General features: G+C 53.4%; 48 protein-coding genes and 2 tRNA genes (1 of these 50 running past the window's edge). 30 read left to right on the top strand and 20 right to left on the bottom strand.

Annotated elements, in window-relative coordinates:
- Nucleotides 1-347 precede the first annotated feature (347 nt).
- Nucleotides 348-581 (top strand): hypothetical protein, encoded by a 234-nt coding sequence (locus H6G13_RS24530; protein WP_190487832.1) that lies wholly within the window; start codon nucleotides 348-350, stop codon nucleotides 579-581.
- A 242-nt stretch (nucleotides 582-823) separates the two neighbouring features.
- Here the strand turns inward: H6G13_RS24530 and H6G13_RS24535 are convergent, their stop codons facing one another.
- The 7 genes from H6G13_RS24535 to psbN form a co-directional block, all read right to left on the bottom strand.
- Nucleotides 824-1,915 (bottom strand): glycosyltransferase family 4 protein, encoded by a 1,092-nt coding sequence (locus H6G13_RS24535; protein WP_199306673.1) that lies wholly within the window; start codon nucleotides 1,913-1,915, stop codon nucleotides 824-826.
- Between the two features lie 371 nt (nucleotides 1,916-2,286).
- Nucleotides 2,287-2,358, bottom strand: a tRNA-Thr gene (locus H6G13_RS24540).
- A 10-nt stretch (nucleotides 2,359-2,368) separates the two neighbouring features.
- Nucleotides 2,369-2,450, bottom strand: a tRNA-Tyr gene (locus H6G13_RS24545).
- Between the two features lie 177 nt (nucleotides 2,451-2,627).
- Nucleotides 2,628-3,587 (bottom strand): PhoH family protein, encoded by a 960-nt coding sequence (locus tag H6G13_RS24550; RefSeq protein ID WP_190487834.1) that lies wholly within the window; start codon nucleotides 3,585-3,587, stop codon nucleotides 2,628-2,630.
- A 57-nt stretch (nucleotides 3,588-3,644) separates the two neighbouring features.
- On the bottom strand, nucleotides 3,645-3,995 hold the full coding sequence (locus H6G13_RS24555; protein ID WP_190487836.1) for a KH domain-containing protein: 351 nt from the start codon (nucleotides 3,993-3,995) through the stop codon (nucleotides 3,645-3,647).
- Between the two features lie 56 nt (nucleotides 3,996-4,051).
- A complete protein-coding gene (gene rpsP / locus H6G13_RS24560) occupies nucleotides 4,052-4,306 on the bottom strand; it encodes a 30S ribosomal protein S16 (protein WP_190487838.1) in 255 nt (84 codons plus the stop codon).
- A gap of 237 nt (nucleotides 4,307-4,543) precedes the next feature.
- Nucleotides 4,544-4,675: a photosystem II reaction center protein PsbN gene (gene psbN, locus H6G13_RS24565; RefSeq protein ID WP_190487840.1), complete on the bottom strand. Its 132-nt coding sequence runs from the start codon at nucleotides 4,673-4,675 to the stop codon at nucleotides 4,544-4,546.
- Nucleotides 4,676-4,750: 75 nt separating this feature from the next.
- Here psbN and psbH point away from each other — a divergent pair, with 75 nt between their 5' ends.
- The 3 genes from psbH (at nucleotide 4,751) to pth (ending at nucleotide 6,217) form a co-directional block, all read left to right on the top strand.
- Nucleotides 4,751-4,954, top strand: a complete 204-nt coding sequence (gene psbH / locus H6G13_RS24570; RefSeq protein WP_190487842.1) for a photosystem II reaction center protein PsbH — start codon at nucleotides 4,751-4,753, stop codon at nucleotides 4,952-4,954.
- A gap of 210 nt (nucleotides 4,955-5,164) precedes the next feature.
- Nucleotides 5,165-5,509 carry a TatA/E family twin arginine-targeting protein translocase gene (locus H6G13_RS24575; protein ID WP_190487844.1) on the top strand — a complete coding sequence of 115 codons (345 nt, stop codon included), beginning with the start codon at nucleotides 5,165-5,167 and terminating at the stop codon, nucleotides 5,507-5,509.
- Between the two features lie 81 nt (nucleotides 5,510-5,590).
- Nucleotides 5,591-6,217 (top strand): aminoacyl-tRNA hydrolase, encoded by a 627-nt coding sequence (gene pth, locus H6G13_RS24580; RefSeq protein WP_190487846.1) that lies wholly within the window; start codon nucleotides 5,591-5,593, stop codon nucleotides 6,215-6,217.
- A gap of 101 nt (nucleotides 6,218-6,318) precedes the next feature.
- On the opposite strand, the gene H6G13_RS24585 is transcribed toward pth, so the two are convergent.
- Nucleotides 6,319-6,996, bottom strand: coding sequence for a hypothetical protein (locus H6G13_RS24585; protein ID WP_190487848.1), 678 nt, complete (start codon nucleotides 6,994-6,996; stop codon nucleotides 6,319-6,321).
- 126 nt (nucleotides 6,997-7,122) lie between these two features.
- On the bottom strand, nucleotides 7,123-7,578 hold the full coding sequence (locus H6G13_RS24590; RefSeq protein WP_190487850.1) for a cupin domain-containing protein: 456 nt from the start codon (nucleotides 7,576-7,578) through the stop codon (nucleotides 7,123-7,125).
- Nucleotides 7,579-7,765: 187 nt separating this feature from the next.
- Here H6G13_RS24590 and H6G13_RS24595 point away from each other — a divergent pair, with 187 nt between their 5' ends.
- The 4 genes from H6G13_RS24595 (at nucleotide 7,766) to H6G13_RS24610 (ending at nucleotide 12,725) form a co-directional block, all read left to right on the top strand.
- Nucleotides 7,766-8,608 carry a M48 family metalloprotease gene (locus H6G13_RS24595; protein WP_190487851.1) on the top strand — a complete coding sequence of 281 codons (843 nt, stop codon included), beginning with the start codon at nucleotides 7,766-7,768 and terminating at the stop codon, nucleotides 8,606-8,608.
- A 160-nt stretch (nucleotides 8,609-8,768) separates the two neighbouring features.
- Nucleotides 8,769-9,728: a M48 family metalloprotease gene (locus H6G13_RS24600; RefSeq protein ID WP_190487853.1), complete on the top strand. Its 960-nt coding sequence runs from the start codon at nucleotides 8,769-8,771 to the stop codon at nucleotides 9,726-9,728.
- Nucleotides 9,729-9,909: 181 nt separating this feature from the next.
- A complete protein-coding gene (locus H6G13_RS24605) occupies nucleotides 9,910-10,485 on the top strand; it encodes a hypothetical protein (RefSeq protein ID WP_190487855.1) in 576 nt (191 codons plus the stop codon).
- A gap of 239 nt (nucleotides 10,486-10,724) precedes the next feature.
- Nucleotides 10,725-12,725: a sensor domain-containing diguanylate cyclase gene (locus H6G13_RS24610; protein ID WP_190487857.1), complete on the top strand. Its 2,001-nt coding sequence runs from the start codon at nucleotides 10,725-10,727 to the stop codon at nucleotides 12,723-12,725.
- A 129-nt stretch (nucleotides 12,726-12,854) separates the two neighbouring features.
- Here H6G13_RS24610 and H6G13_RS24615 read toward each other — a convergent pair whose 3' ends face one another.
- From H6G13_RS24615 to lysA, 3 genes are all read right to left on the bottom strand, one after another.
- Nucleotides 12,855-13,610: an isoprenyl transferase gene (locus H6G13_RS24615; protein ID WP_190487859.1), complete on the bottom strand. Its 756-nt coding sequence runs from the start codon at nucleotides 13,608-13,610 to the stop codon at nucleotides 12,855-12,857.
- Entirely contained in the window at nucleotides 13,607-14,527 is a 921-nt protein-coding gene (gene cdaA / locus H6G13_RS24620; RefSeq protein ID WP_190487861.1) for a diadenylate cyclase CdaA, read from the bottom strand. The genes H6G13_RS24615 and cdaA overlap by 4 nt, the downstream gene beginning before the upstream one ends.
- A gap of 168 nt (nucleotides 14,528-14,695) precedes the next feature.
- Nucleotides 14,696-16,087 (bottom strand): diaminopimelate decarboxylase, encoded by a 1,392-nt coding sequence (gene lysA / locus H6G13_RS24625; RefSeq protein ID WP_190487863.1) that lies wholly within the window; start codon nucleotides 16,085-16,087, stop codon nucleotides 14,696-14,698.
- A 130-nt stretch (nucleotides 16,088-16,217) separates the two neighbouring features.
- On the opposite strand from lysA, the gene rimI reads away from it, so the two are divergent.
- From rimI to H6G13_RS24640, 3 genes are all read left to right on the top strand, one after another.
- Nucleotides 16,218-16,856, top strand: a complete 639-nt coding sequence (gene rimI, locus H6G13_RS24630) for a ribosomal protein S18-alanine N-acetyltransferase (protein ID WP_190487865.1) — start codon at nucleotides 16,218-16,220, stop codon at nucleotides 16,854-16,856.
- Nucleotides 16,857-17,025: 169 nt separating this feature from the next.
- Nucleotides 17,026-19,503 carry an ATP-dependent Clp protease ATP-binding subunit gene (locus H6G13_RS24635; RefSeq protein WP_190487867.1) on the top strand — a complete coding sequence of 826 codons (2,478 nt, stop codon included), beginning with the start codon at nucleotides 17,026-17,028 and terminating at the stop codon, nucleotides 19,501-19,503.
- A gap of 244 nt (nucleotides 19,504-19,747) precedes the next feature.
- The gene (locus H6G13_RS24640; RefSeq protein WP_199306678.1) at nucleotides 19,748-20,188 is read left to right on the top strand and encodes a hypothetical protein; all 441 of its coding nucleotides are present in this window, start codon (nucleotides 19,748-19,750) and stop codon (nucleotides 20,186-20,188) included.
- A 60-nt stretch (nucleotides 20,189-20,248) separates the two neighbouring features.
- Here the strand turns inward: H6G13_RS24640 and H6G13_RS24645 are convergent, their stop codons facing one another.
- The 5 genes from H6G13_RS24645 to ilvA all read right to left on the bottom strand — a co-directional run bounded on the left by H6G13_RS24645 (nucleotide 20,249) and on the right by ilvA (nucleotide 28,391).
- Nucleotides 20,249-21,343, bottom strand: a complete 1,095-nt coding sequence (locus H6G13_RS24645) for a tetratricopeptide repeat protein (RefSeq protein ID WP_190487869.1) — start codon at nucleotides 21,341-21,343, stop codon at nucleotides 20,249-20,251.
- Between the two features lie 43 nt (nucleotides 21,344-21,386).
- Nucleotides 21,387-22,691: an exonuclease subunit SbcD gene (sbcD, locus tag H6G13_RS24650; protein ID WP_190487870.1), complete on the bottom strand. Its 1,305-nt coding sequence runs from the start codon at nucleotides 22,689-22,691 to the stop codon at nucleotides 21,387-21,389.
- 138 nt (nucleotides 22,692-22,829) lie between these two features.
- The gene (locus H6G13_RS24655) at nucleotides 22,830-25,997 is read right to left on the bottom strand and encodes a PAS domain S-box protein (RefSeq protein WP_190487872.1); all 3,168 of its coding nucleotides are present in this window, start codon (nucleotides 25,995-25,997) and stop codon (nucleotides 22,830-22,832) included.
- 113 nt (nucleotides 25,998-26,110) lie between these two features.
- On the bottom strand, nucleotides 26,111-26,695 hold the full coding sequence (locus H6G13_RS24660) for a hypothetical protein (RefSeq protein ID WP_190487874.1): 585 nt from the start codon (nucleotides 26,693-26,695) through the stop codon (nucleotides 26,111-26,113).
- 151 nt (nucleotides 26,696-26,846) lie between these two features.
- A complete protein-coding gene (gene ilvA, locus H6G13_RS24665) occupies nucleotides 26,847-28,391 on the bottom strand; it encodes a threonine ammonia-lyase, biosynthetic (RefSeq protein WP_190487876.1) in 1,545 nt (514 codons plus the stop codon).
- A 320-nt stretch (nucleotides 28,392-28,711) separates the two neighbouring features.
- Here ilvA and H6G13_RS24670 point away from each other — a divergent pair, with 320 nt between their 5' ends.
- Nucleotides 28,712-29,470 (top strand): hypothetical protein, encoded by a 759-nt coding sequence (locus tag H6G13_RS24670; RefSeq protein ID WP_242028503.1) that lies wholly within the window; start codon nucleotides 28,712-28,714, stop codon nucleotides 29,468-29,470.
- 104 nt (nucleotides 29,471-29,574) lie between these two features.
- On the opposite strand, the gene H6G13_RS24675 is transcribed toward H6G13_RS24670, so the two are convergent.
- Nucleotides 29,575-30,834, bottom strand: coding sequence for a glucosyl-3-phosphoglycerate synthase (locus H6G13_RS24675; protein WP_190487878.1), 1,260 nt, complete (start codon nucleotides 30,832-30,834; stop codon nucleotides 29,575-29,577).
- A gap of 214 nt (nucleotides 30,835-31,048) precedes the next feature.
- Nucleotides 31,049-32,224: an RpoD/SigA family RNA polymerase sigma factor gene (locus H6G13_RS24680; protein WP_242028504.1), complete on the bottom strand. Its 1,176-nt coding sequence runs from the start codon at nucleotides 32,222-32,224 to the stop codon at nucleotides 31,049-31,051.
- A 504-nt stretch (nucleotides 32,225-32,728) separates the two neighbouring features.
- Here H6G13_RS24680 and priA point away from each other — a divergent pair.
- Entirely contained in the window at nucleotides 32,729-35,320 is a 2,592-nt protein-coding gene (gene priA / locus H6G13_RS24685; protein ID WP_190487880.1) for a primosomal protein N', read from the top strand.
- A 194-nt stretch (nucleotides 35,321-35,514) separates the two neighbouring features.
- On the opposite strand, the gene trxB is transcribed toward priA, so the two are convergent.
- Nucleotides 35,515-36,894, bottom strand: a complete 1,380-nt coding sequence (gene trxB, locus H6G13_RS24690) for a thioredoxin-disulfide reductase (protein ID WP_190488334.1) — start codon at nucleotides 36,892-36,894, stop codon at nucleotides 35,515-35,517.
- A gap of 423 nt (nucleotides 36,895-37,317) precedes the next feature.
- On the opposite strand from trxB, the gene H6G13_RS24695 reads away from it, so the two are divergent.
- The 17 genes from H6G13_RS24695 to H6G13_RS24775 form a co-directional block, all read left to right on the top strand.
- Nucleotides 37,318-39,483 (top strand): family 10 glycosylhydrolase, encoded by a 2,166-nt coding sequence (locus H6G13_RS24695; RefSeq protein WP_190487882.1) that lies wholly within the window; start codon nucleotides 37,318-37,320, stop codon nucleotides 39,481-39,483.
- 221 nt (nucleotides 39,484-39,704) lie between these two features.
- Nucleotides 39,705-42,350, top strand: a complete 2,646-nt coding sequence (amt, locus tag H6G13_RS24700) for an ammonium transporter (RefSeq protein WP_190487885.1) — start codon at nucleotides 39,705-39,707, stop codon at nucleotides 42,348-42,350.
- A gap of 114 nt (nucleotides 42,351-42,464) precedes the next feature.
- Complete coding sequence (locus H6G13_RS24705) at nucleotides 42,465-43,298, top strand: ABC transporter permease (RefSeq protein WP_190487887.1); 834 nt, start codon at nucleotides 42,465-42,467, stop codon at nucleotides 43,296-43,298.
- A 31-nt stretch (nucleotides 43,299-43,329) separates the two neighbouring features.
- Nucleotides 43,330-44,304 (top strand): GDP-mannose 4,6-dehydratase, encoded by a 975-nt coding sequence (locus tag H6G13_RS24710; protein WP_190487889.1) that lies wholly within the window; start codon nucleotides 43,330-43,332, stop codon nucleotides 44,302-44,304.
- 165 nt (nucleotides 44,305-44,469) lie between these two features.
- A complete protein-coding gene (locus H6G13_RS24715; RefSeq protein WP_190487891.1) occupies nucleotides 44,470-45,789 on the top strand; it encodes an ABC transporter ATP-binding protein in 1,320 nt (439 codons plus the stop codon).
- Nucleotides 45,786-46,538, top strand: a complete 753-nt coding sequence (locus H6G13_RS24720) for an FkbM family methyltransferase (RefSeq protein WP_190487893.1) — start codon at nucleotides 45,786-45,788, stop codon at nucleotides 46,536-46,538. Before H6G13_RS24715 ends, H6G13_RS24720 begins: the two co-directional genes overlap by 4 nt.
- Nucleotides 46,535-47,290, top strand: coding sequence for a DUF268 domain-containing protein (locus H6G13_RS24725; RefSeq protein WP_190487895.1), 756 nt, complete (start codon nucleotides 46,535-46,537; stop codon nucleotides 47,288-47,290). The genes H6G13_RS24720 and H6G13_RS24725 overlap by 4 nt, the downstream gene beginning before the upstream one ends.
- 18 nt (nucleotides 47,291-47,308) lie before the next feature.
- Nucleotides 47,309-48,037 carry a hypothetical protein gene (locus H6G13_RS24730; RefSeq protein WP_190487897.1) on the top strand — a complete coding sequence of 243 codons (729 nt, stop codon included), beginning with the start codon at nucleotides 47,309-47,311 and terminating at the stop codon, nucleotides 48,035-48,037.
- A gap of 4 nt (nucleotides 48,038-48,041) precedes the next feature.
- The gene (locus H6G13_RS24735) at nucleotides 48,042-49,376 is read left to right on the top strand and encodes a hypothetical protein (RefSeq protein ID WP_190487899.1); all 1,335 of its coding nucleotides are present in this window, start codon (nucleotides 48,042-48,044) and stop codon (nucleotides 49,374-49,376) included.
- Nucleotides 49,377-49,450: 74 nt separating this feature from the next.
- On the top strand, nucleotides 49,451-51,400 hold the full coding sequence (asnB, locus tag H6G13_RS24740; RefSeq protein WP_190487901.1) for an asparagine synthase (glutamine-hydrolyzing): 1,950 nt from the start codon (nucleotides 49,451-49,453) through the stop codon (nucleotides 51,398-51,400).
- Between the two features lie 69 nt (nucleotides 51,401-51,469).
- The gene (locus H6G13_RS24745) at nucleotides 51,470-52,396 is read left to right on the top strand and encodes a glycosyltransferase family 2 protein (RefSeq protein WP_190487902.1); all 927 of its coding nucleotides are present in this window, start codon (nucleotides 51,470-51,472) and stop codon (nucleotides 52,394-52,396) included.
- Nucleotides 52,397-52,423: 27 nt separating this feature from the next.
- Nucleotides 52,424-53,017: an acyltransferase gene (locus H6G13_RS24750; protein ID WP_199306681.1), complete on the top strand. Its 594-nt coding sequence runs from the start codon at nucleotides 52,424-52,426 to the stop codon at nucleotides 53,015-53,017.
- Nucleotides 53,007-53,852: a class I SAM-dependent methyltransferase gene (locus H6G13_RS24755; protein WP_190487904.1), complete on the top strand. Its 846-nt coding sequence runs from the start codon at nucleotides 53,007-53,009 to the stop codon at nucleotides 53,850-53,852. Before H6G13_RS24750 ends, H6G13_RS24755 begins: the two co-directional genes overlap by 11 nt.
- Nucleotides 53,849-54,784, top strand: a complete 936-nt coding sequence (locus H6G13_RS24760) for an NAD-dependent epimerase/dehydratase family protein (RefSeq protein WP_190487906.1) — start codon at nucleotides 53,849-53,851, stop codon at nucleotides 54,782-54,784. Before H6G13_RS24755 ends, H6G13_RS24760 begins: the two co-directional genes overlap by 4 nt.
- Nucleotides 54,781-55,980: a glycosyltransferase gene (locus H6G13_RS24765; RefSeq protein WP_190487907.1), complete on the top strand. Its 1,200-nt coding sequence runs from the start codon at nucleotides 54,781-54,783 to the stop codon at nucleotides 55,978-55,980. Before H6G13_RS24760 ends, H6G13_RS24765 begins: the two co-directional genes overlap by 4 nt.
- A 90-nt stretch (nucleotides 55,981-56,070) precedes the next feature.
- On the top strand, nucleotides 56,071-56,775 hold the full coding sequence (locus tag H6G13_RS24770; protein ID WP_190487908.1) for an FkbM family methyltransferase: 705 nt from the start codon (nucleotides 56,071-56,073) through the stop codon (nucleotides 56,773-56,775).
- Nucleotides 56,776-56,824: 49 nt separating this feature from the next.
- Nucleotides 56,825-57,671, top strand: partial view of a glycosyltransferase family 2 protein gene (locus tag H6G13_RS24775; RefSeq protein WP_190487909.1) — the 5' portion only. Its footprint extends 47 nt past the window's final position; only the first 847 of its 894 coding nucleotides appear in the window; the start codon lies at nucleotides 56,825-56,827; its stop codon lies beyond the right edge, outside the window.

Consider the following 57,671-nt stretch of genomic DNA (forward strand, 5'->3'; position numbering starts at 1 on the left):
TCCTGTCCCTTTCCAAGCGGGGAATGGTGGAGCAGCTTTGCCTTAAGAATTCGAAAGCACCAAAACTCATTAGATCAACCAATTCTAAAATTGTTGCCAACCCTTATTAATTCAATCTCTATGGTTGAAGTTCCTAAGCGGTTCTGATACTTTGGGTAATTGCAAGGCTTACGAGCCTAGCGGGAGGAAAGAGTATTGCGAGTACTCAATCCCCCCTAACGTCCCAACTTATCACCGGTAAGCTGACACGCTAGGCTCAATTTTAAGGGCCAGCGTCTCTTTTGCCTACCGAAGGGGCGCTAGCAGCTAAGCCTTGTTTTCCTTCAACACCGCAAGGTAGGTAAAACATGACGACTTCATTAAACCTGGACATCCTCCGGGCAATTCCTTCTGGCAATCAAGAAAAGATCAAGCACATCCTGATGGGTGATTATGAGGCAATCCTCAGCACTCAAGATTTTCTAGCCACAGTTAAGTACGCTGACAAAAAATTCTGGAGTGACCCACAACCCATAGGCACCACTGGAGAATATATCAGCGTTCTAATTAGAAGAAGCGCTTCTAAGCCAGCTTCAAATTAGCCTTCCAAAACTTAACTTAAAAAGCTAGAGCCTCTTCCGAAATCCTTTGGAAGGGGTTTTTGTCGCTCCAATGCTCCGATTGGAATGCACCCCAAAGGCTCCGCCGCCTCAAATTTCGCTATTCTCTGCTCCAGGTGTTTTTTGAGGGGTGCGATCGCAACTACCAATTACATCCCAACAACAGGAGGCAGCGCAATAGTAGAAATACAGGAGGTGGAGCTGTCGAGTAAAGACCCCACTGTTTAGGGTTTAGGCTGCCGCAAGCAAGCCACGACTTGATCTGTGAAAGTATCAATAGAGTTCCGGGCTTTAGCTACTTGGTAACCCAGTTCTGCGCGCCTGCTCGCTTCTTCTGGATGATTTAGCAGGTAGGTAATCGCTTTCTTTAATCCATCTACATCCCCAGGCTTAACAGTTAGCACTATTTCTGGATCAAGGTAGGCGGCCAACCCTTCAGTTTCAGTGGCAATGATGGGCCGCCTGCAAGCCATCGCTTCTAAAAGAGACGACACCCCAGAGGCATATTTGCTTTCAAAGGTGCTGACAACGACAATGTCTGCATCTCGGTAAAGCTGAACCAATTCATGCCAGGGATAAAATTGACGAGTCATATTAGCCGGCAACACATCAGGAAAAGCACGTTGCAACTGCTGTGCGTATTTAGAGAAACCACTGATCCGAACATCAACATCCATATCTTCAGTTGCAGCAGCGATAAGCCGGTAGTCTCGGTTCTCCAAACCTACGCTAGTGATTAAAGGCCGCTTTTTATCAGCAGTAGGGGCTCCAGGGGTAAAAAAGTTAAGATCGACCTTATCCCAAATGAAGCGAACGCGAGATTCAGGCAGATTTAGGTACTTGCACAAGAAATCCTTCTGGTAGAGAGAGCAAACCAGAAACAAATCCGTAGCCTGAAGAACTCGCAGCAACTTAAGCGAGAGACGGCCTCTAGGACGGTCAATATTGTGGGCAAAAGTTACGATGCGAGGGCGGTTCTGCTTGGCTGCGAAGAAAGCAGCCATTGGAATACCGATATCCTCTCCGGGACAGTAAATGACATCGTTCTCATCAAGCTGAGATAAGAGATTTCGGGCAAACCTCCAGTCTTCAGGGCTACCCGCTGTTAAAGATAAAAATTTGTCTTGAAAACTAGGCGCTTTAAAAGGCGCGCTCGGAATGGAAGCCCCCATCTTTTGCCTGATTACACACAAATCTGTCCTTGGGCGCTTTCCTAGCTCCGATTCCTCGCAAATTTTGTCAAAATCTTGCTGATTCCTAACGGCAATATAACAAGTCATGCTTTTTCTGCTTATAACATTAATTTTTATTAGCAACTATTTACTAGATGCGACTTCTCATATAAAAATCATAAACTTTACAAACTAGTAGAGTTTTTAGGCTCGATAAAGTGAGCTTCTAGTAGATAAAGATTTACCTTCATACGACGGCAGTAGGTTGTGAGTTAACTCCGCAAGCTGAATTAGACAGCCTGTACACCCTAATTCGTCGACTCATCCATCAATACCGGTTCTTTTCCCTCGCTCTAGTGCTCTGCGTACAGTGCACTTCAGAGGTTCCGCCGCTTGAGCCAGCAACGGCAGACCTATCCAGAAGGGTTCCCAGGCAAAACCTGATGGCGCTAGGCGAATACCCTTAAAGAAAGCGAAGACCCCTTCTCAATGAGAAAGGGTCTTCGCTTTTTAAGAGCCCGTGACGAGGATTGAACTCGTGACCTCACCCTTACCAAGGGTGTGCTCTACCACTGAGCCACACGGGCGTTGCGTGGATGGGCCGGGCTGGATTTGAACCAGCGTAGGCGTAGCCAGCGGATTTACAGTCCGCCCCCATTAACCGCTCGGGCACCGACCCACTCCGTCCACGATTAGTAATCGTAGCACAGGATGCACTTTGTTTTTGACATCACAAAAAGAAAATTGGATTTTTTTTGAATCCAGCACATAAAAGGGATGGATGAGTGGATGAGTGAGGGAAAGAACAGGCTCAGACCATTCTCCATCCCTCTCCACCCGCTTCCCCTCCACCTGTCTACCCATTCCCCTCAAACTTCTCATAGGCCGCCACAATCCGCTGCACTAGCGGATGGCGGACTACATCGGCCTGACTGAGCTTGCAGAAGGAAATTCCCTCGACGTTGTTGAGAATCTTTTGAGCCACGTCGAGCCCTGAGGATTGGTTGAACGGTAGGTCGGTTTGGGTGGTGTCGCCTGTGACCACCATGCGCGACTGGAAGCCCAATCGGGTCAGCACCATTTTCATCTGGGCTGGAGTGGTGTTTTGCGCCTCATCCAGGATGACAAAAGCATTGCTGAGGGTGCGGCCTCGCATATAGGCTAAGGGGGCTACCTCAATCACGCCGCGCTCCATTAGATTGGGGATCTTCTCAGGGTCGATCACCTCATGGAGGGCATCGTAGAGGGGGCGCAGATAGGGGTTGACCTTCTGCTGCAGGTCGCCGGGCAAAAAGCCCAGCCGTTCCCCCGCTTCAACGGCAGGACGGGTTAAAATCAACCGCTCATACTCGTTGTTTAGGAGCGCCTGAGCCCCCACCATCGCCGCCAAAAAGGTCTTGCCAGTGCCCGCTGGGCCAGAGCAGAAGATTAGGTCTTGCGATCGCAACGCCTTAATATACTGCCGCTGCCGGAACGTTTTAGCCCGAATGATCTCGCCCCGCCGCGTGCGCACGACAACGCTCTGCTGGATGTCCTGCAGTTCATCGAGCTGGTTCGTATCGAGGGCATGGCGAACCGTCATGATGTCGGCGCTAGTCACGATCTGGCCCTGGCCCCACAGCGGCTCCAAGGCCCCGACAATGCGACGGGCTAGCTCAGCACCGTTTTCGGTGCCAGAAATGACTAACTCCTTGCCCCGCAGGGCCAAATTGGCTCCAGTCTGACGGGCAAGGAGTTTGAAGTTTTCGTCTTGATGGCCGGAAAGTGCGATCGCGCTTTCCGTACTGGGCATCTCAATCCGCAAAAGATGTGACATATTAGACGCCTTGCTGAACGGCAAGGCTAATAGCTCAACCGCCGGTCAAGCACTCAATTATCGCTGCCGCCCACGAGGACGGGGAGGAGGGCTCCGGTCAGGAGAACGAGAAGGCCGACCATTGCCTTCATGCTCGCCTGTTGCGTGGTGTTCAGGTTCCCCATACACGTCAAGATGGGCAGACCAGTCCACCAGCTTTGCCGTTGCTTCCACCACCGTTCGGATGGCTTGAATATTGCGTCCGCCCCGCCCAAACACGCGGCCCCGATCCTCCTCCTTAAAGGCAACCCGAATCCAAACCTTAGAGCGGTTTGGGATCAGCTCACAGTCAAGACTGAGCGCTTCTGGCGACTCTAGGAAAGGGCCTATCAAGAACCGGACAAGCCCAACAAAATCCGGGCTACTCATCGCACTTGCAATCTAATGAGGGGGCAGGTTGATCAGACGGTTGACTAGACAGGTGATCAGGACTCAGTCTTGATCTGCTCGAAGACGTTGGCTTTTTGAAGGATGTGCTGCACAGTCTTAGTCGGCTGAGCACCGTTATTCAACCACTTAATGATAGCGGGCACTTCCAGACGAGTTTCGTCGGTGCGGGGGTTGTAGTAACCCAGCTCTTCTAGGGGCCGACCGTCCCGGCGGGCATTGTTTTGCATAGCTACAATCCGGTAGCTAACTTCCCGCTTTTTCCCAAACCGCTTCAGGCGCAACTTAATCATAGACGTGTAACAAGCAACTCTTTAATGTTCGCAAAGGAGTGACAAGACAATAAGCTGCATCCCAACAGGTTGGCCGCAGCTTTAGCCACAAGTTTTTTATTTTAGCACCAAAGACTAAGGAAACTGCCAGAGAATCTGACTGCTCTAGCTCTAGAAGCTATCTAAAGAAGGCATCTTGCAGTGAGCTATCCAACCCTTCTGCCCTCTGCCTTCCATCTTCTGCTTTTTCCCTAAACGCTAGTCTTCGTGCTCATCATAAGGATCAGCCAATTCACGCGAGGGTGGGCCGAAAGAGGTGTATACCGCCATCACAGTGGCAGCAACTAAGACCGTACCCACAGAAATGATAAGAACTGTTGCAGGCTCCATGCTTTTTCTCAGAATGGATATCCCCTACATCCTATAATATTACGGATTATTAAAGTGCTTTTCACAGGGAGACCCATGGCACAGCGGACTCGGTTGGGCGATATCCTCAAGCCCCTCAACTCGGAATACGGTAAAGTCTCGCCGGGTTGGGGCACCACCCCCCTGATGGCTGTCTTTATCGGCCTGTTCTTTGTGTTCCTGCTGATCATCCTTCAGCTATACAACTCCTCCATCGTTTTGGAGAGCTTTGATGTGGACTGGCGCAGCCTAGGTAGATAAATTCTCAGCTGCCCTTTAATAAGCCACTTCAGGCTGTTGGAATCAGGCTTACAGGCTGTAGGCGGATACCAGCAGCCTTTTTGCGAGGCTTTTAATACTTGGTTAGAGACCGGTGTAAGCGGGAGGTGGCGATCTACACTGGTAAAGTCACCGGTCTGCTGTCGTTAAATCAGGCAACCTGCCGAAGCTTGACCATTACAGGAGAGACGCATGAATATTTTTGGGATTGGACTACCGGAGATGGCGCTGATTTTGGTGCTGGCGCTGCTGGTGTTTGGCCCGAAAAAGCTGCCTGAAATCGGTCGCAGCCTGGGCGAAGCAATTCGCGGTTTTCAGAAGGCATCTAAGGAATTTGAGGATGAGTTTAAGAAAGAAGCCGAGCAAATCCAGAAGGGCGTCACTGAACCGATGAAAGCCTCTCTGGAAAAGCCTGAGCCCAGAGCCCTCTCCTCCCAGCCCGCAGCCACAGTAGCCCCAGCCGAAGCCAAAGAGGAAGCGCTAGAGGCTGAGCTGATAGAAGATGAAAAAGCGGCTGAAAACAGTCAGACTGCTTAATTCATCAGGGCGTTTGGCCCGCTTTAGTGATTGAGCATTTAGCAAGTAAGTATCTAGAGCATTCTCACAGTTCGTCGAAGTATGGTCGACACCCCTGTTCCCAATCTGGTGGTGCCCCGCTTAATTGTGGGGCTAGGCAATCCGGGTGATAAATACGCGGGCACTCGCCACAATATTGGCTTTGAAATTTTAGAGGCTCTGTCGAAGCGGTGGCAGATTTCCCTGAAGGAAGACCGCAGGTTTCAGGGAGCGTATGGCGATGGTTTGGCCCCTGGTAATGCTAAGGTCAGCCTGCTCAAGCCCTCGACCTATATGAATCGCTCTGGTCAGTCCATGCGCTCGGTCATTGACTGGTTCAAGATTGCGCCTGAGTCAGTGCTGGTAATTTACGACGATATGGATTTGCCCATTGGCAAACTGCGCCTGCGTCTATCTGGTTCTGCCGGGGGGCACAACGGCATGAAGTCGGCGATTGCCCACCTAAGCACCCAGGAATTTCCCCGTCTGCGCGTCGGCATTGGCAGCACAAACAAGACAGGCGACCGCGACAGCGCTGTAGTCTCCCACGTGTTGGGCAAATTTTCCCCTACCGAACGTCAGCAGATGGATGCCGTGGTGTATGAAGCGGCTAAAGCCATTGAGATGAGTCTCAAAGAAGGCGTCGAAAAGGCGATGAGCCTGTATAACGGGCGCGAGATTACGGTGTAGCTAGAGCTAGCCTCAAAGGAAAACCCTTAGAAAAAATTGGGGCAGTTCTCAGCAGCAGAAGTATGGGCTGTGTGGTTGCATGCAGTCTGTCTGCCTGTAGTTTATTGAGGAGCCTCGCCATCTCCCGTCTCTTCTGGAGCCAGCACGGTTAGCGATTCCACAATCTGTACTGCTTCTTCGGGGGAAATGTCCTGGCAGGGAGGCTGGTCAGGAAAGGTGCTGTTGATATAGCTGGCTCCGATCAGGCGGTATGCCCCAGACGTGGCCACAAGCCAGTCGGTGTAAAGCTGGGGGTCGGGGAATTGCGATCGCAACTCCCCATCCTCGTACAGCCCATAATTCAGGCCATAACTTTGGTCAGCAAACAGGGGCGGATCGATTGGCAACCGGTTCTCAGTAACCGGCACATCCCCAATGCGGCTGGCCGCAAATTCTATGGCAAAGCAGCGGTTAGCGCCGTCTCGGTAAACAATGGCATAGGCAGCGCCTTCATCCAACTCGTTGCCAGCAACAGACCTACCTCGAATATCTACCACCGAGAACGTGGGCGGCACCTGGCCAGGGGCGACAACTTGCACTCCCAAAGCATTGAGTTGACTAGTCTGCTCAGGCGTAAGCTGAGCTAAAAAAGCCCCTTGCGGCGGCGGGGGCGGCGGCAAGGCAGCTTCAGGTTCTCCCAACGGAGCTGTAGCCTGATCAGAAGGATTAGGAGAACCCTCACAGGCTCCTAAGAGAAAAGTCAACCCTATAACAACGCCGATCCCACGCAACTGTCCCATACGGTATCCGCAGTACTCACCTCTCTAACGCTACACCGCTAGGGGGCAGGGGGAGACGCGCAGAGGGGGAAACGCGGGAAGACAGGGAGGGGGGAAAGAGTATAACAAGTCCCGCGTCCTCCTGTCCTAATACGGCCTACCGTCCTTGTGTGTAATCACCCAACCACTCGGGCTGGCGGTAGCCTGCAGATCATCATCGGGGTAGTGGACCTGGTCGTTGGGGGTGCGATCGCCAATTTCCAAATACAGGGCTGGGGCGCTGAAACGGTTTACTAGCTGGTGGCCGTTGGCTTGATCGGCTGGGAACCCGGCCATTGCGCCTGCCGTTAGTATTTGTTCGCCCTCATCGGTCACTAGGGTTAAACGGCCCGAAATCACGTAAACAAATTCGTCCTGCTTTTCGTGCCAGTGGCGCAGTGCAGAGGCGCTGCCGGGAGCCAGCGTGACCAGGTTAACGCCGAAGTTCCGCAGTCCGGCAGCATCTCCCACCCGCTGTTTGACCCGTCCGGCTATCAATGCCTTAAACGGGTCTGGGTAAACGGTGCCGGTGTGCTGGGGAACGGCCTGTAGGTCGATAATCATGACGGGTCCTGCTTGAGAAAACGGAGTAGAAGTAATTTAGCTGCTTCGCTAAAGAGGATCTATCGGCAGCTTAAATAACTGCTGAGGGCAATGCCTTAAACGTCTGAATAGTCTAGATTGCGACAGCTCAGTACGGCGGAAGCTGGCATACTAGACGGCATCAGCGCTCTGATCAGGCGTTCTAGATATGCTGCAGCGATTTTGGCGGAGCTGGCGTTACCGTTTTCTCGCGATTTGGGTGGCTATCGGCATAGGTCTCCTATCTTCGATTGCGGCTTCGGCGGAGGTGGACCGTTTTTTTTCAGAAGATCAGATCGAAGCCTACCAGCTAACTCGTCTTTCCCTGGCTGATGAGGTAATTCTGGGCCAGGTGATCGATGCCCAGATAAAGCAGGAAGGATTGGCCTTCTACACTGGTAGCTCCAACCTTTCAGACTTTGTCGTTGGGGTGGGGCAGCGTTTGGCCGCCGCTTGTGACGGGCGGGCCATGCCCTATACGTTTCAAGTTTTGGAAGACGAAGGCATTAACGCCTTTGCCACTGTAGGCGGCTTTGTTTACATCAATTTAGGGCTGATTCGTGCGGCTGAAAACGAAGCGGAACTAGCCTTTGTGCTGGCCCATGAGATCGGCCACATAGTCGGGCGACACGGAGTCCACCAGCTCTGGCAGGAGCTAACGGCCCAAGCGCTGGCCCAAAGCCAATCCGAAAAGCGCCAAACGATCGTCGATGCTGGGAGCCGATTGAGACGGCTATCGCGCAGCTTACTCGATGAGTATGATGCCGACAAACTTGGTTTTCAATGTCTAGATCAAGCAGGGTACGCCCAATCTGGCGTGGTGACCATCCTACGCAAAATTATCGCAGACGAGAGATCTGCTGCAGAGCTGGCCAGCCTCCATCCTTTTCTGGAGCGCCGAGTCGAGCAACTGGCTCATCTGCTGGCATCGGTGGCACATCCGGAGATAGGGGACGGTCTGAATCAGCTAGATTACGAAGCTCACATTTGGCCGCTGATTCGGTCTCTATAGGTCTATTTGGACAGCGTTTCAGGTAGCCTGCTCCTAGATAATGCCTCCTCAGCAAAAAGACTGCACCTTCGAGGACTGACTATATCCCTCAAGCGCTAGATACCTCTTCCTTGGCTGTTTCAGCATTCTGAAAATAGCGGTTCGTCAGGAAGGGGGAAATATGGTTTGGGTCAGCAATCATCTATTTTGGCCAGCAAAGCAGCAGGCAGGCTGTGGTGCTGGTCAGCGAACACCTCAAAGATCGGTTCTTTGTGCGATCGCAAGCGGTCTTTGTCTAGGCATTTTAGGAACCGTTCTACCTGCCGCAGCCCTGACCCTGCCAGTAGAGGCTGACTCTCAAGCTGCCCCTGCTGATAGTGACGGCCTTAGCCCCAGCATTACTGCTGTCTTGCACAATGTTGTGCGCTATGTGCAGGTAGGAGACATCTTTGATCAGGAGGAGGTTGAGATCGGGCAGCAAATCAATCAGAGGCTGTTGACTTACCCATATTCCCGCTATGAGGAAAGCGTAGTTAACCAATACGTTGATCGGGTAGGACAGGACCTAGTTGCAGTCAGCCACCCCCGTGAGATTCCCTACACCTTTCAAGTTTTAGAAAGCGATCGCATTGATGCTTTCTCGATACCAGGGGGCTTTATCTATGTCACGACGGGTCTGCTGCAGACCCTCGAAAATGAAGCTCAACTAGCTGCCGTCTTATCTCACGAAATTGCTCACGTTAATCAACGGCACAACATTCAAACATTGAAGCGCTGGGCCGTAGACCAAGGTACTGCTGAAGCTGCCAGTGTTGACTCAAGTGCCTTAGCTGATATTGGTTATCAGATAGCAGTTAGCCAGCCCCGCAGCCGCGAGTTTGAGTCTGAAGCTGATCGCTTTGGGCTCAGCATTTTGAGAAACGCTGGATACCCTCAGACGGCCTTTATCACTTTGCTTGAGCAGCTGGTAGAGGCCCCCGGATCTTCCGAATTTTTGTCTGACTCTTCAAGTCAGCAAAATCGCATCACGGCTTTAAGAAGGCAGATTCAGCCAACAGCAGGAACCCCTTATCTGGGCTTGAATTTAATCGAGTACCAGCAAAGAATGCTGCCTTTGGTTAGAAGCGGTCAATCGTTTTGAGCCGTTTGCGGTCTATCTCAATGCCTACCTTTAAACGGAGAAGATATTCCCTCGATCGGGGGAAGGCTAAAGTACGTTGTTTTGGCACTATAGATACAGATTGACGCTGCAAAACGCTTTTAGTTTAAGTTCAAGTTTTGTAGCCCTTCTACTGTTGTAATCTTTTTGGAGATAATACAGTATGGCTACTGGAAATTATCAATATCAGCACGCGGTTGGCTTGTTTTCATCCCATCGCGACGCAGAAATCGCCCTACACCAGCTAAGAGATGCTGGTTTTAACATGGACAAGATTTCTGTCGTATCCCGCACCGAGGGCGGCAATGGCTCCCACAACGGCCCTAATGCAGATAAGAGCGATCAGATCGCAGGCGGGGCTGGAGCCGGAGCCACTGCAGGGGCCGCTACCGGTGGACTCATGGGCTTAATTGGCAGCCTGGGTGTATTGGCCATTCCTGGAATCGGGCCTGCTGCTGAAGTCGGGATCATCTTAGCTAACACGCTGCTAGGCGGCGGTATTGGTGCTGCTGGTGGTGGTCTGATCGGCGCTCTGGTTGGCTGGGGTGTGCCCGAAGATCAGGCAAATTACTACAACGATCGGGTGACTCAGCATGGCGACTACCTGATTTTGGTCGAAGGAACCGAGCAGGACATGCGCAATGCTCAATCTGTTCTTAGCAACTACGGCATTCGCGACTGGAATATCTACGGTTCGGCCGGTGCTCAAACCGCAGCAGGCATGCCCAAAAGCTTCTAGGACATTCAACTTAGGGGCACTAACCCAGTAATTTAGATTCTTAGGGCTCTCATATGAGAGCCCTTTCACGTGTTGTGCCAAATTTCTAGGCTACCTGGAGTAATTCCTAGGCGGGAGGGATTTGCTTTACCGTAAGTTAATAAAGTGAGGAGTCTGGTTTTGGCCCACTCTTTGTTAATTCGACCCAGTACCCTAAAACTCCTTGATGTAGGGCATTTCACCTCGGCAGGCGGTAGGCAATGTCTTTTGACTCATTTTCCCTGGCTTTGATTACCCCTGAACAGGTTTTGGAGTTGGTGGGTGCGATCGCAAGCCGCATCAAACCTGCGTTAGATCTGGAGGCTCTGCTCCAGAATACGGCTGATGCTGTTAGAGACTTGTTGCAAACCGATCGGGTACTGGTCTACCGTTTTCTGCCCGAGGGCGATGCGGTAATCGCCGTAGAGTCAGTAGGGCCAGAATGGCAACCCCTGCTAGGGCAGCTGATCTACGATCCCTGCTTTGCTGCTGGATGGGTTGAGCACTATCGGCAGGGCCGAATTTGCGTCATCCCCGATGTGCAAAATAGTGCCCTCCTGGCTTGTCATCGAGAACTCCTAATCCGGGTGCAGGTGCAGGCTAACCTAGTCGTGCCCGTTTTGGCGGAAGACAGCTTGTGGGCGCTGCTGATCGTTCATCACTGCCGCAGTCCTAGGCCGTGGCAGTCTGTGGAGATCGAGCTAGTGCGGCAGGTCGCTCTGCAGCTAGGATCAGCCGTTAGCCAGGTAGAGCTGCGGCAGCAGTTCCGCAATATTGCAGACAGTTTGCCTGGCGTGATTTACCGATATCTCCAGCATCCAGACGGGCAGGAAGAATTTACCTACATCAGCGCCAACAGTGTTGATCTTTGGGAAGCCACGGCTGAAGACATCAAGCAAGTCCCCTCGACGGTTTGGCAGCAGGTTCACCCCGAGGATCGGCTTGGGCTACAAGAGTCAATTCAGCGTAGCATTGAGCTCGATCAGCCCCGGCTTTGGACATGGGAATGGCGCATTATCACGCCTTCCGGCGTTTTGAAGTGGCTAGAGGGGCGGGCTCACGGAGAGGTCGCTCCCAACGGGAGCATTACCTGGGACGGTGTCATTATCGATATCAGCCAGCGCAAGTGGGTCGAAGCCGCCCTGCGGCAGCGGGCCGATCAGGAAGAGCTGCTGCGCCGCATTACAATTCGTCTGCGCGAGTCGCTAGATCTGACTCAAGTCTTGGCAACCACTGTTACCGAGGTGCAGCAGACTCTGCAGGCCGACCGGGTCTTGATTGTAAGGCTTACCGATGGCTTAGGAGAGGTGATCCAAGCGGCGGTGCTGCCGCCCTTCTCACCCATTGAGCCGCAGCAGTGGCCCCAGGAATGCCTCCCAGAAGACTGGTATGAGTTCTACCGGCAGAGCCAGCCGCGCATTGTGCCAGATATTTATACCGATGGCCGGGGAGCCTGCATGGTGGAATTTCTCCATGCTCTAGAAGTTAAGTCAAAGGTCGTCGCTCCCATCGTTCAGAGCCGTAGAGACGAGTCTCATCTGGTTTGGGGCCTGCTGATTGTTCATGCCTGCAGCGACTATCGCCAGTGGCAACCGGCTGAGGCCGAGCTGCTCCAGCAGATTGCTAACCAGCTTGCGATCGCAATTCAGCAGTCAGAGCTTTACCAGCGGCTACAGCAGGCCAATCAAGAACTAGAGCAAATCTCCACCACCGACTCTCTCACCCAGCTCGCCAACCGTCGCCGCTTTGATGAATACCTGCGGCGGGAGTGGCAGCGGCTAGCCCGCGAGCAGGCCCCTATTGCCCTAATTCTTTGCGATGTCGACTATTTCAAGCTCTATAACGACACCTACGGACACTCTGCGGGCGACGCCTGCCTGACCCAAATTGCCCAAGCCATCAGCCAGGCGATCAAGCGCCCCAGTGACTTGGCTGCCCGGTATGGGGGAGAAGAGTTTGCCGTTGTTCTGCCCAATACGCATCAATCGGGTGCCCTAAAAATTGCCCAAGCGATTCGTCGCCGTCTAGCCCGCCTGCAAATTCCCCATGCAGCCTCTCCAGTACAGGCCCAGATTACCCTCAGCTTTGGCATTGCTGTCGCGGCTATGCCCCCCGTCGCCACCGCCCCACAGATCCTGATTGAAGCTGCCGATCAGGCCCTTTACCAGGCCAAAGCCGAGGGCCGCAATCGCTACAGCGTGGCCCCACCCATCTCACCCTAAAGCAGAAGCTTTAAAGCCGAGGCCTCAAAGTAGAGGTACTCAGTAGCGGATCAAGGGAGGCAGCCCTCTATGGAAACCGAAGCCCTTCTCACACCCATACACCCTTCACCCTTCACCCATCTACCCCACCTACGACTTCACCTTCCCAAACCGGCGATCACGCTGCTGGTAGGCATACACGGCCTGGTGAAACTCGGAGGCATCAAAGTCTGGCCAGAGGGTTTCGGTGACGTAGATCTCGGCATAAGCTAGCTGCCACAGCAGAAAATTGCTAATTCGCAGTTCTCCGCTGGTGCGGATCAGCAGGTCGGGATCACAGATGTCGGCTGTATAGAGATGTTGAGAAAAAAGATCTTCAGTAATGTCTTCGGGGGCCAGGTGGCCTTGCTGGATCTGGGTTGCGATCGCACGGCAGGCCTGCACAATCTCCTGTCGCCCCCCGTAATTTGTTGCGATCGTAAAGCTGATCCCCGAATTTTCCTTGGTTTGGGTCACGGCATAGTCGATCTCTGCCTGCAAGGACTCCGGCAACGCCGTCAGGTTGCCCACAAAGCGAATGCGGACATCCTCTGTCATCATTTCTGCTAGCTCTTGCCGCAGCACCCGCTCAAACAGCGTCATCAAAAAATCGACCTCTTCCAGCGGGCGGCCCCAGTTCTCGGTAGAAAAGGCGTAGGCGGTCAGGGCCTCGATACCCCAGTCACGGCAGCAGCGCAGCAGTTTTTTAAGCGTGTCTACACCCCGACGGTGACCCATAATCCGAGGCAGCCCCCGGCGCTTAGCCCAGCGACCATTGCCGTCCATGATGACAGCAACATGCTTAGGCAGGCGCTCCCGACTTAAGTCAGCAGGCAGCTCATAGTGAACAGTAGGCTTGGCGGTCATTTCTTCTCCCGAGAAGCCGACGACGGCAGGCGAAACAGGCGTTTCAATACAGACAGTCCCTGAAGGCCCAATCGCCTCCCCAGACTTCGGAGCGTCGGGGCCACAGCCTCACGCTCCACAGCCATTGAAAATTTAGCCCGCAGAATTTCCCTTAACCGGCTGCTAGTTAGGGGCCGGTTTAACATTCCCCGTTCTGCCAGCGAAATAGAGCCCGTCTCTTCTGATACCACAACACAGATACAATGCTCTACCCGTTCTGTAATTCCCATCGCCGCCCGGTGCCGAGTGCCTAGCTGACGTGAAGCCGATCGTTCCGAGATCGGCAAAATCACGCCTGCCGCCATAACCCGCGATCCCCGAATCAAGACAGCGCCATCGTGGAGCAAGGTAGTGGTTTGAAAAATAGTCTGCAGCAGTTCTCGAGACACTTCTGAATTGAGGCGCACCCCCGGTACCGAAAAGTCCCGTTCATCAATCGGCTTGTCTGTTTCTAAAATGAGCAGCGCTCCCGTGCGGTTCTGGGACAGCTCTTTGACCGCATCCACAATCTCATCAATTACGCTGTCCGGCTGAGGCGGCGCTTCACGCGGCGGATTTAGCAGCTGCCAGAGGCGACCTTGCCCAATCTGCTCCAGCAGCCGCCGAAACTCTCCCTGCAGCATAAAGGCCATCGCCACTGCCGATCCGACCACCAGCTTATCCAGCACAAAGCCCAATAGCTGCAGCCCAATAGCCTTGCTGAGGGCGGCCGCCAACATCAGAAAGATCAGGCCGCGCACCATCCACAAAGTTCGACGCTCGCCAATAATGACCAGCACCATGTAGGTCAGTAACAGCACGAGGCCAATATCTAGGGCTGGAAGCAGGAAAAACCGAACCCTATCGAGGTTTGCCAGCCATTGCTCCCAGAAATTCATGAAAATCTATCTTCTGGTGCCCAAAAACAGCCCATCTTGCCAACATCACAGCGGATTGCAATTGGCAACGTCTACATCAGCCCAGTCAGCTGAGTCCCTTACCGGCACCTTGAGGGGCATCAGACCCAGGGGAGCCCGGTTGAACAGGTTCCCCTAGCTAGAGCCTAACTAAGGCTTTAAGGTTTCTGGTAAGCAGTCCTGCCGCAGCAGATCCTGGAGAGTTTCCCGCTGAATAATCAAATGGGCCTCTCCGGCATTAACCAGCACCGCCGCCGGACGGGGGACACGATTGTAGTTTGACGCCATGCTGTAATTGTAGGCACCTGTCGCAGGGATCACGACTACTTCCCCAGTTTCCAGGGCAGGTAATTGAGCGTCTTTGATCAGAATGTCGCCCGATTCGCAGTGTTTTCCGGCCAGCGTTAGCGTTTCACTGAGTGGGGCCGACATGCGGCTAGCGGCCAAAGCCCGGTAGACCGACTGGTAGGTAATGGGCCGAGGGTTGTCAGACATACCCCCATCCACCGAAACATAGGTGCGCAGCCCTGGAATGTGCTTTTGGCTGCCCACCGTGTAAGCAGTTACGCAGGCCGAACCGATCAAGGAGCGCCCTGGCTCACAGAGCAGCTTGGGCAGAGGCAGCTGATGCGCCTGACAGGCTGCAATTACGCCTTCACAAACAGTCTTGACCCACGTATCGATGCTGGGGGGATCGTCCGACTCGGTGTAGCGAATGCCTAAGCCACCGCCAACATCTAGCTCACTTAAAGACAGGCCGTATTGCTGGGCTTTGACCAGCCACTGCACCATGACGTCTCCCAGGTCAGTGTGGGGATTTAGCTCAAAAATTTGAGAGCCGATATGAGCATGGATGCCGAGGCAGGCTAGGCCAGGCTGCTGACTCAGAAACTCAAAAACGGCCTCAACCTGGTCGGGATCAAAGCCAAATTTGCTGTCTAGGTGGCCGGTGCGAATGTATTCGTGTGTGTGGCACTCAATTCCCGGCGTCAGCCGCAGCAGGATCTCAATGGGATCTGCTTGGGCCGCTACAAGATCAGCCAGAGTCCGTAGCTCAAACCAGTTATCTACCACGATGCGACAGCGGGCATCGACCGCCATCTGCAGTTCTTCGGTGGATTTGTTGTTGCCGTGGAAGTAAATCTGGTTGGCAGGCACCCCGGCCTGTAGGGCCGTATAGAGTTCTCCAGCAGAGACAACATCAATTCCTAGGCCCTCAGAGGCTGCGATCGCACACACCGCCAAGCAGTTCCAGGCTTTTGAAGCATAGAGCACCAGCGCCTCGCCAGAATAGTACCGGGCAAACGCCTCACGATACTGCCGGCAAGCCGTTCTCAGACTGTGCTCGTCTAGAACATAGAGCGGTGAACCAAAGCGCTGCACCAGATCCACCACATCGCAGCCCCCCACCTCTAGGTGGTCTTTCGCATTGGCCTGGGCCGTGAGGGGAAGCAGAGACTGGTTTGGAGAGCTTGTAGAGTCAGCGCCGCTCAAGTATTGACGGCTGGAATTTTGCACATCTGCCGGGAAAGTAGAAACCATCAGAACTCTTCAAAAAATACGCAGGGGTGAGCAGGAGGATGTATCAACGAACGAGTGCCGGGCCGCGATAGGCAAATCGCCCTAATGTACCAGTGTACAATTGAGGGCTGTATATCCAGAGGCTTTGGCCATGGTTTTAGCGGGCGCACTCTTCTGCCATTCTCCCTCCATAGAGGATCTGCCCGCTATCGTCAGCCTAGATCAGCGCTGCTTGGGCGGGCTGTGGTCTGAGAACGGGTACCGCCGTGAAATGGACAGCCCCAACAGCCTTTTTCGCGTCCTCTCCACCGTAGATCCGGCACCCTCCCCGGGGCCATCGACGCCATCAATAATTGGTATTGGTTGCCTTTGGGCCATCCTCGACGAGGCCCACATTACCATTTTGGGCATCGATCCCCTATATCAGGGGCAGGGGTTGGGGCAGTGGCTGCTGCTGCACCTGCTGCAGGCCGCTCACCACCAGCAGCTACAGCACGCCACCTTAGAAGTGAGAGCCAGCAATACCCCAGCCCAAAAGTTATACCAAAAGTTTGGCTTTCAGCAGGTGGGCTGCCGCCGTCGATACTACTCTGATGGGGAAGATGCGCTTTTACTGTGGCGTAGTGGATTACAAAACACAGACTTTTTGCAGCAGTTAATCCAGTGGCAGGCCCCTATCGTGATCCGGCTGCGCCACCAAGGATGGCACGTTGACGATGAGATCTGTAACGATGGGAACTGTTCGGAAAACCGAATGATTAAGAACTTGAATAGTTTTGACAAAAATTAATCTTTAATGCGCCTCGGGATGCTTGACAAAGCATGATCCTGGCTTTTCTTTTGATCGGTTAAAGCAGATTTTTACTACGAAAATTCCGCTGTTTGGTGGGGCACAGTTCACAAAAATCACTGTGCTAGAATCAGCTTATTCGGCACGCACCAGGTGATAAGTTACCGTCATGTTTGAACGCTTCACGGAAAAGGCCATTAAGGTCATCATGCTGGCCCAAGAGGAGGCTCGCCGACTGGGCCACAATTTTGTGGGCACCGAGCAGATCCTCCTGGGGCTGATTGGGGAAGGCACTGGCGTTGCAGCCAAGGTCCTTAAATCAATGGGCGTCAACCTGAAAGATGCTCGGATCGAAGTCGAAAAGATTATCGGTCGGGGATCAGGTTTTGTCGCTGTTGAAATTCCCTTTACACCCCGCGCCAAGCGTGTCCTAGAGCTATCCCTCGAAGAGGCTCGCCAACTAGGGCACAACTACATCGGCACCGAGCACCTGCTGTTAGGACTTATCCGCGAAGGCGAGGGGGTCGCGGCCCGCGTGCTGGAGAACCTGGGCGTTGACCTATCTAAGGTACGCACTCAAGTCATTCGGATGTTGGGTGAAACGGCTGAGGTTTCGGCTGGTGGCAGCCAAGGCCGCACCAAGACCCCAACGCTGGATGAGTTTGGTTCAAACCTGACCCAGATGGCAACCGAGGGCAAGCTTGACCCGGTGGTGGGCCGTCAGAAAGAAATTGAGCGTGTCATCCAAATCTTGGGCCGCCGCACCAAAAACAACCCGGTGCTAATTGGTGAGCCTGGGGTGGGTAAGACCGCCATTGCTGAGGGTCTAGCCCAGCGCATTGCTAACAACGATGTGCCCGATATCCTCGAAGAGCGCCGCGTGGTCACCCTCGACATTGGTCTGCTAGTAGCAGGTACCAAGTACCGGGGTGAATTTGAGGAGCGTCTTAAGAAAATCATGGATGAAATCCGCTCTGCCGGAAACGTCATCTTGGTGATCGACGAAGTACATACCCTCATTGGGGCAGGTGCTGCTGAAGGCGCTATCGACGCTGCTAACATCCTCAAGCCCGCTCTGGCTAGAGGTGAGCTGCAGTGCATCGGGGCCACGACCCTAGACGAGTACCGCAAGCACATCGAGCGCGATGCTGCCCTGGAGCGCCGTTTCCAGCCCGTCATGGTCGGCGAACCTAGCGTTGATGAGACTATCGAGATTCTGCATGGGCTGCGCGAGCGCTACGAGCAGCACCACAAGCTGAAAATCTCTGATGAAGCGCTAGAGGCCGCGGCTCGGCTCTCCGACCGCTACATCTCCGACCGGTTCCTGCCAGACAAAGCCATCGACTTAATTGACGAGGCTGGGTCTCGCGTTCGCCTGATTAACTCCCAGCTGCCCCCTGCAGCTAAGGAACTCGATCGAGAGCTGCGCCAGGTGCTCAAAGATAAGGACAACGCCGTTCGCTCCCAGGACTTTGATCGGGCTGGAGAACTGCGCGATCGCGAGATGGAGATCAAGGCCGAAATCCGCTCCATTGCTCAGAACAAGAAGACCTCGGACGAAGCTGAGGGCAATGATTCTACCTCGCCGGTTGTCGGTGAAGAGGATATCGCTCACATTGTCGCTTCCTGGACAGGCGTGCCGGTCAACAAGCTGACTGAGTCCGAATCTGAGAAGCTGCTGCACATGGAAGACACCCTGCACCAGCGCCTAATTGGTCAAGATGAAGCGGTTAAAGCGATTTCTCGCGCTATCCGTCGGGCCAGAGTGGGTCTGAAGAACCCCAACCGACCGATTGCGAGCTTTATCTTCTCTGGTCCTACCGGGGTGGGTAAGACAGAACTCGCTAAGTCCCTAGCTGCCTACTTCTTCGGTTCTGAAGAAGCCATGATCCGGCTAGACATGTCCGAGTTTATGGAGCGCCATACGGTCTCCAAGCTGATCGGTTCGCCTCCGGGCTACGTCGGCTACAACGAGGGCGGTCAGCTCACCGAAGCTGTGCGTCGTCGGCCTTACACTGTGGTTCTCTTTGACGAGATCGAGAAAGCCCACCCCGACGTCTTCAACATGCTGCTGCAAATCCTGGAAGACGGTCGCCTGACCGATGCTAAGGGTCGCACGGTGGACTTTAAGAACACCCTGCTGATTATGACCTCCAACATCGGCTCCAAGGTGATTGAGAAAGGCGGCGGCGGCCTCGGCTTCGACTTTGAGCAAGATCAGGCCGAGTCTCAGTACAACCGCATCCGCTCTCTGGTGAACGAGGAACTGAAGCAGTACTTCCGCCCAGAATTCCTCAACCGGCTTGACGAGATTATCGTCTTCCGCCAGCTCACCAAGGACGAGGTCAAGGAAATCTCCGACATTCTGCTGAAGGAGGTCTTCCGCCGATTGACCGAGCAAGACATCACCCTTACTGTCACTGAGCGGTTCAAGGACCGCCTAGTAGAGGAAGGCTACAACCCCAGCTACGGAGCTCGACCATTACGCCGAGCCATCATGCGTCTGCTGGAAGATAGCCTGGCCGAAGAGATTCTCTCTGGCCGCATCAAGGGGGGTGACACTGCTGTAGTAGATGTCGACGAAGAGGGTAAGGTCGTTGTTCAGTACGGTGAGCGCAGAGAACTGCTGCCTCAAACTGCTGAATAAGTTCTCACCCTGACGCTAAGCGAATAGTTGATAGGGGCACCTCTACAAGGTGCCCCTATTTTTTGCCGATTTCAGCACAGCTGTTGGGAATGTTCTTCCTACTCAGCTAGCTATCCGCCATCTGAGAATTCTGTTAACTTTCATCAACAGACTGGCCGCTAAGGAGCCTGGAACGTAACGCAGTTTGAGATAATTATTAGAAACATTGCTGATTGTTGATATTCAGGTTGGGAGAATAAGCGGCATGGGTCTCATTAAGAATATCTTTGGTGCAATTTTTGGGGTGCTGGGCGGTGTCTTTGGTGCGATCGCAGGTGTCTTTGGCATCGGCAAAAAATCGGAGTACTTCCTAGAACTTGATGAAGCAGCCGACAACGTCAAGGCAGCGATTGAGGCGGCTCCTAAAGCCGTTGAAAAAGCCTTGTCTGCTGCTGGCAGTTCCACTGCTGATAACAAGGCTGACAAAACCGAAAAGGCTCCAGTCGCAGCCAAGAAGGCTCCAGCCAAGCCTAAAGTTGAGAAGACCAAGCCTGCTCCGGCTCCCGTCGCCGCCCCTGAGCCTGCGGTAATCAACTTTGCTACCGAGTATCTGGGGAGCTCTGGCAGCAGCGGACGTCGTCGTCCTGGTCCTAGCCTCTCGCCGTTTATGGATTTGGCTCGCCAGGTCAAGGCTCCGGCCAAGTAAAAAATCTCTAAAAATTCATTGATCGGTCAATACGTCCCTTGCGCCAATGGGTGCAAGGGATTACTTTGTCTGGGCCGAGGCTCGCAGGAAGCAGAGGCCGCTGTAGAGATGAAAGGCTCCATCCCACGGAGACGGGGCCTTGCGAGATAGATCTAGGTGGGTAGGCAATGAGGGCAACAGGTTCAGATATTCCAGGGCAGATTTGCCAAAGCCCGTGAAGTCTGACCAGCAGGGGCCAATGATGTGTTGGGCTAGAATCTGTTTCAAGCTATCCCAGGCAAAGCGAGCAATCGGCGGGGCAGGTCTGTCCGGGTTCGCGATCTCTCCCAGGGCAATGCTTTGGCGGTAGTTATAGGTGCGATCGCACAGCCGCAGCACACAGCCTCGCTGCAGCAAATGCAGGTCAACAACCTCGGCAAAGTCCTGCGTCACCTCCTTACGCTTGAGTTTGCCCCACGGCCCTAAGTCCACCACCGACTCCATAATCGGCACCTGACCCACGACCCACTGACTCACCTCAGCCCAATCAAAGGCAATGTTGCCCAACTGCCCAGCATCGTTTTGACAGACCAGCTGTACCTGGGGCTGCAACGCCTGCACATACTGCACTCGAAACACCTGCAGCGTCTGGATTGGCTGAACAGGAGCCCAAAAAGCCGGAGTCTGACGATTCACCAATTCCTGGCAAAAATACTGCAACTCTCCAGCGTTGCCAACCCGATAAAGTCGCCAGTACTGCCCAGGCAGCAACAGGCGGGCCGTATAAACATCCACCTTCATCACTTGAGAGAGCCCCTGTATGGCAGCCTCCCGGGCGAGGCCGTGAGCCGGCTCCAACACCAGTAGAGCCGAGGCTTCTGCACCAGGCTGAGTGCGGGCCTGCTCTAGCAGGTGCTCCCGCCGGCGAGACTGTTCATTCTGCACCCGTTGGATACCCTGGCGAGCTTGGGTCATCAGCTTAGCGTTTGTTACCTTTTGCAGCAGCTGTAAGTAGGCTGGTTCTGCCCGTTGCAGATCACCAGTTGCTTCCCAGTAGCGGGCCAGCGCTAGCTTTAGCCAAGGATCGCGCGGCTTTTCCTGTTTCCATGCCTGCAGTAGCCGCCCCGCCTTGGAAAAGTTTCGTTCTTCTAACGCTGTAATAACCAGATCAAACATGGTGTGAATATAAACAGGGTATGATGCTGCCCTTTTTAAAGCCTTAGAGCAGCCGTAACTGCCGAGAGTCGTCCACCGAGTCTGGAGCAGAGGGTACCGTCTCCACCTCTGTGTCCATCTCCCAAAGATCGTCCGGGTCGGCCGACAAAAGCCCTTGGGCTGCCTCTACTAGAGCAGGGGCGATCTCAGCCAAGTCTTCCCGTGTCCCAAGATATGCCTGCAGCGCAGACATGGGTTCCAAGGTGTTCTCAGTTCCTAGAGCAGGGAGCCTCGGCCTCGATAGCTGACTCACCAGCTCCGGATGCAGAGTGTAGGTATGGGCCGCCTGCAGCGCCACGTCTAGAACACTGCTCTCCAGCTGATCAAGTTGATCAGGGCGAATTTTGTAGCTGAGCCGCACGACCGCTGCTTCGATTTCGCTGGCGGCAATTGCCTGCAGCAGAGCAGCCTGAGGCTCGGCAGCAGCTGACACATCGACCGAGAGCGTGCGAAAGGGCCGCACCGGCAGGGGGCAAAACTCGGCCTTAACCTCGCCCCGCGCTAGCTCCACTAAGACATACCCCTTATCTTCGTGCTCTTCGCTAAAGTCCACCCGCTCAATGCTGCCAGGATAGAGCGTCAAGGGCTGTTCACACAGAATCTGGTGGCGGTGGACGTGGCCCAAGGCCACATAGTCGAAGCAGGAGCGGGTCAGCAACGCCATCGGCACGGTAAAGCCTCGGCCTGCTGCCAAAAACCGCTCCGCCCCAAAACTGGCGGTATCGGTCATAACATGGGCCAAGAGAATGGTCGGCAAATCTGGGTCAAGCCGCCGAACTTCGCCCTCTAGGGCAACCCGCAGCCGGTCTACCAGCAGTTGGTTCACCTCAGCCATCGATAGCCCCTCGGTTTCGGGGCGAGTCAGTAGGGTCGAGCGGGTCAGCCACGGCAGTGTCACCACCTGCACTGGGCCACGCTGGGTTTCAATTCGGTGAGTCTCTAGGCGATCGCCCACCACTACCCCCGGCACCCCCAAGGTGCGATAGATACAGAGGCTGGCTCCGCCCTGTCCTTGGGCATGCTGATCGTGGTTGCCTACCAGCAGCACCGTAGGAATCTGGGCATCAGCTAAACGGCGAAACTGTCCAGCAAAAGCCTGCTGCACCAGCGGCGGCGGGGTCGCATCGGGAAAGGCATCACCACCGAACAGCACCAGGTCCACTGGCTCTGCCAAAGCCCGATCAATGCAGCGCCCTAGCGTCGCCACAAAATCCTCCAAGCGCGTGTTAAGCCCCGTCTCTGGATTGAGCCGACCGTGGGAAAACCCGCTGCCCATGTGAATATCTGACAGGTGCAACAGTCGGATCATGGTGCCTCCTTCAAACCTGGCCTCACAGCCGAGAAATGCTCTCACCGTAGCACTCTTACAGCTTATAGCCTTTCCTAGGTATCGCAATTGCCGCTGGCCTATATGGCACCTGTGCAGCCAACCTTCTGAGGCAAAAGGTCAAGAAGCCGCCTTTAGAAAGGGGCGAAGCAGCTCCACAATGCTGTCAAAGCGAAACTCGTAAAGCAGCGGCTGCAGAAGATGGGCGATGGCTAGCCCCTCTAAGGGCAAATTCTGGAGCAGCTGCCTGACCTGGCTATCATCACAGCAGAGCGCGGCGTAATGGAGTGCCTGCAGCCAATCAGGAGGCTGTTGCGGCAGCAAATCTGCCAGGGCAGTTTGAGACACTGGATGGATCTGGGACTGCTCGTAGGGGTAGTTAAGACAGAGGTGCTTGCCCAGCAGTTGAAAAAGCCGCTGTCGGCAGAGAGGCTTGAGCACAATATCATCGCAGCCTGCCGCCAAGCTCTGAGCCGTCTCATCTTCTAGGGTGCCGGCTGTTAGAACGATGATGCAGGTCCGGTTGAGCGGTTCCTCCCTGCTCTGGGCCATAGCCTGCTCTAGCTGACGAATACGGCGAATCGCCTCATATCCATCCACGACTGGCATTCGCAGGTCCATCCAGACCAGCTCGGGCCGCCACTGCTGCCAGATCTCAACCGCTTCCTGGCCATTGGCGGCCTCTCTGACGGGCCACTGTAAAGGGCTCAGCAGCTTGGCCAGCACCTTCCGGTTAGTAGGCACATCATCCACGATTAAAGTCCTGCAGACCACCTGCCCTCGCAGGATCTTGACAATGCTATCGGGCGTAGGCATCGGAGCCCATTGGGTGGGCAGGCAGCGCACAGGGATCTCTAGTGCAAAGACAGAGCCTTGGCCGAGCTGACTTTGCACCATAATATGGCCCCCCATCAGCTCGGTGTAGCGGCGGCTGATGGTTAGACCCAGGCCCGTTCCTTCGGAGAGGGCAGGCTGATGTGAGATCTGGCTGAAGGGCTCAAAGATATCTTTAAGGTCAGGTTCCGCTATGCCGATGCCCGTATCCACGATTTCAAAGCGCAGCCAGCTAGGGTCTAGGGAGTTGGAGCTGAAGGTCAGTGGCAGGGGCGAACAGGAGCAGCGCAGCTTTACCCAGCCGCTTTGGGTGAACTTAATGGCATTGCCTAAAAGGTTGATCAGAATTTGTCTCAGCTTGCATTGGTCTACCTCAATGCAGGCCGGTAAATCAGGCGCGATCTCGAGCTGTAGCTGTAGCCCTTTCGTAGCTGCCTGTCCCTGAAGCATCTTCTCTAAAGCGCTTAGAAATGGGATCAGGTGAAGTTTTTGGGGGTGGAGCGTAACCTGGTTAGCCTCAATTTTGGCAACGTGAAGCACGTCGTTGATCAACGACAGCAGATGGTCGCCACTTTGTAAGATGGTGCTGAGCGTTTCTTGGTAGAAGAGCGTCAGGTTAGGATCTTGCTGCAGCACTTGAGTAAAGCCCAGGATGATGTTTAGCGGAGTGCGCAGCTCATGGCTCATATTGGCCAAAAAGGCACTCTTGGCTCGGTTAGCAGCATCAGCAGCTTCTTTGGCGCGGGTCAGATCCAGTTCGGCCTGCTTGCGATCGCACACATCCACAATTACCCCAATCACATAGAGCGGCTCATGGGGCTCGCTATAAAAGGTCTGGCCCCGTTCCTCGACCCACTTATAGGTGCCATCGCGGCAGCGAAACCGGTACTCAACGCGGTAAGCGGACTTGGCATGAGCATCGTTATCGACAACTTTTTGAAACGCGGGCCGGTCATCAGGATGAACCAATTCCGCAAACTCAACCACTCCCTGGGGCATCTCCTCTGCCCGGTAGCCAAACATCTCCTCAGTATTGGGGCCCCAGAGGTCACGATTGGCCACAATGTCAAATTCAAACAGCACCTGACCACTGGCCTGACCCCCCATCTCGTAGCGGCGTCGCCAGGTAGCTAGCTCCTGTAGATACAGACGTTGCTGAGTTGCTGCCTGCTGTCGTTCAACCTCAATGCGTTGGCGTTCGGCCTCAGCCTGCTTGCGCTCGCGAATGTCTTCAACAATTGCCAGATCAGAGGCAATCGATCCGTCTAGCTCCCTCAGGCAAGACAGCGTTACCTGAACCCAGACAGGCGTGCCATCTTTGTGCAAATACCGCTTCTCTAGGACTAAGAAAGGGGCTTCGCCGGTAGCCATCCGCCGGATGTCTTGAGTGTACTTGCCTAGATCATCCGGGTGGGTGACCTCCTGATGGCGCTTCTCAAGCAGTTCAGCTTCCGTGTACCCCAGCAGTTCGCAGAACTGACGATTGACCTGAATAAACTGGCCACTGGTGTCGGCCTGGTTGATGCCAACCGGCGCATTTTCCACAATGGCCTGGTAGCGCGACTCGCTGCGGGCCAAAGTCTGCCGCAGCTGCCTCTGGTGGTAGCTCAGCTGGCACAGCTCTAGCGTTTGCTCCAGAACTGTCTGCTCTAGGCTGTAGCGGCTTTGAAGATACTCATGGGGATCCCAAAGGGTCTGAACCTGCGATCGCAACAGCACCCCACAGAACTGCCCCTGGGCTGTGATCACGACCATGAAAGGAGCAGACGCCATGCGATCGCAAGCCACCTGCAGCGAATCGTCTAGCGCTAGCGTTCCGGGTAGGGGCGTGAGCAGATCCGCTGCGGTCATCTGCTCCCAGCCTGGCTGAGCGGTCATCACTCGCAACACATCCGCTGGGGTCACCCAGCCCAGGGGAGCGCGGCTGGCCGTAGAAACCACCACCCTCGGTAAACCCATTTTTTGAGCCAGGGCTTGAACAGACGTTTCGGGCGACACTTCCAGACCCGGCGACAGGCTGACATCTCGCACCCGCACCCGGCCAAGCAAGGTCTCTGGGGAGAAAAGCTGCCGTAGATCGTCTGCCAGCAACAGCCCGATGGCTTGGCCCTGGTCATCGATCACCGGCAGCGGACACTGCCGCAACAGATCTCGCTGCCGCAGCAGAGCCGACAGATCAGCCAGCTGCTCTAAGGTAATTGGGGCCACCGGCTGGTAAATATTAGCCACGGAACTCTGGCGATCTACTGCACCGCTCGCCAGAGCCTGCACAATGGCCTGGCTAGTGACTACCCCCAGCACCTGATCATCTTGTAGCACCCCCAACGGGTTGGCCGGAGCAGATAGCAGGGTCTGGAGTGCGATCGCAATCGAACTCCGGCAAGACACACATTGGAGTCCACGGGCCCGGATCTGCTCGATCAGAACCTCAGCCAAAATAGATGGCAACAGCATCAGTTGGAGAAAACCAGTTGAAGAAAATCAGGTAGAAAAAGACCTCTGTAGCTAGTCCTTTACTCCACAGAATGCCCAAACTCGGCTCGCCCCTATCGCTTAGGCTAGCAGGACTAGGGTGCTGTCTGGCCGCCCAGTTGCTCTAGCAAAAGCGGCAAATCTTCCTTCAGGAAAATGGCCATCTGCCCAGAGTAAGTGACCCCCGCCTGATCCGAATCGAGTTCTAGCCAGTAAGCATAGCGATCGCCTTGGCGCACCTCCCCCTGCTGCCGCAGGTTAGGGTTTTCTAGTGGAGCCCCATCGGCATCGGGATAGCTGTAAACGGGCAGCGCTCGACGGTAATCGGCATAGATCTCTGTTCCATAAATCGCCCGCAGAGACTCTTCCATGCGATTGCCATCAAGACCATTGATCAGATCAAACAGGCTAAACCGCTCAGTGCGAATGATATTGCCGCTTACCCCAGGAGCTACCCCACTGACCGGAAAGATCGAAGCCTGAAAACCAAACCGCTGCGCCGGAGTATCAACGCGGTTAACCCGCAGCCGTTCCCCTGGGCCTGGCCGCAGTGTCGGATTAGCCTGAATCCACTCCTCTACAGAGCGCACCAGCTCACCCGGCAACGCATATCCAGGCTGTCCTACCCCCCAAGCAGCCAAACTCAGGCAAAGTCCCAGCCAGAAAGTCTTTTGCATCATTATCCCTGTGGCGGCCCCTGCCGCATTCCGTGAACGCCCCTTAAATTAATGCCACGTCAAACCGAAATTGTCATGGCTTGCAATAAGGATGATACAAAGCTCACCCCATCAGTCACCCATCCACCCCCTACTTATCACCCATGCACCAGGACTAGCCCAAGAAAAGTCTATAGGCAGGATTCTTGTTCTCATCCCAGTAGGGATAACCTAGAGTATCTAAAAATGCCTGCCACTCAGCCATTTCATGGGGCGGCACCTGAATGCCGGTTACAATGCGCCCATGATCAGAGCCATTGTTGCGGTAATGAAACAGACTGATGTTCCAGTCCGGGCTCATAGAGTTAACAAATTTCATCAGGGCACCGGGCCGCTCTGGGAACTCAAAGCGATAGAGCAGCTCGTCGTGGGCCAGCGGAGACTTACCGCCAACCAGATGCCGCAGGTGCAGCTTGGTCAACTCATCATCGGTTAAATCTAAGGTGCGAAAGCCGTTAGATTCAAAGTTTTGGGCAGTTCTTAGGGCATCTTCGCGGTCCTGAATCTGTAGCCCAACAAAGATATGCGCCTCTTTTTCGTCTGCAATGCGGTAGTTAAACTCAGTCAGGTTGCGTTTGCCAATGCACTCACAGAATTTCTTGAGGCTGCCCGGCTCCTCAGGAATCGTCACTGCAAAGATGGCTTCTCGCCGCTCTCCTAGCTCAGCCCGCTCGGCGACAAACCGCAGCCGATCGAAATTCATGTTGGCCCCGCAGGCCACGGCGACTAGGGTTTGATCCTGAATGTTTTCTCGCTCTACGTAGGCTTTGGCCCCGGCGATGGCCAGTGCGCCTGCCGGTTCTAGAATCGAGCGGGTATCTTCAAAGACGTCTTTGATCGCCGCACAGATGTCGTCTGTCCCCACCAGAATGACGTCGTCTACGTACTGCTGGCACAGCCGGAAAGTTTCTTCGCCCACCTGACGCACTGCCACCCCATCCGCAAACAACCCTACATGATCCAGCCGCACGCGCTCACCGGCTTTGAGAGAACGGGACATGGCATCGGCCTCGATTGGCTCTACCCCAATAATTTTGATCTCAGGCCGCAGCCGCTTCACGTAAGCAGCGATGCCCGAGATTAGGCCGCCGCCGCCAATGGCCACAAAAATGGCGTGAATGGGCGGCTGGCACTGGCGCAAAATCTCCATGCCGATCGTGCCCTGTCCAGCAATCACGTCAGGATCGTCAAAGGGGTGGATAAAGGTGAGCCCTTTTTCAGCTTCGAGTTCACGGGCGTGGAGGTAGGCATCGTCGTAAGCTTCACCGTGCAGCACCACCTCACCCCCCAGAGCCCGAACGGCATCGACCTTGACCTGGGGCGTGGTCGTAGGCATGACAATGATGGCGCGAGTACCGAGCTGACGTGCCCCCAGAGCAACGCCCTGGGCATGGTTGCCTGCAGAAGAGGCAATCACGCCTAGAGCCAATAGATCAGGTGGGAGCTGGGCCATTTTGTTGTAGGCTCCCCGCAGCTTGAAGGAGAAGACAGACTGCATGTCCTCTCGCTTCAGCAATAGCCTGTTGTTGAGCCGGGCAGACAGATTAGGAGCCAGGTCTAGTGGCGTTTCTTGAGCCACATCATAAACTCGGGCCGTGAGAATTCTTTCCAGGTAGTCGCAGTGCATGGGCGAGGAGGGTGCAATGGCCGCATAAACCATAATTCTACGGCACTTAGATCTGAGTAGAGGTCAGTCAACTGCGTCTGCCATTAAAGGTGTAGGTAGATTTGCCGAAAGGGTAAACATTAACTATTTGTAAACTCCTTCCGGAACACGGAATTGATCAGCAGAGAACTCTATTTAACGGCATTGCAATTCCCCTTTATTTGCAGACGTATGAACTCCACCGTGATCTTCACAACAGAGCAATCTACAAAACATTTGTCAAGCGGTTCAGCCGTTTCTGCAGCTGACCCTGATGGAATTTATAGGGGAAGGGGAATTCTATGCCTATAAGATTTGTGCTATTCCCAACGGCTATGTTTACTTCGAACGTTCTCGTTCAACCTACGATCGCACAAGCACCCACTCCCGCAGCCCGCGTTGGACTGGAAAATCCCTGGATGATGTCATCCGGGCTGCTGACCATGCTGCTTCTGGGGCTGGGAGCCTATTCTCATTTCCAACAGACCCGTATTCAAAAGCGACTAAAGTTCGAAGAATATAAAAACCAAGAACTGCAAAAGAAGGTTCAAAGGGCACTCAAAACCATCACCAAGATGGAGAAAAACCCTGACCTAATCCACTCGCGGGAGTTTAACCTGGACTACCTGCGGATGCGCATGGAGGAAGAGCTGTTTCACTTCTCTATCGTTAACCAGGTCAAGATTAAGGTTAAACAAAAGATTAGCGTGGCGCTGCGCCCCAACCAGGCAGAGGCCGGCTTAATTGGTGTTGCCAGCAAACCTCGCGCTGTCGATGAGATCTTTGATGTAGAATACGCCCTAAACGACGAACCGGGCGCTAAAAAGCGAGTTTTGTATCGCATTCAGATCCGCCTCGCGAAACTGCCAACCCAAGCCACCTCGGCCACAATTAGCCAGCTAATTGAGTGCATTGAAACCTTCCTCAGTCCAGAAGGTGAAAACCAGAACTGGCAGCCCACCATTCAAGGCCGCATCGCCTATATGCATTGGGACCAGAAAGCAAAACCTACTCCGCTGCTGGTGATCGAGCAGTCCAGCGATGGCGTCAACGTCACGCTGCGGAGCAAAAACCGCATGGAAACTGCCTCATAATCAGGCTCCTATCGAAGGAGCGGAGGAGGGTCTTCTCCCTCCCCTCTCCTCCTTTCTCCTCTCTTCTTCCTCTTATCTCTCCTCTAAACTAGCCCCCAGCTCTCTCAGCTCAGGCTCAGCGTTACCGTGGCAGGCTGGGAGTGCCCTGCCAAAGCGGCACGAGCATCGGCCATATCAGAAATCGCCGCATCCTGGATCTGCTCACGTAGGTTTGGAATAACTGCCAGAGCACGTGTCCAGTCGGGGATCTGGGTGCCGGTGGGATCGTTTAGATACTGCTCCCCAGAGTGCAGAATTACCCGCTCAAAGCACTCTAGAGTGACCTCCTCAGCATGCCGGTCGTAGACCAGGTTGTTAAACCGGGCATCGACAAAAAACTGGCGCGCCAGGTTTTGGGCCTCTCGACGATATTTCACTCGCAGTGCTCGAATGTGGTCAGGGCCAATCACCACCTGTTCGGTTTCAGTCAGCGTCCGCAGGATGGACTGAAGGATGTCGCGGCACATCTTTTGCAGACCCTGATCGACTGCGGTGCCAATGGCCTGATGCTTGTGCTCAAATAGGCCCAGATCCACCTGGGCCACCCGCTTGAGCGCTACATTGCGATAGACCTCGGCCAGCAGTCCCACCTCTAGCCCCCAGTTGGCCGGAATGCGGGTGGTTAGAGCCAGATCGCTGGTCAGGGCAAACTCACCGGAGAGGGGGTAGCGGTAAGCATCTAGGTAGCGCAAATAGTCGCGGTAGCCAAACAGCTCCATTAAAGACGTGACCAGGGGCGTGACAAACAGCCGTGTGACCCGCCCGTGCATGCTGCGAGGCGTTTCTCCCAAACGGGCGTAGTAGGCTTTGCTGAAGGCAATACCAAACTCCCGCTCCAGGATAGGATAGAGCAGCTTCAGTGGGTAGGAGCGATCGTAGGTTGTGATGTCGGCGTCGTGAAGTGCGATCGCAACCGCATCCAGCGTGGCCACTCCCAGGCCCATCCAAACCGCCCGACCTTTGCCGCGAAACTGCAGCAGATCCAGTCCCCGCTCCTGCAAATCTTGAAGAATCTGCGTAATCCGGGGGCCATTTTCCCAAAGGACAAAGGTGGGTTGGGGCAGGGGCTCAAAAAACTGCACCGCTTTGACGTACTGCTCCCAGGTGTCAGCGTAAAGACAAATAACGACGTTGTTGACAAAGGCACACTGGCTCAATTGATCTCGGATCAGCGTTAATGCAGGTCGCTCTAGCTCTTCATAAAGCGAGGGAATTAAAACTGCCGTCGGTTGGGTCTGGCTCAGCTCGGTCAAACGAGCTTCTAGCTGCTCCAAATCACAGCCGAGATCGTGGATAGTTGTGATGAGCTCCTGCTTGTAATCCATTCAAATGTATCCCCTAACAGCGATCTCATCATAAAGAGATGCTGCCCCTTTTAGATGTCTGAATGGCTACTTAAGCAGCCCAACTCTCTACGAGCCCAGCCCCCGCTAGGAAGATAAAAGCGCAGCAGATCAGGTCTTCGCCTAATCTGCTGCGCTAACCAAAAGGAAAATGCAGCCAGCTACTTGTTAGGAAATTAAACGAGACCTGCAAGCATTACTTCAACCACCCTTTTAATCGGGCAGCAACCTGAGGCCGACGCAGCTTTCGCATGGCCTTGGTTTGAATTTGGCGCACCCGCTCACGGGACAGGTTAAACATGCCCCCGACTTCCTCTAGAGTATGGGTTTCACCCGTCGCTAATCCATAGCGCAAGGTGATGATATCTTTTTCCCGTTCGGTCAACACTTCTGCCAAGACACTGGAAATCTCCTGGCGCATCATTGTCTCACTAATTTTCGACTCAGGAGACTGAGTATTGCTATCTTCGAGCAGCTCCATCAGCTCCGTGTCTTCCCCCTTCCCAACCCGATGGTTGAGCGATAGAGAGCGTCGTCGCACCTGCTGTAAACTACGCAACTGATCAACGGTGACATCGAGGGCTGCCGCCAGTTCATGTTCGGTGGGATTGCGATGCAGTTCTCGCCGCAGATCGCGGTGGGCTTTCTTTAGTTTGTTGAGCTTTTCAACAATGTGAATGGGTAGGCGAATAGTACGAGCATCGTTGGCAATGGTGCGGGTAATGCCCTGACGGATCCACCAATAAGCATAGGTAGAGAATTTATACCCTTTATCGGGGTCAAATTTCTCGGTTGCCCGATTCAGTCCGAGGGCTCCTTCTTGAATTAGATCGAGAAAGGGCACACCCCGATTTAGATAGCGCTTAGCAATTGAAACAACCAGCCGAAGATTGGAACGAATCATCCGCCGTTTAGCTGAGCGCCCCTGGTGCAACTTCTGGCTAAACTGGGCTTCGCTGAGGTTAAGACCGGCCGCTAGCTCAGTACGACTGGGGGGCCGAGACAGCGTTTTACAAAGGTTCTCTTTCAGGTCATCAACCTGACTTAAAAAGCGCACCTGCCGGGCCAGCTCAATTTCTTCACTGGGGTTAAGCAGAGGATAGCGGGCCATCTCCTTGAAAAAGGCCCCTACCGCATCATCAGTGAGGGTTTTACTGTAGCCGGTTAATCCGATATTAGCCAGATCGTCGGAGGAAGAAAATTTCGCCAGAACTTCTTTATCTTCGTCCCAGTGGGCTGACTCCGGCCCGGTCTCATGGTCGACCTCAGCGAAGTTAGTTCCCGCTTCAGAGAAAACAACGGACAATTCAGCTTGACTGAGTTCGGGCCAGTCAATTGGACTTTCTGAGCCAGGGTTAAAAGCAGCAGCCATAGGAATAGAGAGTTCTTATACCCAACAAGTTGTAAGACATATAACGGATCGCCTTTAATATAGCAACCCCCTTGGAGAAATTCGTGATTTCTGATTCATTTCGTGAGTGTGCAACCCACTATATTCGTACTTTTCTTGCTTAGTGTAAAATTTCATGGTTATTCTTGCACTCTGTAACAGTAAGCTAAAACCTTACAGCAAATCTAAGGGAAATGTTAAGAGACGGAATGGCCAGCCGGTTGTGTCAGTAACGACTTCGACTTAGGCCGACGTGCAGCCTATAAAGATATAGCCTGCAGGGAAATAGTGGCTAGAGTTGTCCCTCGATAAATTTAAGGGATTAAGGGATTGATTTATCTCTATTAGTGATCAACAGATTAGGCATTCAGTATTGAAGAACTTAAAATTTAAGGCCTTAATCTATCTTTTGATAGAGGCAGAATTGCTCTATCTGCAAATGAGCTGCCATCAGCAACGACTGTATTATCTTCACTCCACCTTGAAATGCAGCGGCAGTCACTGCCCTCAGTACTCCCCAAAAACCCTCTAGACTGGGAAGGATTGCGCGAGGGAGGAACCGTGGCCGACGGGGGAAACACCTATATAACGCCAGAGCCGAAGTGGGTTGAAGTTCTGGTAGATTGCCCCGGAGCCCAGGGCCTCTATACCTATGGCGTGCCGCCCGAGCTGGAGGTGCAGCCAGGAGACATTCTCAGCGTTCCCTTTGGTCATCAGCAGGTGGGTGCGATCGCACTACGTCTCGCCACCCAGCTTCCTGAAACCGTTGCCGCCCAGCAGATCCGTCCGGTTGAAGGCATCCTCAATCGCCGTTTCTTCTCCCCCACTTATTGGCAGCTGCTAGAGCAGGTGGCTAGCTACTACCAAACCTCGCTGATGCAGGTGATCCGCACCGCCCTGCCGCCGGGGTTGCTAGCCCGCTCTCAGCGCCGTGTACGGCTCTGCCCCAACCCAGTTCCGCTTGCCGCCGCTGCCCTCCAGCCTGCCGCTGCTACCCTGCTGGCCCACCTACATAAAGCCCCCAATGGCAACTACACCTGGCAGCACCTGCAAAAGCTTAGTAACGGCAACCGCCGCGCCCTGCAGCAGCTCATTGAACAAGGCTGGGTAGAGAGCTATTTAGCCCCGCCGCAACCGCCCCGGCCCAAGCAGCGGCAGGCTGTAACCCTGCTCAACCCCGACAATACTGCCTTGAGCCCCCGTCAGCAAGAGATTTTGGCCATTCTTAAGCGGCAGGGGGGCGATCTCTGGCTCAATGAAGCTCTGCAGATCTGCCAAACTACCAGCGCTACCCTAAAGCGGCTAGCCGCCAGCGGTCATCTGCTAATCGAGGCGAGAGAAGTGCTGCGTCGCCCTACCGATACGCCCGATCTGCAGCCCGACCAAGCCAAACCTCTGACCCCTGCTCAGCAGCAGGCCCTAGCCGCAATCAGCCAGCAAACCCACCACTGTCAGATGCTGCTCCACGGCGTTACCGGTTCAGGCAAGACTGAGGTCTACCTCCAGGCGATCGCACCCCATCTGGCCGCTGGTCAATCGGCCCTAGTGCTGGTGCCCGAAATCGGCCTCACCCCTCAGCTTACCGATCGTTTTCGCCGCCGCTTTGGTTCGCAGGTCTGCGTCTACCACAGCGCCCTCTCCGATGGCGAACGCTACGACACCTGGCGGCAAATGCTCAGCGGCCAACCCCAAGTCGTGATCGGCACGCGCTCTGCTATTTTCGCCCCCCTGCCCCGCCTGGGCATTCTCATTCTCGATGAGGAGCACGACAGCAGTTTCAAGCAAGACAGCCCCGCCCCCTGCTACCATGCCCGCACCGTTGCCCAGTGGCGAGCTCAACTAGAGGATTGCCCTCTGGTACTGGGTTCGGCTACGCCTTCGTTAGAGACGTGGTTGGCCTGTTTTTCCCCGAACCAGGGCACAAACCCTTGCCCCCCTATCAGCCCTCCCTCCTCTCTCATTCCTCCTCTCTCCTCCCCGCCCTCCACCCACTACCTCTCCCTACCCCAGCGCGTCCATGCCCGACCCCACCCGCCGGTCAAGGTTGTGGACATGCGCGAGGAACTGCAGGTAGGCAACCGCAGCATTTTTAGCCATCCCCTACAGGCGGCCCTACGCAAGATGAAAGCCGAGGGCAACCAGGGTCTGCTATTTATCCATCGTCGAGGCCACAGCAGCTTTGTCTCCTGCCGCAGTTGTGGCCATGTGATGATGTGCCCTCACTGCGATGTGTCGCTGTCGTATCACCAGCCTAACCGAGATAGTGCGACAACTCTGCAATGTCACTACTGTGGGTATGTGCGATCGCATCCTCGCAACTGTCCTGAATGCGCCTCGCCCTACCTAAAGCACTTTGGCAGCGGCACCCAGCGGGTAGTTAACGCCCTAGCCGAAACGTTCCCAGACTTAACCTGCATCCGCTTCGACAGCGACACCACCCGCACTAAGGGGTCGCATCGGGCATTACTGACCCGCTTTGCCCAGGGCGGCGCAGATCTGCTGGTCGGCACCCAAATGTTGACCAAAGGCATTGACCTACCCCAGGTAACGCTGGTGGGCATTGTCGCTGCTGATGGCCTCCTATATATGAATGACTACTGGGCGAGCGAGCGAGCCTTTCAAACGCTGACTCAGGTGGCCGGCCGGGCCGGTCGGGGCGATCAGCCCGGCCAAGTGATCCTTCAGACCTACACGCCAGAGCACCCCGTGGTGGAGGCGGTGCAGCAGCAGGCATACGATACCTTTATCGAGGCAGAATGGGCCCAGCGACAGGCCCTAGCCTACCCTCCCGCCGGACGACTTGCGCTAGTTCGGCTCTCTAGCCCCGACCCAGAGGCGGTGCAGCAGGCAGCCAAAGCGGCAGCCGCACACCTGCAAAAACTAATTGCTGACTGCAAAGGATATGAACTGCTCGGCCCGGTTCCGGCCCCAGTTTTGCGAGTGGCCCGCCGCTACCGGTGGCAGCTATTGCTAAAGTGCCAGCCCAATCAGCCCCTACCCGATCTCACATCGCTCAGAAAGCAGGCTCCAGCTCACGTCAGCTTAACCGTGGATATTGATCCGCTGAACCTGTCGTGAGGAGTTGCACGAGTTAATGCCCTCGAAGACAAGAACCGGCTTCTTGCTGGTGTTAGGGGGAAGTTGCGATCGCACAGCAAAATAGAAACAGGATCTACCCGCCCAGGGCAACTCCCCACAAAGAAGCCAAAAAAGAGACGTTGCTAGGCAACGTCTCTACACTGTCTGGAGTTAGACGGTCAAATCTGCTCAAGTCAGGCAACCGGAACCGCGCCCAGGTTTTGCTGAACCATTTCGCGATACTGGCTCTTTTGCTTCATGCCCCGGAACTCGCCCACCATTGCCTTGTCCTTAAAGAACTGGACAGTGGGAGTGCCCGTCACGCCTGCCGACTCAGCAATATCGGGATCTTCAGTGATATCGATTTCGATGTAGTGAATCCGGCCCTCAAACTCGTCTACCACCTTGTTCAAAATCGGCTTCAGGGTATGACAGGGGCCACAGGTGGGGGAAGCGTATTTCACAATAATCAGGCGATCGCTCTCGTGGTAGAGCTTACGCAGAGCATAGCCGCCAACATGGCGAGTTGTGTCGGGGTCAAACTCGGCTACCTGCTTATACTCGGCCACCCGGCCTTCTTCTTCCGGCTTTTCAGACGCTGCGCTCTGGTGAAACTCCTGCAGCAGGTCATTGGCGACCAAATACCGCTCAGCTAGCAGAGCCGCCATACAGCCAGTGCCCGCTGCCGTAATTGCCTGACGGTATTCGTGATCCTGCACGTCTCCAGCGGCAAAAACGCCCTCAACACTGGTGGCTACTGTACCAGGCTTGACCTGGATGTAGCCCACATCATCTAGATCGAGTTGCCCCTTAAAGAGGCCAGTGTTGGGAGTGTGGCCAATGGCGTAGAACAGACCCCGCACCGGCAGATCACGTTCTTCGCCCGTTTGGGTATCGCGCAAGCGCAGTCCTTTCATCAGGTTGTCACCATAGGCATCAACCGCTTCGGTATACCAGTGAACTGTGATTTTAGGATTTTTCAGCACTCGATCCTGCATAGCTTTGCTGGCCCGCATCTGGCCACCTCGCACCAGCAAATGCACGTGGGAACCGTACTTGGTCAGATACACAGCTTCTTCTGCTGCCGAATCGCCGCCACCAATTACGGCCAAATCTGCATTCTTGAAAATAGGAGTGGCCCCATCACAAATGGCGCAGGCCGAGATGCCCTTGTTCCAAAACTCTAGTTCTGAGGGCAGGCCCAGTCGGCGAGCCGTAGCGCCCGTGGCAATGATTAGGCTGTGGGCTTTGACCTCTCTTTCTTCTGAACGCACTACAAAGGGCCGTTGGCTCAGATCCACTGCAATGACGTCTTCCGTCACCATTTCAGTGCCCCAACGCAGGGCTTGGGCTTTCATCTGGTCCATTAAAATCGGACCGGTGATGCCATCAGGGAAACCGGGGAAATTTTCGACCTCAGTAGTGGTCATTAACTGTCCGCCGGGCAGCCCTCCTGCCTGATACCCCTCGAACATGAAAGGCTTCAGGTTAGCCCGCGCTGCGTAAATTGCGGCCGTGTAGCCCGCTGGCCCCGACCCAATAATTACGACATTTTCCACCGCTGGACTGGCCATAGCTGGACTCGCCATAGGAAAACTATGAACTCATAACGACTACGGTTAGTATATCGTATTTCCGGTCTGATACAGCAGTAGTTTCAGCGAACAGCAAGAGTTGTCCTGATTGGGGCATGCTGCTGGCGTAACTTATGAGCCTGACAGACATGAACTGAGCCTCAGGCGAAAGGCTGGCCCTAATCTCTAACAGCCTGGGATCAAGCTGTACGGGGAAGCGCAGAAAGCGGGAACCCTGGATAGGGGCAGGACTATTCAGCAGCAGGAAAAAATTCGTATCGTTTGGTACCAGGAGAGTTCTGGTCTGCCAATCCTCTGCTAGCCTGAAGCCCAATAATCGCTAAAGACCTGGTCACTAAGCGACCCTCCTCAAGAATTTTGTCTGGATTTTTTTGTCTGGTACGTCCCCGGTTGAGCTGCTACATGACAAACCCTCACTCTGCTTTGGTTGCCACTGTCCTCGCTGCCCTGGGGATAGGATTGGGTGGGGCGCTCAGCCCCCAATCTGCTCAGGCCCTGTCCCTGGGGCAGTTTTACCGGGAACAGCCCCAGCGCATTTCTATAGGGGCAGGCCTAGGACCTTTAGCAACTGCGATCGCACAGCTGCCCGCAGTCGTCTTGCCGCTCCAGGCAAATCTCACCGAACCTGCCGCTGACTCTACACCACCCACCTCTGCGCAGATACTGCCTGGTCTGCCGTCTCGTTCACCCCTTTCCTTGCCTCGGCCCAGGCCGGGGGGTGTTGATCCGGCAGACCAGGTCGCGCCCGCCATCATTGATCTCGATGCTCAAAACCGGCCAATCAATCCGGTGCTGTCGATGACTATGCGAGAGGAGCTAAATAATTTAATCGGTCGGTTTGAAAGCGCCCTGTTGACGGCAAACTCTTCTCAGCAGCCAACTAAGGTCAGTTTAGACCAGGCCGCTCCGGTGCTGACGGCCTCTGCCAATACCTCACCGGTCGAGTCAGACGGCACTGTGCTGCATCCTGCTCTGCTAGAGGCGCGGCAGCTGCTCAATGAGTGGAATGATTTGATTGCCCAGGGAAAATATGCGATCGCACGTCAGCGCTGGCAGGCCGTGCGTCAGTCACTCTGGGACAATTTACCCACCGATCGCCCCAGCGCCCAAGCCGAAATTCGCGCTATCTGGCTGGATCGGGGTACTCTGGTGCAGGCTCGCTCCCCTGAAGGGTTGGCCCAAGTCTTTGACCGCATGGCTGCCGCTGGAGTTAACACCGTCTTTGTCGAAACCGTTAACGCGGGCTATCCCATTTATCCCAGCAGCGTTGCGCCCAACCGCAACCCCCTAATTTCAAGCTGGGATCCACTCAAGGCAGCGGTTGACCTGGGTCACGAGCGAGGCATGTCAGTTCACGCTTGGATCTGGACCTTTGCGGTTGGAAACCAGGTGCACAACCGGCTGCTCAACCTACCCCTCGACTACCCCGGCCCTCTGCTCACCCTACACCCCGACTGGGCCGGATACGACAACCTGGGCAACGTCGTGCCTCCTGGCCAAACCAAGCCCTTTCTTGACCCGGCCAACCCAGAAGTTCGCAGCTATTTAATGCGGCTGATTTCAGAGATCATCACCAACTACGAGGTCGATGGGCTACAGCTCGACTATATTCGCTACCCCTTTCAAGATCCTGGCGCAGGCCGCAGCTACGGCTACGGCACGGCAGCTCGCTGGCGGTTTCGGGCCATGACCGGTATCGATCCACTGCAGTTGGCCACCGGCCCCGGTCAAAACGCAACCGAGGCCGAGCGCCGCTTCCACCGACAGATGTGGGATCGCTGGACCGATTTTCGGGTGCAGCAGATCTCCTCCTTTGTGCAAGAAGTCTCGCTGATGGCGCGGCGGCAGCGGCCCGACTTGATTCTCTCCACCGCCGTGTTTGCCCGCCCTGAACTAGAGCGCCGCCACAAGATCCAGCAGGACTGGGGCACCTGGGCCAGCCAAGGCTATGTAGACTGGATCGTGCTGATGAGCTACGCCGAAGACACCAATCGGTTTGCCCAGTTGGTGGAGCCCTGGCTGGTTTCCCAAACCTTTGGCCGAGCCTTAGTGATTCCCGGCATTCGGCTACTGAACCTGCCCCAGCCCGCCGCCCTCGATCAGATCTTAGCCACCCGCGATCTACCCGCCTCTGGCTACGCTCTATTTGCCGCCACTGACCTGAACCAGAGCCTAGAAGCAATGCTCAGCCGCACCCAGGGCCAGACGGCTACCCCCTTAAGGGGCAATTCCCGGCAGGCCTCTTTTCAAATGGCCCACGCTCGCTACCAGTCTCTACAGCAGGAGTGGAATCTGCTGCTGAGCAACCGCCAGCTGTGGATGGAGCAGCCAGTGCTGACCCCTTGGGTAGAAGAGGTCAACCGCCTGGGCGAGGATCTAGAGGCGCTGGCCGCAGAGCCCTCCGCCCGCCGCTCGCGCGATGCCAAGCTTCGTTTGGAGAAAGTTCGCAGCGCCCTTAACGAGCGGGTGCTGGTACAGACGACCAACAGCAGCTACCGACTACAAACCTGGCAGCATCGGCTGACGGCTATCGAACAGCTGCTAGCCCACGGTGAAGGGGTTCGATAGCCTCGCCCTATCTACAGCCCCAAACTGCCTGTAGCCCTAGCGCTATAAACTCCTCGATTTCAGGCTCTACTTCAGGAAATCCGGACAATTGTCAGGAAAAGTTGCCAAGCAGGCGGATTCGTCGCCGTCAGCCCTGTAAAAAGAAGCAGGACTGAATTCGTCGCCCTGTATCCATCCAGAGTCCTAAAGTTCATGGTCTCTAGGGTGAAGGCTATTTTGGCATGGCAACAAGCTCGATCGATGTTCTGTGGGTTCTAGTTTGCGCCAGCCTGGTGTTTTTGATGCAGGCGGGCTTTTTATGCTTGGAAGCGGGATCTACCCGCAGTAAAAACAACATTAACGTTGCCGTCAAAAACCTGGCTGATTTTGGCGTATCTGTGCTGTGTTTTTGGCTGTTTGGCTATGCTCTGATGTTTGGCCGCACCGCCTATGGCTGGGTGGGCACCAGTGCCCTACTCCCGGATGTGGGACAGGGCGAGGTGTGGCTGGTGGTGTTTTTTCTATTTCAGGTAATGTTTTGCGGCACCTCGGTGACGATTGTCTCCGGGGCCGTAGCTGAGCGGATGCGTTTCAGCGGCTACATGCTGGTGACCGTGCTGCTGTCGGGTCTGATCTATCCAATCTTTGGCCACTGGGCCTGGAACGGGCTGGATCTGGGGTACTCAGCTGGCTGGCTGGGAGAGCACGGCTTTGTAGACTTTGCCGGATCAACCGTGGTGCATAGCGTGGGCGGCTGGGTTTCTCTAGCCGCTGTGCTGATTTTGGGGCCGCGCATCGGCCGCTTTTCTCGCAAGCGCAACCGCTCTCCGATAGCAGGGTACGACCTGCCGTTGGCGGTGCTGGGCACTATGCTGCTGTGGTTCGGCTGGTTTGGCTTTAATGGCGGCAGTGTGTTGGCGCTCAACTATCAGGTGCCGGGTATTTTGGCCAATACGCTGCTGGCCGGATCGGCTGGCATGGTCACGCCGATGCTGCTAAGCCTATCCCGTGGAAGAAGGTTGCCTGTACCCACTGTCATCAATGGCTCCCTGGCTGGACTGGTGGCGATTACGGCCAACTGCCATGTAGTTCACGCGCCAGAAGCGGTGCTAATTGGCGCTATTGGATCAGGGGTAATGTTGCTGTGCGATCGCACCCTCGTCGCCCTCTCCATTGACGATGCTGTGGGCGCGATTCCAGTCCACCTGGCAGCGGGCATTTGGGGCACGCTGGCAGTGGCTCTGTTTGGCGATCTGAGTCTAATTGGCACCGGCCTGTCTCGCTTGGGCCAGCTCCAAATGCAGATGGTGGGCGTGCTGGTGGCAGCGGTCTGGTCTTTTGGGGTGACCTATCTACTGCTGTGGGGGCTCAACCGCTGTTATCCATTGCGGGTGAGCCCCCGGCAGGAGCACATTGGCCTTAACATCTCTGAGCACGAAGCCAGCAACGATCTAGTCGATTTGTTTACCGTGATGCGGCAGCAAGCCCGCACCGGCAACCTGCGGCTACGGGCACCGATGGACCCCTTTACCCCCGCCGGCCAAATTGCGGCTCGCTATAACCAGGTGATCGGTGCGCTGGAGGCTGCGATCGCAGGCACCGAAGCCATTGTTCAAAACGCGATTGAAGCGATTGTAGTCGTCTCCAAGCAGAGCCTTAAAGTGCGGTCGGCTAACCCAGCAGTCGGCAAAATTTTTGGCCTGTCTGCGAGCCAGGTAAAGGGGCAGCCCATCACCCTGCTAGCCGGGATAAGTCAAGGCGACTCCCCCGTTTCAGATCTAGAGCCTATGCGCCAGTGGCTAGCCCAAGCCAGCGTTGATGGCAGTCCCTACGAGCTGTTGGGCAAGCGCCGCAGCGGCGGCCTGTTTCCGCTAGAGGCTACCGTAGCCGAAGCCCAGACCCAGCGGGATAGCTGCTACACCCTAATTTTGCGAGACATTACCCTGCGCAAGCAGGCCGAGGAAGTTTTGCAGGAAGCCGCCGCTAAAGATGAGAAGTCGCGCCAGCTAGAGCAAGCCCTGCAGGAACTGCGCCAGGCCCAAATTCAGCTAGTCCACAGCGAGAAAATGTCGAGCTTGGGCCAGCTGGTCGCAGGTATGGCCCACGAGATCAACAATCCGATCAACTTTATTTACGGCAACCTCAGTCACGCAGAGCAGTACGTCGAAGATTTGCTAACCGTGATCGATGCCTACAGCAAAGACTGTCCCTGCTCATCCGACCGGCTTGACCACCTGATCAAGGAGGTTGATCTGGGCTATCTGCGCCAAGACTTGCCCAAACTGCTGCTGTCGATGCGTAGCGGCACCGAGCGGATCACTGACATCATCAAAGCTCTGCGCGATTTTTCTAGGTTAGGTGGGGCTGAGCTGCAGATAGTAGACATTCATCAGGGCATCGAGAGCACCCTAACCATTTTGAACAGTCGCCTGCGGGAAACCAACCAGCGACCTGCGATCGCAATTCTGCGCCAATACAGTGCTCTGCCCCCAGTAGAGTGCTACGCCAGCCAACTCAACCAAGTTTTTATGAACCTGCTGACCAACGCCATTGATGCCCTCGATGAAAAAGCAGCTCAGCCCCTGACCGACGCTTGGATACCCCGACTCAAGCTAACCACCCACATTACCCCAGCCCACACCATTCGCATTCAGATAGCCGACAATGGCGTGGGCATCCCAGAGGCCGTACAGGGGCGCATCCTAGACCCCTTCTTTACCACTAAGCCCGTGGGCAAAGGCACCGGCCTAGGCATGTCAATCAGCTACCAGATCGTAGTAGACCGACACCACGGCAGACTCAAGTGTGACTCCAGCCCGGGCCGAGGTACCCGTTTTCTAATTGAGATTCCCCTGGGGCAGGCTGTCCAGCAGGGAGAACTGGGCTAATGAGGATACAGGAATGCGAGGAGGAGAAACGCTTCTCCTCTCGATCATCACCTGATCACTTCCTACGCCAGGACGGGCACGTTATAGCCAGCCCCAGGAAAACCCCTTGTTCCCATGTCCCACGACGCTCCCGAACTGATCATTGAAGCGGGCCGCACCGAGGCCCAATATTGGCGCGACCTCTGGCGCTACCGAGAGCTGTTTTACTTTCTGGCCTGGCGAGACATTTTGGTGCGCTACAAACAGACTGCCGTAGGCGTTGCTTGGGCCCTGATTCGGCCTTTTCTAACGATGGTGGTGTTTTCGGTGGTGTTTGGTCGGTTGGCCGACCTGCCGTCTGAAGGCGATGCGCCTTACCCAATTCTGGTCTTCTCAGCAATGCTGCCCTGGCAATTTTTTGCCAACGCCCTAAGCGAGTGCAGCAACAGCCTGATCAGCAACGCCAACCTGATCTCTAAAGTCTATTTTCCCCGGCTAGTAGTGCCTACCAGTGCAGTAATCGTCAGTTTCGTAGACTTCCTGATTTCAGGCATTATTTTGCTGGGGCTGATGGCCTATTACAATGCAGCACCTTCTTGGCGAATATTGTCGCTGCCACTGTTTGTGCTGGTGGCGTTTGCCGCCGCGATGGGGGGCGGTCTGTGGCTGGCAGCCCTCAACGTGCAGTACCGTGACTTTCGCTATGTGGTGCCGTTTCTAGTACAGTTTGGCCTCTACATCTCGCCGGTTGGCTTTAGCAGCAGCATTGTGCCCGAGCGCTGGCGACTGCTGTATTCGCTTAACCCCATGGTGGGGGTGATCGATGGCTTTCGCTGGGCAATTATTGGCGGCGAGGTGCAGCTCTATTGGCCTGGTTTTTTGCTGTCGCTACTGCTGGTAGTGGGGCTGCTGGTAACAGGCATTCTCTATTTCCGCCGCATGGAACGCACTTTTGCTGACGTGATTTAGCTATAACAAGGACAAATAAGTCCAGCGATCTATGAAAAAAGCACTAATCTGCGGAATCTCTGGTCAGGATGGAGCCTACCTGGCAAAACTGCTGCTAGACAAAGGCTATACCGTCTGCGGCACCTCACGAGACGCGCAGATGTCGTCTTTTAGAAACCTGGTGCAGTTGGGCATTCGCGATCAGGTCAAGCTGGAGTCAATGGCGACAACAGACTTTCGCAGCGTGCTCCAGGTAGTGAGCAAGTTTGACCCTGATGAGATCTACAACCTAGCAGGTCAAAGTTCGGTAGGCCTGTCTTTTGAGCAGCCAGTGGAGACGCTCGAGAGCATGGCGACCGCTACCCTCAATCTGCTGGAGGTGATTCGCTTTGTGGCCAAGCCCATTCGGTTTTACAATGCCGGGTCAAGTGAGTGCTTTGGCAACACCCATGGCGAACCCGCCGATGAAAACACGCCCTTTCGGCCCCGCAGCCCTTACGGGGTAGCTAAAGCCGCTGCCTTTTGGGAAGTAGCGAACTATCGTGAAGCCTATGGCCTATTTGCCTGCTCCGGCATTCTATATAACCATGAGTCGCCGCTGCGGCCCGAGCGGTTTGTCACGCAAAAGATTGTGACCACCGCCTGCCGTATTGCTGCAGGCAGCAAAGAGACTCTGCGGCTGGGTAATATCGACATCGAGCGCGACTGGGGCTGGGCTCCAGAATATGTCGAAGCCATGTGGCGCATGCTGCAGCAAGCTGTAGCCGATGACTATGTGATTGCTACGGGCGCATCATACAAGCTGAAGACATTCATAGAAGAGGCGTTTGCAGCGGTCGGGTTGAACTGGCAAGAACATATCATGATCGACCAGAGCCTATTTCGCCCCTCAGAAATTGCCCGAGGTCAGGGCAACCCAGCCAAAGCTCAACAGCAACTCGGCTGGCAGGCCCAGTTTCAAATGCCAGACGTGGCTCGGATGATGGTCGAGGTCAAACGAGCAGCCCTCAGCGTATCCTCAAATTAAGCATGACAGCTTTGGAAGTCAGTTTTGTGGAAGTCTTTGAAGGTTAGCCAGTGCTCCTCTGATTCGGCTGTCTACGTAACTTTATGTAAGCCCTCTTGACACGTTCATAAAGCTTTGAGGGCACACTGACAGTAGTTACATTGCTCCTGCATAGTTCCCACTGCCATGTCTGACACGGTCATCCGCGTCGAGAATTTAGGAAAGAAATACGTTCTTGGCCAGCAACAACAAGGTGCTTATCGCTACACTGCCTTACGGGATGTGATTAGCGATCGCATTAAGTCTCTAAGACGCAGTTTCCGCAAACCCCGACAGCATCAGCCCAAGGAAACCCAAGAAGATTTCTGGGCACTCAAAGATGTCTCCTTTGAGGTTAAGCAGGGCGAAGTTATTGGTATTATCGGCCGCAATGGGGCTGGCAAATCTACTCTGCTAAAGATCCTTAGCCGCATTACCGAGCCGACTAAGGGCCGAATTCATTTGAAAGGACGGGTCGCCAGCCTTCTAGAAGTTGGCACGGGCTTTCACCCAGAGCTTACGGGACGAGAAAACATTTTTCTCAATGGAGCAATCCTGGGCATGAGCAAAGCAGAAATCAACCGCAAGTTCGATGAAATCGTTGAATTTGCCGAGATTAGTCAATTCTTAGATACCCCAGTAAAACGGTACTCCTCAGGCATGTATGTGAGGCTAGCCTTTGCTGTTGCCGCCCATCTAGAGCCAGAAATTCTAGTTATTGACGAAGTCTTAGCTGTGGGAGATGCCAACTTCCAAAAGAAGTGCTTGGGCAAGATGGGAGATATTGCAAAACAGGACGGTAGAACTGTTTTGTTTGTTAGTCACAATATGGCTGCTGTAGAAAACCTCTGCCAAAAAGGACTCTACCTACAAAAAGGCAGTGTTCAATTTATTGGTGATAAGTCTGACGCAATCACTAAATACATTGCTAGTTCTTGTGAAACCCAAACATCACTAGCAGACCGTAAAGACCGTCAAGGTTCAGGTGAAATTACTGTTGTCGGCTTTGCCATTAAGGACATCGAAGGAAACAGTCTTGAAGTTGTTCGATCAGGGCAGGATATTGACATTTATCTCTACTACGAATCTCGCAGCAGCGCCAGATTTAACAGAGTTATTACCAGTCTCGCAGTTAAAACTCAGCTAGACTCTCCAGTTTTTCTGCAGCACAATCGCTTAACCCAGAAAGAATTTGGCATCCTTCCTCAAAGAGGGGCATTCGTTTGTCGAATTAACAGGCTGCCTTTATCCTCCTCTAGCTATCTAGTCACCTATTCCTTAATCGTAGACGGTAGCTATTTGGATGGTATTAACAATGCCTTTCAGCTAACGGTTATTGATGGTAATTTCTTTAACTCTGGAGAGGTTCCTCCAATTGCTCACGGTGTTTGTCTAGTAGATGGCAGCTGGAGATTAGAAGAGGCAGCTGCCCCAGGTGCAGAACTAAGGCTCCAGGAAAGCTTATGACAGATCAAGCCATCAAACAGCTTAAAGGGTTGTATCACCTTCTCAAGGGTAAACGCCGCTACACACCTCCAGAAGAGGTAGTAAAAGCTGAGCTAATTTTCTACATTAAGTATCTCCAGGAAGGCATGACCGTCTTTGATGTTGGCTCAAACCTTGGGGAACTCACTCTACTTTTCTCGAGCCTCATTGGCCACACCGGCAAAGTTCACTGTTTTGAGGCTAGCTCTTCAGTCTTTTCGAAATTTGAATCCTTTTGGAAAACTTTAGGGCGTCCTCAAATCATTCCTAATAACTTAGCTGTGTCAGACATAGACGGCTACCTCTCACTCAACGTGTACGACGATGAGCACTCAGGATGGAACTCTTTAGCCAATCGCCCCCTCGAAAAGTACGGTATTAATATCAAGCCTATTCACACCGAAACCGTAAAATCTACAACGGTAGACAGCTACTGTAAAGAGCACGGCATTGAGAGCATTGATTTGCTGAAGGTTGACGTAGAGGGAGCCGAGTACCAAGTACTTCTCGGAGCTGTCGAGATGCTGAAAGAGAAGCGGATTAAACGCTGCACGTTTGAGTTTGGGGGAACAACCTTTGATATGGGAAACCATCCCGATCAAATCCAGAACTACCTAGATGAAGTTGGCTATAGAATCAGAAACGTTGTTCCGAGAGATCCAATCTTCCCTGGCCGCAGAAGTGCCTTAGATGCCCAGTTTTCTATGCTTGTCGCAGTACCTAAAATATGATTCAAGAAGTTGTATGGATGGCCCGTCACTTAAAGCGAAAGAACGCTTTGGGCGATATGCTGCGATCTTCAGCTAAAACCCTATCGGCCTGGCAGAGCTTTTGGAAAGATTACGCTCAGTATAAAAAGATAGCGGGTGACCAGCAGCCGTTAGTGGATAACCTCTATCCCTGCTTGGGAGACAACACTGGGGAAACCCTCATAGAGCCTGTGTACTTTTACCAGGATACCTGGGCATTCGAGAAGATTATGGAGCAGCAGCCGGCTAGCCATGTGGATGTGGGTTCCCATCACATGTTTGTAGCCTTTCTCTCCAAAATCCTGCCCTTGACGATGGTGGATATTCGGCCACTGTCGCTCAAGCTGGAGGGGCTTAACTTTCGAGAGGGCAGCATCTTAGCCCTACCCTTTGCCGATCAAAGCGTTGAGTCTCTATCGAGTCTTTGTGTGGTTGAGCATATTGGGTTGGGGCGATATGGCGACCCGCTCGACCCAAATGGCACTGAAAAAGCCCTAGCCGAATTAAAGCGGGTGCTCAAACCCAACGGCGACCTCTACCTATCGTTACCGCTTGACGATGAGAACAAGGTATTTTTTAATGCCCACCGTGCTTTTCAAGAGGAGTATCTCAAGAAAGTTTTCAAGCCATTAGAAGTTGTCGAGAGCAGGTACATCTACGGCAACAACTTGCTCGACTACCAGCCTAAGGGGTTTGGCGTTGGACTGTACCACCTCAGATTATCAGACGCTTAATTGACAGGAGCGATCGCAATGGGCATTGTCAGAATGGGGCCGCCAACCGAGCTGATCAGCCAGCTCCGGGCAGAGCTGAGCTTAAAGAACTTCGTCGAAACGGGAACCTACCACGGCAACACCTCTGCCTGGGCGGCCAATCAGTTTGAGCAGGTCTACACCATTGAAAACTCAGAGCCGCTCCACAAAAGGGCCCAAGCAACCTTTAGCGTCGTAAAAAATATTGGCTTCCTGCTAGGGGACTCTAGAGCCGAGCTGCAAAAAATCCTTCCTACTCTACAGGGAAAGAGCTTGTTTTGGCTCGATGCCCACTGGAGCGGCGGGGAAACCTACGGAGAAGCAGACCAGTGCCCGCTGCTAGAAGAAATTGCTGTGATCAATCAGTTTGCTGCCGATAGCTGCATTTTGATTGACGATGCCAGGCTGTTTACTTCGCCCCCCCAGCCACCGCACCGCCTGGAGTACTGGCCGGACATCGTGACTGTGCTGGACTCACTGCAGCAGGGTGCTATCGAAAGGTACATTGTCATCATTGAAGACGTCATCATCGCGGTGCCCAGTAGCGCCAAGGGAATTGTTTCTAGCTACTGCCAGCAGGCCAATGCCAAAGCCTGGAAAGCTTACGGTGAGCAGCAGAACAGTTCTGATTTTCAAAAAGGGCTGGCTTTAGTCTCAAACAGCCTCGTCGCCAGCCTCAAAGGCGTTGGCAGTCGGTTGCGCAGCATTCTTCCCATCTCTGCCGGCTAGGGCTATGATCAAGATTTTTCCTGACCTAGACTGTGAGCTGCGCTGCCCGTTGGACTCGACCCGCTTAGAGAATCGGGGCTTTTCTATTCCGGGTATGCGCTGCCTGGCTGATGCCGTTTGCCCAACCTGCGGAGCGGCCTACTATGCTGATCTGCCTGTAGGTCAAGCGCTATGGTCACCCGCTATAATCAATCGGGCAACCGCCAAAGTCTATGATGCTACGCAGACTGAGTGGTTTAGTCAGCCCCTGCAGACTAGCTGGCAAAAGCCGGTTACGGCAGAAATAGTGCCCACCGTTCATCGGTTCTTTGAAGCTGACCGCATCATCATTATCAACTGCCTCGATTTTCTTTATGGACACAGCCTACTTAAACTGCTCAATGTGCAGCGGCACATCGACCAATCCCCAGATTGGGGGTGCTGTGTGCTCGTCCCTACTCAACTCATGCATCTTGTTCCTGAAGGGGTAGCTGAAATCTGGGAATTTCCTGCTCCTATAAAAGAAGGTTGGCAGTGGTATGTCAGCCTAGAGCGCTGGATTAGTCAGCAGGTTACTCAGCGCCAAGAATGTTTTTTAAGCCGTGGTTATTCCCACCCCAGCCCTAAAAGCTACGACATCCAACGCTTTGTCCAAGATTTGCCTGATATTTCTTCTGAGCTTGAGGGCCATTCCCCAATTATTTTGTTTAGCTACCGTGAAGATCGCCTTTGGGGACGGTCTTTAGGTCAGCAGCAGCGACGGCTACAGAAGCTCTATAACCGCCTAAGCCAAGTGTTTCCCGAGATGGCTTTCGTTCTGGTGGGATTTGGGCAACAGAATCAGTTCTTTGAGAGTGGGGCTAAGCTAATTGATTTACGGGTCACTCAGTTTAGCGTGAGCCAAGATCGCCTATGGATGGCTCATATGAGCATAACGGACTGTGCCATTGGGGTACACGGCTCGAATATGCTGCTGCCCTCTGGTTTGGCTAAAACGACGCTTGAACTAGTGCCACGATCTCGTTTACCCAACACTGTTCAGGATCTCCTATTTCCAGTTGGCTACGAGGACTGCCGCGACGCTTTACTAAATTATCGACTGCACTACGGCAACGAAAGCCTTTCTGATGTTCAACCTTCTAGCTTGGTTGATCATGTAGCAAATCTCTTAGCTTATGCTCCCATCAATGCTACTTGGTTCAAGATAGACAGGACTTCCGGAACTATTCAACCCTATTTAGAAGTACATGAAAGCCCTGTTTCTTGGGCAGCTCGTCAACATATGAAAAACCGGCTAGGAGGAAAGCTACAAGCCAGAATAAAAGAGAGCATAGCGGAGCTGTTATTTATGCTTGACTAATTCTTCTCGGCTTCTGGTAGCTTTCAACACTTTAAATCATTTTTTATTTTTCTAATAATTTATAACATAGGCATATGTGTGGAATTGTAGGTATCCTAAACCGATATGAGGCTCAAAGCAGCAGCCTACATACCAGTCTTCGTTGTCTACATCACCGAGGTCCCGATGATCGGGGAGCCTGGCAAGACGAGTACCTTCAGTTAGGCCATACGCGTCTCTCTATCTTGGATCTAAGTCCATTGGGACACCAGCCTATGGCTTCTGAAGATGGGCGCTACTGCATTTCATTTAATGGTGAAATCTATAACTATCTTGAACTCAAGCAGGAACTGACTACGCTGGGCCATAGCTTTAATGGACACTCCGATACAGAAGTTTTGTTAGCTTCTTTTGCCCAATGGAGCACTGCTTGTCTAGATCACCTCAGAGGCATGTTTGCATTTGCTATCTGGGATAAGGAGACCCAAAACCTGTTTTTAGGACGAGATCGCTTTGGTGAAAAGCCGCTCTACTACTGGTATGACAAAGAGGCTTTTTATTTTGCCTCTGAACTCAAAGCGCTGTTGCCCTTGCTGCCAACAGTGCCAGAGCTAGATCCAGTCTCAATCGATCTGTATTTTCACTATCAGTACGTGCCTGAGCCCCGTACTCCGTTGAAGGGAATTCACAAGCTTCCGGCTGCTCACTACTTGCAAATTTCCCGCGAGGACTGGAAATTTACACCTCAGTGCTACTGGTCCCTAGAGAACATTCCTCCAGTGACAGGTGATCCTGCCACTCTAATTCGTCAGGAGTTGGAAAAATCTATTGAGCTGGTACTGAGATCGGATGTACCAATTGGGGTAGCGCTAAGCGGCGGTATTGATTCGAGTGCGATCGCAGCTTTGGCCGCCCCCAAATACCGAGATACTTTACAAACATTTAGCGTCGGCTACCCTGGTCGCCCAGCCTACGACGAGCGGAACCAGGCTGAGGCTTTGGCTAAGTCCCTCAAGTTGCCTTTTCACGATATTGAGCTAACAACCGAAGCCCTAGTCGATTTTTTTCCCAGTCTAGTTGCGGCTGTAGATGAGCCGATTGCTGACATTGCTGCCTATGGCCACTATTCAGGAATGCAGCTAGCTGCGAGCCAAGGCGTTAAAGTCATGCTCAGTGGCGTAGGGGGTGATGAGTTGTTTTGGGGCTACTCCTGGGTAGCCCGTGCTGCCCGCATCAGTGAATTAAAAGATCACTACCTTCAAGCTCCTACGTGGAAAGCGCAGGGAATTAGAACATTACGGAAACTAGCTCAGCACCCTCTCTACCAAAAATTGGGACAGAGCAAAAAGGTGCCTATCCCTATCCAAAGTTGGTTTCGGCCAGGGATTGACCTTAGCCAAATGACCCTCTCTCCTCCGGATCGAGCTGTTTTTTACGAGCTTTCTCCCGATTTTGTTGAGGCGCTAACGTACCGGCCTCACTTATTCACTCAGTCCCTGTGGGAGCACATCCCCTTAGATAATCCCTACTGCCTCTTTCCACTGAGCCCACCTACAACCCTAGACATTCCTAACCAAATCTCTCAAACACTCTTTCAAACCTGGCTAGTTTCAAATTGTTTGTCTCTTGGAGACCGGGTAAGCATGGCCTGCTCCATCGAAACTCGTCTACCGCTATTGGATAAAGAACTTGCTGAGCTAGTAATCGGCTTACGCAAAAATCAGCCCGATCACTGCCTGCCTGCGAAAGCCTGGTTAAAGTCAGCACTCAAGGGGATACTACCTAATGAAGTATTAGATCGGCCTAAGCGTGGATTTCAACCCCCTGTACAGGAGTGGATGCATGCAGTCGTACGGGAAAATTTGGAGACTCTAACGACAGGACACTTGGTAGAGCTAAACATCCTTTCAAAAAGCTTTGTTCAAGCACTAAGAGATGAATTTTCCAACAAGGGTAGGCACACATTTATGCTCTATAAAGCTGTCGTTTTAGAAATTTGGTACAGACAAATCGTTCTAAGCAGCCAATCGGCTGTTCGTATTTGATACAGGCTCTATCGTAGCCAACTCAAGAATTTTTGATAGCTCAGCTTGGTATTTCAACTAATATGACTTATGCCCTGCTCAACCCCTGTTATCTTTCTTATATTTCGTCGTCCCGAGCTAACTGCCCGCGTCTTTGAACAAATTAGAGCAGCTCAGCCCAGTAAATTATTTGTTGTAGCAGATGGTCCACGCAACGAAGTAGAGCGGGTATTGTGTGATCGAACTCGAGCCGTTACAGAGCAGATAAATTGGGACTGCGAAGTCTTTCGAAATTATTCTGAGGAAAACCTAGGCTGCTGCAGAAGAGTTACCTCAGGGTTGACCTGGGCTTTTGAGCAGGTTGAGGAAGCCATTATTTTAGAGGACGATTGTCTGCCCCATCTCGATTTTTTTAGTTTTTGCCAGACCTTACTAAGTTACTACCGCGATGATAAAAGAGTTTGGGTGATCAGCGGCAATAATTTTCAAGATGGAAGATGGCATGGGGATGGCAATTATTACTTCTCCAAATACAATCACTGCTGGGGCTGGGCAACCTGGCAGAGAGCTTGGCAGCATTGGGAGTTGAATTCTAAGAAGTGGGTTGAGTTTCGAGATGCAGGATTAATGCACTCTATTTGCGAAAGTTATTACGAAACTATCTACTGGACAGAGATTTTTAATGCTCTCTTTCTAGAGGAAAAGTTCAATTCTTGGGCCTATCCCTGGATGTTTACGTGTTGGGTACAAAGCGGGCTAACGGCACTACCTAATGTTAATTTAGTCTCTAACCTTGGATTTGAAGCAGATGCTACACATACACGGAGGGACAGCCATCTGGCCAATCTCTCAACCGAAAGACTAGGTGGAATAAAGCATCCCACCTTTGTGATGCAGGATAAGAGCGCAGACTTATACACCTTCAACCATTATTATCAGCCGCCCCAAGGGAAACTAAATCTTCTTCTAAAGAAGCTTAGATCTCGAGCATCATTCTTGGGAATGATAGCAAAATAAATCAAATTTAAACAGAAATTTGGCGACATGGTTATAGCCCTGGATATAGTTAGCAAAATTCTGCATAAAATGGCAGATAAGCTAGATGAAATCACTAAGCAAGTTTCTAAAGGAGTCAGGGTGCCCGCTTCTGCAAAGCTTAATGTAGGCGGTCTCAAGCTGAAATCAGGTTGCCAGCTCACAGTCGGGGAGCAGAGTCAGGTACTTGCTAGCATTATTTTCGATAAAGAGAATGCCAGCATATCAATTGGACACCGCTCTTTTGTTAATGGAGTTCTCATTGCAGCACAATCTATAGATGTTGGAAACGATGTTTTGATCTCTTGGAATGTCACTGTTGTTGATCATGACTCCCATTCGATCGTATTTTCTCAACGCTCTCAAGATGCAGTAGATTGGTTGACCTCGAAGAAAGATTGGACGCCTGTCAAAATTGCTCCTGTCAAAATTTGTGACAAAGCCTGGGTTGGCTTTAACTCGATTATTCTTAAAGGAATCACTATTGGAGAAGGAGCTGTCATTGGGGCAGGTTCAGTAGTCACAAAAGACATACCTGCCTGGACAGTCGCTGCAGGCAATCCGGCGCGAGTGATTCGGGAGATGTCAGAAGATGAGCGATAGATTACTCACTTGGGAAGAAGCCGTTCGGTGGCTTAAAGCGCAACCCGATAGACAGGCCCTTGTGCAGCATTGCTATTATGATGACCCTTTACAGGCGGCAGCAGAGCGCTTCAGCCGTAGTCAAGAGTGGCAGGCACTGGCTCAACTACTAAAGGCTCACCTTCCCGGCGAAGTTCTGGATTTAGGCGCAGGCAGAGGAATTTCTAGCTACGCCTTTGCTAAAGCTGGCTACTCTGTTACGGCCCTAGAGCCTGATCCCAGCAATTTAGTCGGCGTAGGCGCTATTCGATCTCTGATTGAGAGCAGCCATTTACCTATTCAGATCGTTCAAAACTACGGAGAGGCTTTGCCCTTTGAGGACGGTACATTTAATGTTGTTTATGGGCGAGCTGTTTTACATCATGCCCAAGCACTCAAACAGCTTTGCCAAGAGAGCGCTAGAGTCCTTAAACCGGGAGGCATGTTCATCGCCACCCGTGAGCATGTGCTTTCAAAGAAGAGTGATTTGCAGCAGTTTTTAGATGCTCACCCCCTACACTTTCTTTATGGTGGTGAGAATGCTTACTTACTAAGTGAGTATAAAACCGCCATTCAGGCTGCAGGGCTAAAGCTACGTAGGACAATGGGGCCTCTAGACAACGTCATTAACTACAGCCCTATGACGAGAGCTGAATTTCAAACGGAAGTTGCCACTGCTCTTAGCCGTCATGTAGGCAAGTATTTAGGCAGTTGGCTTGCTAATCAGCAGATTGTGCAGCAGGGCTATGGGAGATACCGCTCTTTGCGATCTCACACCCCCGGACGGCTCTACTCGTTTCTGGCCGTAAAGCCATGACTTGCGAGACCCAAAGCGTCCTCGTTACGGGCGTAGCAGGCTTTATTGGCCGCTACGTTAGCCGCTACTTTTCTCAGCAGGGCTGGGCCGTCATCGGTATTGACAACTCGCCTCCAGAGAACGCGCCCCTGGCTAATCTCGCAGCCTACCAGCCTTTACACCTGCCCGATGAGGCACTCAAAGACCTGATTCGGCAGTATCAACCCCAGGTTCTAATTCACTGCGCAGGCAGAGCCTCCGTCGGTCTTTCGGTTGCCGATCCCGTTGCCGATTTTCACGGCAATACCGTCTTGACCCTTGATGTGCTCAATGCGCTTCGCCTGTACGCCCCTGACTGTCGGTTTATTTTCCTATCTAGCGCAGCAGTCTACGGCAATCCAGAGTCCCTGCCAATTAGAGAAAGCCAATTGCCCGCTCCCCTGTCGCCCTACGGCTTTCATAAGCTTCAGGGGGAACAGCTCTGCCTAGAATTTCATAAAATTTACGGCCTGCCCACTGCCAGCGTGCGCATTTTTTCTGCCTACGGCCCCGGTCTGCGCCGCCAGGTCATGTGGGACATTTGTCACAAGGCCACCATCCAAAGAAAAGTATACCTTCAAGGAACGGGACAGGAAAGCCGCGATTTTATTCACGCCCTAGACATTGCCAGAGCTTTAATGCTAATTGCCGTCGCCGCCCCCATGCAGGGTGAGGCTTACAACTTGGCGACGGGGCGAGAAGTCACGATTCTGGAGCTGTCTTCTCTACTACTTGAGGCCCTTGAGTACAGCGGCTTACCGGAGTTTGATGGCGTTGTTCCGGTAGGCAACCCTCTCAACTGGCAGGCCGACATCTCGAAACTTCAGGCCTTAAGCTTTATGCCGTCTGTCGGGCTAGAGCAGGGCGTCAAAATTTTTGCTACCTGGTGCCGAGCGGAGTTAATTGGCGTATGAATCACCCCTTCAGAATTGGCTTAATCTATCAGGGCGGACGCAACTGGATTGGCGGGTCAATGTACGTCAAAAATATTATTCTGGCGTTAGCCAGTCTTCCCGATCAGGTAAAGTCAACTTTTGATATCTGCCTACTCTACAACGATGCACTCGATGCAGCCACTCGGCAGGAGCTAGAACCCCACATCAGCCAGTTTTATGACCTTGAGCAGGAGGTCAAGCCGATTACCCTGAAGAATCGTTTAATTTGGAAGTTTGAAAAGGAGGTCTTTCGGCAGCCCAATCCTCCATTTAATCCTGTGATGAAAAAAGGAAAGATTGATTTCCTGTATCCCACATCTGCCCCTACAAGAGAGCCGTTTGCTCTGCGCAGCTGCCCTTGGATACCTGATTTCCAGCATAAATATCTACCCCATCTGTTCTCAGAAGCTGAAATCGAAAGGCGCGACCGAGAACATAGTGCGATCGCGCGCCACAGCACTAGGGTCGTCCTCAGCAGCAAAGCCGCGGAGAGCGACTTTAAAAAGTTTTTCCCAACTTCGCAGACTAGGACTGAGGTGCTTCAGTTTAGAACGTCCCCCGCATCAAGCTGGTTTAGCGCCCATCCAGAAGAAATTCAGAAGAAATACTGCCTACCGGAGCGGTTCTTTCTGTTTAGCGGCCAATTTTGGCAGCACAAGAATCATCTGGTTGTCCTTGAGGCTCTGCAGGAGTTGCGATCGCAGGGCATTCAGCCCACCGTTGTGTGCACAGGCCATATCTACGACGACCGCAAACCCGAATACTTAGATCTTATTCTCCAAAAGATACACACCTACGGTCTATCCCAGCAATTTCTAGTATTGGGTCTAATTTCCCGCAGTGACCAAATACAGCTGATGCGGCGTTCCATTGCTGTATTGCAGCCCTCTTTGTTCGAGGGATGGAGCACAGTTGTTGAAGATGCCCGCTGCCTGGGCAAGCCAATGATTCTCTCCGACTTCCCCGTTCACGTGGAGCAAAATCCGCTCGGATGCGTTTTCTTTGGAAGAAGCAACTTTATGGAATTAGCAAATATCCTAGCCAAAGGCTGGCAAACTCTTTCATCCGGTCCCAACCTAGAGCAGGAACAATTAGCCAGAGCCCAAAACAAAAAAGACATTCGATTCTTTGGCCATCGTTTTCTTGAAATAGCCAGAGGTGAAACCAAGCTATAGCTATAGCCACCATGTTAGCTTCAGCTCCTGAATCTTACCATACAGCGCCGAGCCTAATCCTTAACACTTCTCATTAACACACAGAATCATATGACAATTCTTAAAAAGCTGCTTAGAAAAGCGGGTCTAGCGAGAACTCAAAACCCCGCTGCTCTTGAAGCAGCTCTACAGCGAGCAGCTCAGCGAGGAACACAAGTCCAAACTGTTATTGATATTGGGGCCTCCAATGGCTCTTGGTCAAAAACCGCCAGAAAGTTCTTTCCCACGGCGTACTGCCATCTCATTGAGGCCAACTCTTATCATCAGCCTGCTTTAGCAACCCTCAAGAGAAGCTGGGAGAAGATCGACTTCACCGTGGCTGCCGCTGGTGATAGCAATGGCGAAATTTTCTTCGACGGTAGCGATCCTTTTGGCGGGTTAGCTTCTCACGATGCTTCCAGAGACAGCACAGCGAAAGTTCCCGTGGTTACCATTGACCACATCCGTAGCGCCCATACATTAGCGCCTCCCTTTCTTCTCAAGCTAGACACCCACGGTTTCGAGGTTCCTATTTTTGAAGGCGCTAAAGAAACGCTCCAAGAAACTAGCCTGGTTGTGGTTGAAACATACAACTTTAAAATCGCTCCCGCCAGCTTACGCTTCCACGAAATCTGTCAATATCTAGAGGAGAGAGGATTTCGGTGCGTTGATATTTGCGATCCGCTGTTTCGCCCCAAGGACCAGGCACTGTGGCAGTTTGATCTATTTTTTGAACCCGCCTCTAATTCCAAGTTTCTAGATAATACGTGGTCTTAACAGCTAAAGGGCACCTAGCTTTACAGGCTTCAGAAGCATTTCAGGTTTTATGAGCAGTCCGTTCAAGCTTCCCAAAATTACCATCGTTACCCCTTCGTATAATCAAGCCCAGTACGTAGGAGCCACTATCGAGAGCGTGCTGTCCCAAAACTATCCCAATCTGGAGTATATCGTTATGGATGGCGGTTCCACAGACGGCAGTTGGGAGGTGATCAAAACCTATGAGTCCGGTCTCCATCACTGCTCTAGCGGCCCTGACCAGGGGCAATACGATGCCATCAACAGAGGCTTTCATCACGGCACAGGCGAGATTATGGCCTGGCTCAACTCTGATGACAAATACACCCCCTGGGCCTTTCAGGTCGTCAGCGAGATTTTTAGCACTCTGCCGGAGGTGGAGTGGCTAACAACGCTATCTCCCATCGTCTGGTCTACCTCGGGAGCCGCAGCTTATTGCGGTCATCGAGGAGGCTACACCCGCCGCGGCTTCATGCACGGTGAAAATATCCTGGAAGCTCGCTGGTCTACCCTAGGGACACTCCAGCAGGAATCGGTTTTCTGGCGGCGATCCCTCTGGGAAAGAGCCGGGGGGTACGTGGATACAGCCTACAAGCTCGCTGCCGACTTCGAGCTCTGGGCTAGGTTCTTCCAGCACGCCAACTTATATACCGTCGAATCACCACTAGGCGGTTTTCGTCAGCACGGCAATCAAAGATCAGTGAACCAGGTACAGGAATACATCGAGGAATCAAGACAAATCCTAAAACGATATGATGGGCAACCAGCCGGAGCCTTTAAAGGGGCTTTCAAAAAAGTCCTAAAGGACTATGTCAGGCTCCCTCGCAGCGTCAGAAAATTGGCCGTAAAGCTCAAGCTGAAAGACCCCCACCGGCTCT

The organism is Pseudanabaena sp. FACHB-2040 (assembly GCF_014696715.1).
In the GTDB taxonomy this organism is placed as follows: domain Bacteria; phylum Cyanobacteriota; class Cyanobacteriia; order Phormidesmidales; family Phormidesmidaceae; genus JACVSF01.

Coding starts and splice junctions, on each gene's coding strand:
- H6G13_RS24530 (WP_190487832.1), top strand. CDS start 348: ATGACGACTTCATTAAACCTGGACATCCTCCGGGCAATTCCTTCTGGC.
- H6G13_RS24550 (WP_190487834.1), bottom strand. CDS start 3,587: ATGTCACATCTTTTGCGGATTGAGATGCCCAGTACGGAAAGCGCGATC.
- H6G13_RS24555 (WP_190487836.1), bottom strand. CDS start 3,995: ATGAGTAGCCCGGATTTTGTTGGGCTTGTCCGGTTCTTGATAGGCCCT.
- rpsP (WP_190487838.1), bottom strand. CDS start 4,306: ATGATTAAGTTGCGCCTGAAGCGGTTTGGGAAAAAGCGGGAAGTTAGC.
- psbN (WP_190487840.1), bottom strand. CDS start 4,675: ATGGAGCCTGCAACAGTTCTTATCATTTCTGTGGGTACGGTCTTAGTT.
- psbH (WP_190487842.1), top strand. CDS start 4,751: ATGGCACAGCGGACTCGGTTGGGCGATATCCTCAAGCCCCTCAACTCG.
- H6G13_RS24575 (WP_190487844.1), top strand. CDS start 5,165: ATGAATATTTTTGGGATTGGACTACCGGAGATGGCGCTGATTTTGGTG.
- pth (WP_190487846.1), top strand. CDS start 5,591: ATGGTCGACACCCCTGTTCCCAATCTGGTGGTGCCCCGCTTAATTGTG.
- H6G13_RS24585 (WP_190487848.1), bottom strand. CDS start 6,996: ATGGGACAGTTGCGTGGGATCGGCGTTGTTATAGGGTTGACTTTTCTC.
- H6G13_RS24590 (WP_190487850.1), bottom strand. CDS start 7,578: ATGATTATCGACCTACAGGCCGTTCCCCAGCACACCGGCACCGTTTAC.
- H6G13_RS24595 (WP_190487851.1), top strand. CDS start 7,766: ATGCTGCAGCGATTTTGGCGGAGCTGGCGTTACCGTTTTCTCGCGATT.
- H6G13_RS24600 (WP_190487853.1), top strand. CDS start 8,769: ATGGTTTGGGTCAGCAATCATCTATTTTGGCCAGCAAAGCAGCAGGCA.
- H6G13_RS24605 (WP_190487855.1), top strand. CDS start 9,910: ATGGCTACTGGAAATTATCAATATCAGCACGCGGTTGGCTTGTTTTCA.
- H6G13_RS24610 (WP_190487857.1), top strand. CDS start 10,725: ATGTCTTTTGACTCATTTTCCCTGGCTTTGATTACCCCTGAACAGGTT.
- H6G13_RS24615 (WP_190487859.1), bottom strand. CDS start 13,610: ATGACCGCCAAGCCTACTGTTCACTATGAGCTGCCTGCTGACTTAAGT.
- cdaA (WP_190487861.1), bottom strand. CDS start 14,527: ATGAATTTCTGGGAGCAATGGCTGGCAAACCTCGATAGGGTTCGGTTT.
- lysA (WP_190487863.1), bottom strand. CDS start 16,087: ATGGTTTCTACTTTCCCGGCAGATGTGCAAAATTCCAGCCGTCAATAC.
- rimI (WP_190487865.1), top strand. CDS start 16,218: ATGGTTTTAGCGGGCGCACTCTTCTGCCATTCTCCCTCCATAGAGGAT.
- H6G13_RS24635 (WP_190487867.1), top strand. CDS start 17,026: ATGTTTGAACGCTTCACGGAAAAGGCCATTAAGGTCATCATGCTGGCC.
- H6G13_RS24640 (WP_199306678.1), top strand. CDS start 19,748: ATGGGTCTCATTAAGAATATCTTTGGTGCAATTTTTGGGGTGCTGGGC.
- H6G13_RS24645 (WP_190487869.1), bottom strand. CDS start 21,343: ATGTTTGATCTGGTTATTACAGCGTTAGAAGAACGAAACTTTTCCAAG.
- sbcD (WP_190487870.1), bottom strand. CDS start 22,691: ATGATCCGACTGTTGCACCTGTCAGATATTCACATGGGCAGCGGGTTT.
- H6G13_RS24655 (WP_190487872.1), bottom strand. CDS start 25,997: ATGCTGTTGCCATCTATTTTGGCTGAGGTTCTGATCGAGCAGATCCGG.
- H6G13_RS24660 (WP_190487874.1), bottom strand. CDS start 26,695: ATGATGCAAAAGACTTTCTGGCTGGGACTTTGCCTGAGTTTGGCTGCT.
- ilvA (WP_190487876.1), bottom strand. CDS start 28,391: ATGGTTTATGCGGCCATTGCACCCTCCTCGCCCATGCACTGCGACTAC.
- H6G13_RS24670 (WP_242028503.1), top strand. CDS start 28,712: ATGTTTACTTCGAACGTTCTCGTTCAACCTACGATCGCACAAGCACCC.
- H6G13_RS24675 (WP_190487878.1), bottom strand. CDS start 30,834: ATGGATTACAAGCAGGAGCTCATCACAACTATCCACGATCTCGGCTGT.
- H6G13_RS24680 (WP_242028504.1), bottom strand. CDS start 32,224: ATGGCTGCTGCTTTTAACCCTGGCTCAGAAAGTCCAATTGACTGGCCC.
- priA (WP_190487880.1), top strand. CDS start 32,729: ATGCAGCGGCAGTCACTGCCCTCAGTACTCCCCAAAAACCCTCTAGAC.
- trxB (WP_190488334.1), bottom strand. CDS start 36,894: ATGGCCAGTCCAGCGGTGGAAAATGTCGTAATTATTGGGTCGGGGCCA.
- H6G13_RS24695 (WP_190487882.1), top strand. CDS start 37,318: ATGACAAACCCTCACTCTGCTTTGGTTGCCACTGTCCTCGCTGCCCTG.
- amt (WP_190487885.1), top strand. CDS start 39,705: ATGGCAACAAGCTCGATCGATGTTCTGTGGGTTCTAGTTTGCGCCAGC.
- H6G13_RS24705 (WP_190487887.1), top strand. CDS start 42,465: ATGTCCCACGACGCTCCCGAACTGATCATTGAAGCGGGCCGCACCGAG.
- H6G13_RS24710 (WP_190487889.1), top strand. CDS start 43,330: ATGAAAAAAGCACTAATCTGCGGAATCTCTGGTCAGGATGGAGCCTAC.
- H6G13_RS24715 (WP_190487891.1), top strand. CDS start 44,470: ATGTCTGACACGGTCATCCGCGTCGAGAATTTAGGAAAGAAATACGTT.
- H6G13_RS24720 (WP_190487893.1), top strand. CDS start 45,786: ATGACAGATCAAGCCATCAAACAGCTTAAAGGGTTGTATCACCTTCTC.
- H6G13_RS24725 (WP_190487895.1), top strand. CDS start 46,535: ATGATTCAAGAAGTTGTATGGATGGCCCGTCACTTAAAGCGAAAGAAC.
- H6G13_RS24730 (WP_190487897.1), top strand. CDS start 47,309: ATGGGCATTGTCAGAATGGGGCCGCCAACCGAGCTGATCAGCCAGCTC.
- H6G13_RS24735 (WP_190487899.1), top strand. CDS start 48,042: ATGATCAAGATTTTTCCTGACCTAGACTGTGAGCTGCGCTGCCCGTTG.
- asnB (WP_190487901.1), top strand. CDS start 49,451: ATGTGTGGAATTGTAGGTATCCTAAACCGATATGAGGCTCAAAGCAGC.
- H6G13_RS24745 (WP_190487902.1), top strand. CDS start 51,470: ATGCCCTGCTCAACCCCTGTTATCTTTCTTATATTTCGTCGTCCCGAG.
- H6G13_RS24750 (WP_199306681.1), top strand. CDS start 52,424: ATGGTTATAGCCCTGGATATAGTTAGCAAAATTCTGCATAAAATGGCA.
- H6G13_RS24755 (WP_190487904.1), top strand. CDS start 53,007: ATGAGCGATAGATTACTCACTTGGGAAGAAGCCGTTCGGTGGCTTAAA.
- H6G13_RS24760 (WP_190487906.1), top strand. CDS start 53,849: ATGACTTGCGAGACCCAAAGCGTCCTCGTTACGGGCGTAGCAGGCTTT.
- H6G13_RS24765 (WP_190487907.1), top strand. CDS start 54,781: ATGAATCACCCCTTCAGAATTGGCTTAATCTATCAGGGCGGACGCAAC.
- H6G13_RS24770 (WP_190487908.1), top strand. CDS start 56,071: ATGACAATTCTTAAAAAGCTGCTTAGAAAAGCGGGTCTAGCGAGAACT.